The organism is Agathobaculum sp. Marseille-P7918, from assembly GCF_964248325.1.
GTDB lineage: Bacteria > Bacillota > Clostridia > Oscillospirales > Butyricicoccaceae > Agathobaculum.
On record NZ_CAXTXI010000011.1, the window covers coordinates 57,258 to 114,107 of the forward strand.

The following is a 56,850-nucleotide window of genomic DNA, read 5'->3' on the forward strand; positions in this document are numbered from 1 at the left end:
GTCTACTGACCGCTGTCCTGTTCTGCTTTATTGGATATTTTAATGGCTGCGGCAGGACTGCATTTGTGATGATACAAGGCGTGATAGGCGCGTTTTGCGTCAGAATTCCAGTCGTATTCCTGATGAGCCATCTAAAGGGCATCACATTGTTTCATATCGGACTCGGAACACCGATTTCTTCTGCCGCACAAATTATTTTGTGTGTAATTGCCTTCAAAGCCCTGCAGTCAAATATGATAAGAAGCTGAGATGCCATTTCTCAGCTTGCAGGCCGCTCAAGGAGTTTCACGCTCCGCAGCTTGATAGAGCGATACGCCCTTTCCAAATTCCGCAAAAATGTAATCTGTGCTCAAGACAAACATTTCTACTTTATTTGTAACAGCGCACCCATTTTCTACAGCCGTTATCTTTTGTGTCGATCCCGTTATGGCCGGTATTTTGCTTTTGGAAAGTCCAATAGAAATGGAAAACGGCACAGAGAACCATCTGTGCCGCTGCGTCTATCTTTATTTTCGTTTATTGGTCCGTCCAAGCAGATAATCCACGCTAACATTGTAAAAATCCGCTAAAGCACACAATACATGCGGCGGAATCATACGCTGCCCGCTTTCATAATACGCATAAGTGCGCTGAGGAATATGAATTGCTTCTCCAACTTGCGCCTGCGTCAAATCATGGTCTTCCCGCAAATCTCAGATTCTCCGTCATCCGCATCTATCCTCATATTTTCCGGTCAAAAAGCTGCTTTTGCTGTTGTTGCTGAAGAATATATTCTTCCTCATCCTGATCTTTGATCCATTCTTCCATCCGCAGTCCATCTCGAAATTCTTGCAGCCATTGCCGATTTTCCCAGCGAGCTTCGGCAATATCGTCTGTGTAATCTTCCGATGACTTCTCACCAACGGCTTCCTCGTAGTCAAAATCAGACTTTCGCTTTTTTAAAAGTTCTTCTTGTTTGTCTAAAAAACTATTCGCATCAAACCCACCATACTTATTTTTCGCCTCTAAACTATTGTATTCTCTGCTTAATATAGATACGCTTGAACCATCTGCGTTAATATGAGTGGATAATGATACTGTCACTTCCGGCGAGTGATTCATTGCATTGAAGAAATTTGTGTCTATCATTGTTGCGGCATAAATCATTTCGTCAACTTCTTTAGCTTTTTGAGGATCATTTACGGCTTGCTCAAGCAATTGTGGAGCAACAGATATTGATGGAGCTATTCCACGCTTAGGCGCAGTTAACCCGGACGAAAATGTAAGACCATAGTCTTTATACTTATTCAAAATATAATTTTTAAAATTTTCTGTTTTTTGTTCCTTGGTCAGTGCTTCCGTTTCAGATGATTGCACTTTTGATGTACTTTCATACGTCGCCGCCGGACTTGATTGTAAGACATTCGCCTGTGCGGCACTTTCTTTTTCGGGTGTTTCACTGTTTTTTGCTTGCTGCAATTTTGTTTGATAGGGATTGAAACCTGTGCTTGTGATTCTCATAAGCAATATTCCTTTCTATATAAAAAAGAATTATATTTTCATATCAAGAAATCTATCTTGTTGAAGTTCCGTTAAAGAATTTGTTTCTTGCATCATATCTTGCTTAACATTTTGTATGATATCCTGCGCAATATCGTGCATTCTTCGCTGTTCATCTCTATATTCTTGAATACGACCTTTTTCTGCACGACGTTGGTCTGCCTTGTCAGCACCGATTGCTTCATTATAGTCAAAATCAGACTGATGTTTTTCCAAAAGCTCCTCCTGTTTGTCTAAAAAACTATTGAAATCAAAACCGCCGTATTTGTTTTTGGCCTCTGCACTGCTGTACTCTTTTCTTGTTATGACAGTTCGTGAACCGTCTGCATTTACATGAACGGACATCGAGAATTTTACAGCAGGAGGATTGTTTATGGCATTAAACAAATTTGTTCCGATTGTTGTAAGACCATAAAGCAAATCGTCTAACTCTTTTGCTTTTTCAGGGTCGTTTGCAGCCTGCTCTAATATTTTAGGATCAACAGAAAATGATGGTGCTACACCTAAGTTCTCGGGCATTGGCCCAGAGGACAGTGTAAGTCCATACTCTTTATATCGATCCAACATGAAGTTCGTGAAATTCTCCGTTTTTTGTTCCTTGGTCAGTGATTCTGTTGCAGATGATTGCACTTTTGATGTGCTTTCATACGTTGCCGCCGGACTTGATTGCAATGCATTCGCTTGTGCAGTGCTTTCTTTTTTGGGTGCTTCACTGTTTTTTACTTGCTGCAATTTTGTTTGATAGGGATTGAAACCTGTGCTTGTGATTCTCATAATCAGACCTCCATTACGATATAAATTGCCAAATATCGATAAATCGCATCAATCATTTGCTGATTTTTGCCCTTTTACCATGACGGATAGGATAAACCGCCGTCCATTTACGATACAGTCCATATCGCCTCCATACTTTTGAGCGCAACTATGAATATTCCTTAATCCGATACCATGCGCATCTGCATCCGGTTTTGTTGAGCAAGGCCAGTCCCCATTCGCATTCATTTGGAGCAACCCGTCAAAACTGTTTTCCATCTCGATAAAATACATTTTCCCTTTCCAGAAGGAGCGGATAGAAATATAGGTATCCGCCTCCGGTTCTACCTGCTGGAGTTTTTGACAGGCTTCTATGGCATTGTCCAATCCGTTACTCAAAATAATGCCAATGTCGTAAGCCTCGACTGAGATCGTATCGGGTACAATCAATTCGTCTGCATCCAAACGAATGCCGTGAATGGCCTTTTTCGCATATTGGAATTTGCTGTTGATGACCGCATCGCTGACCGGGTTTCCTGTGTGTACACGGTTGTCCAGCTGTTCCACGGAAGTATACATCGCTTGAAAATACCGTTCGATTTCCGAATTGATGTCATGCTTGTACTGCTCGTGCAACAGCGCTTGCAGTACAAGCATATGATTTTTCATGTCGTGTTTTACTGCCCGAACACCGTCATAAATCGTTTCCATTTCAGCGATAGAATTCTGTAAACTGGTGACCTGATTTTCCAGCACTAATTTCCCAGCACGTTCCTGTTGCAACCCAATCATCTTCTGGAACATTTCAAAACTGAAGAGATTGGAGAACAGCAAAAGCAACGCAAGGAGTGGAACAATCAGATAGAGTTCCGGATATTCTTCATACAGGACAACAGCATTGCCATTTTCTACGGTAAGGATAAGTAATCTTATCAGCATTGCGGTCATGACACTTGCAGTTGCTGGCAGCAGATAAGGTATTACATTTTTTTCAAATGGCTGACGATGTCGGTATGTTTTCATAATCTGTCGAATCGAAAAGAACGTTATGCCTTCTCTTACGATACCAACAACAATACTTAGCAGCAGAGGAGAGATGGAAATAAGCCGCAGCAACATCTCAAAAGATAAAATGTCTTTACCTGCCAAGATGCTAAGTAGTTGAATGATTTTTGAATTTAAATAGATAGCACTATTGGAAATCCATATGGATAGTTCATGAATGGCTGTAAACTGCATCACCAAAAACAGTTTTAGAACCATGTCGCCCTGATACCAAAATGCAGTAAACACAAACAGAATGACGATATAAAAAAGCAAATTCCATACGGATGAGGGATAAAAGTTCAGATTCATTGTCAGACAGATCATATGATACATGACCCATATCACGCTGACAACATATTCACTCCATTTTCGCGTACTCCATTGAGGCTGTGTAAAAGTTTGAAATAGGCGTTGAATACACAGTCCCTCAAAAATATAAAGTGCTGTCATGAATAATTTTAAGAAAAAATCAGGCATGATACACATCTCCATCACGCAGGAACCTCATATACTGTTTGACAAAATCCGGATAATTCTTTCGTGCCAAATACGCGATTTCCCCATTGTCCATATAAATGTTTTCGGTGTCATATTCAGCGATGTGTGCCATATTGACCAAATAGCCTCTATGACTTCGATAAAATCCCGAGCCGACCTTTTGTTCAAACTCCGACATCGTACCGTATACAAGAATCGGTTCCGTTTTTGTATGGATCACGATTTTTCGCAGTGCGTTCTCCAAAAACAAAATATCATCCGTGTCAATGGTCAGGCTTTTCTCTCTTGTTTTTATCAAAAGCTGCCTTTTTTTGCAGTGCTTCTCTCCTGTAATTTTCCTCTCGGCTTTATGCAGCACCTCCTGAAGTTTTTCTATTTGAACAGGCTTTAAGAGATAGTGAAATGCCGTTACATCAAAAGCGTCAAAAACATACTCTTTTATTCCTGTAATAAAAACAATCAATACATTTTCATCCATACTGCGAATCTTTTTTGCAGTTTGAATCCCATTTAGACCATCCATTTGAATATCCAGAAAGATGAGGTCAAATGTTTCTTGTGCGGCCAGCAAATCCGTTCCGCACCCATAGCATATCACTTCACAGTCCGGAAGGCATTTTCTGACCATGCCCTCAATCTGCTGCGTGATTTCCAATTCATCATCGCAGATAGCAATTTTCAATATAACATTCCTCCTTTCATGTGTTTTATCGGCTGTTTTGCTGAAAACATCAAGCCATATGTAACGAAACACTAATATCATGTAATGAAATCTTTCCATCCGTTCGTTTGGCCTTAGGAAAAACTTAATCATTTTTCATGTGATTTATTGAGAAATGAACCGTCAGGTCTGATACAATAAATGAAACAGACCTGCACCAAAGGAGCTGAAAATATGCCTGAAAAGATACTGGTGATAGATGACGAGCAGGATATCGCAAATCTGTTGGAAGTCTATCTGCATAACGAAAACTATACGGTTTACAAATACTACTGTGCCAAGGATGCGATGTCGTGCATTGAAAACGGCGATATTGACCTTGCCATTTTGGATGTCATGCTTCCGGATATGAACGGCTTTGCTCTGTGCCAGCTTATCCGTGAGAAATACACGTATCCTATTATCATGCTGACCGCCAAGATCGAGGAAACGGACAAGATTACGGGACTGACATTGGGGGCGGATGACTATGTGACAAAGCCATTTCGCCCTTTGGAGGTAGTGGCCAGAGTAAAAGCACAACTGCGGCGCTGCAAAAAATACTCCCCATCCGAAAAAGAAGAAAAAGCGAAAACCAAGCTTTGCTATAACAACCTGCGGCTGAATACGCAGACGCACGAATGTTTACTGGATGGCGAGATCGTACCGCTGACTCCAACCGAGTTTTCCATTCTCCATGTCCTTTTGGAGAAGGCCGGAAGTGTCGTGAGCATTGAAGATTTGTTTCATGCAGTATGGAAAGACGAATACTACTCCAAAAACAGCAGCACGATCACGGTGCATATCCGGCATCTGCGTGAAAAATTAAAAGACACTTCCGACACCCCCCAGTATATCAAAACCATCTGGGGTGTAGGCTATAAAATTTGAAAGGGAAACCACAGGAAAAGAAAAATTGGTGGTCGCTTATGAGAAAAAAACAACTTACTCTGGAAAAGCGGATTGGATCGCAGCTGTATCTGGTGCTTTTTCTGTATACTGTAATTGGTATCGTGTTGGTATTTGTGCTTCAATTCCTATTTTCTAAATGCAATCATGGAATTTTTATGTGGCTTTACTGGCGCATGGATGCGATTTTTATTCTGTATCTGATCACAGGCTTTGTGTGCATTTTTCATCACTTCTGGAAAAAACCTTGGGGATATCTGGATGAAGTGATTGCTGCAATGCAAATCGTCTATCAGCAGAATGATCACACGGTAGCCCTTTCAGAGCCGCTGAAAGAGCTGGAGAGCCAATTCAATCAAATTAAGATGTCCGTCCTGTTGAGCAAACAGGCGGCGAAAGATGCCGAAGATAAAAAAAATGAAATCATTATGTATCTGGCTCATGACATACGCACGCCATTGACAACCGTAATCGGCTATTTGAGCCTGCTCCATGAAGCCCCGGATATGCCGGAGGAGCAAAAGGAAAAGTATATCAAAGTGGCCTTGGATAAGGCGGATCGCCTCGAAAAACTAATCAATGAGCTTTTTGAAATCACAAAATACAATGCACATACGGTCACGCTGAAAAAAGAAAAAATCGACCTGCATTGTCTGCTTGCTCAGGTCATTGACGAAATATACCCGACGCTGGCGGCAAACGGCAATACAGCAGTTTTTTCGGCAGAGGATGATTTATTTCTCTACGCAGACCCGGAAAAGCTGGCGCGGGTATTCGGCAACCTTTTAAGAAATGCGGCTGCATACAGCTACCCCCATACCGAAATCCATATAACAGCAAAAAAGGTTGACCGTAATGTTCAAATCACTTTTCGGAATTGCGGAAAGACCATTACGCCGGAGCAGCTGGACGGCATATTTGAAAAATTCAATCGTTTGGATGAAGCCCGCCTTTCCGATACGGGAGGCGCCGGACTCGGCCTCTCGATTGCAGAAGAAATCATCCATCTGCATGATGGCACAATCACGGCTTCCAGCGAAAACGAAACCATTTCTTTCGTCATTACATTGCCCTGCGCTCATTAGGAAAAGCAACGCACAATCTTAGGAATTGCTTAGGAATTTTCACGCACAATCTTTGAGATGAAACTGCCCTTGTTCGGTACAATGGTTACTGAACAAGGGCAGTTTTTGCCGCATCGAAAGGAGCAAACCTATGGAATTGAAATTGGAACACATCAGCAAGCAGTTCAAAGACAAAACCGCAGTTGATGATGTCAGCCTTACCTTGACAACCGGCGTGTGGGGTTTATTGGGGGCAAACGGAGCCGGCAAAACTACACTCATGCGCATGATCGCAGATATTATGCCCCCCACCGGCGGAAGGATTTCTTTTGACGGCACGGATATTCGCAAGATGGGGGCGGCGTATCGGAATATCTTTGGATTTCTGCCGCAGGAGTTCGGCTATTCCCGTGATTTCACCGTCAAGGACTATCTGGAATATGTTGCAGCCTTGAAAGATGTCCCGCCCAGAGAAACCACAAAGAAAATCAATTATCTGCTGGATATTCTCACACTCTCCGATGTGAAAGGGAAAAAGATCGCCAAACTATCCGGCGGGATGAAGCGCCGCGTAGGTATTGCACAGGCCATGCTCAATGACCCCAAAATTCTTGTCATGGACGAACCTACGGCGGGTCTTGACCCCGGAGAGCGGGTGCGGTTCCGCAACTTTATTTCCGAGTTTTCTCATGACCGAATCGTGCTGATCTCCACCCACATTGTTTCCGACATTGAGTATATCGCAACCCGTAATGCGATTATGAAAAACGGAAAAATCATTGACGTGGGAACAACAACCGAGCTGGTAAAACAGATTGAGGGCAAGGTGTGGGGCTGCGTGGTTCCGGCGCAAAAGATGATGGAATATGAAATGCGCCTGCGGATCATCAACCAGCGCGGTGAGGCCAACAATCAAGTGTCTATCCGCTATCTTGCGGATGAGCCGGAAGTGGAAGGTTCTTCTCCCGCAGAGCCGCGTCTGGAGGACTTGTACTTGTGGCTGTTCCCGCAAGAAAATGCAGAAAGAGAGGAAAAATGATATGCGTCTGTTCTGTTTGGAAGTAAAACGTGTGCTGAAATCACGGCTCACACGCATCCTGTTAATCATAGCTTTTGTTCTGTCTCTTACTACGGCCTATCTTCCGATCACCTTTGAATTCATCAATCAGCCTAATCCCGATGGAAGCAAAACCATGCTGGACGGAATCGCGGCAATCGAGTATAAGCGTGGGCTATATGCTGCTGTCAACGGCGAAGTCACCCCGAAAAAGGTGAGCGAGGCGCTTACAACATATCAAAATCTGGTAAATGAATATGGGCCGGTAGAGGACGACGCTTTTCCTTTGTCTGTCAATATTGCGCAAATTGTTCCGATCCGCCCACTGCTGAAAGCATTGCCGGAACTATATGCTGACCCACTGACCGGAATGGGCGCTGACCTCATGGAAATTGACCCAGCGGATGTCGCGCAAACCTACTACCAGCGTTGCGTGACCCACCTGACCGATGTGATGAACAACGAGCAGCGCAATCATCCGGCGGCACAGCAGCAGGCCGTAGATCAGTATACAGAAGTTGATACACCGTTCTATCTCCATGCCGGTCTTTCCAAGGATGCGTTTGACTACATTGAGCTTTATCTTCTCATCCTAACCATTTTGTGTGTCGCTATAACGGCTCCGGTTTTTTCCGGTGCGTATCAAAACGGGGCGGATAGCATCTTGCGCTGCACAAAGCATGGTCGGTTGAAACTGGCAGTTACAAGAATACTGGCCGCTTGCACGATCTCAGGCGTGACATTTGCTGTCGGAATGACGCTGCACCTGCTCCTCTCAAATCTGGTGTTTGGTACAGATTGTTTGGAAACCTCCATGCAAATGCTGTTTTCCATTATCAACCTGCCCAATATCAATTTGGGACAACTGCAAATCTGCCTTGCACTGGCGGGGCTGCTGTCCATTGTCAGCTGCGTTTGCTGCACTCTTTTCTTATCCGCCAAGTGCAAAGATGCGCTGTCGGTGCTGCTGATCTCCATTACGGTAATCCTTGTCCCGATTTTTGCTTACACGGCACTGGGTGTAAATTGGATTTCCGCCATTCTCCCCTCTGCGGGTGTCGGGATGCAGAACAACTTCCTGTATCAGCTTATCAACTTTAATTATCTGCATATCGGCGGCATGAGTTTCTGGACACCGCATGTGATTCTGATTGCCACCGCAGCTGAAATACCTGTTTTCCTGTTCCTTGCGGTTCGCTGCTACTGCAAACATCAGGTGGCATAGTTGGGATTCTTCCCAACAGCATTTGAATACGGCATCAAGTATTCCAATGCCGGAAACCATTTTTGTAGTTATGCCCGAATATCCACGCTGGCTGTACCGGCATTGAGTTGTGTTTGAACTTGTGCGGCAGCTTTCATCTCTGCACGGGCTGCTTTATATGCTTCTGCATATACTCTGGTGGACGCATCAATCAGTTTTGTTTCTGCTTCGGTTTGAATTTTAGTCCAAGTTCCGTCACAGGTTTGCGCCGCAATCATTTCTCCGTTGGGGGCATACACTTCAGCCGTGGGATGAAGCCCTCCCACATAGGCTTTCATAGAATAGCCCCCAAACAGATTTGCCAAAAGTGTGCCATATTGGCTCGACGCCTTTCGAATAAATGCAATCGTTTGAGCAATTGACTTGAAACGGTCAGGGGAGACGGTCTTTCTCATATGGGAAAGGCTGTACTGAACATAATCTTCTGACATATAGACACCAGCTTTGGCGTCTTTTTTCGCTTGTTCTTGAATCCCCGCTATGTAGCTATCCGTCATGGCGTTTTCAGCCTGCTTTTGAGCGGACATCTGAATTTGTGGCGTCTCGCCCCACTTGGTTGTCTCACTGCTCCCTAAGCCACCAATTTTTATTTATACTCCCTCCCAGCATATTTTAGTTCGGTTAGATACAAATTCTATTTATACAATGTCCCTCACGGGCGTTCTCTTTTCCTGTCCTCATATATAATTACGAAAGAGATAACATAAATAGGGGCACCTAGTCAGGAAATTTTTTATATTTTCTGCCATTGTTTTCAGTTCGCTCATTTCAATATTGCCGTATAGGTTATAAATCATATTATCATCCATCCAAGCAATGCTGCTATCGCTATTTTTTGTATTGAAATATGCTTCACAGCCGTTGATGGTTCCCTCCCGATAATCAGAATCTTCTGTATCAAGAATCATGTCGTGTTTCCCATTCACAACAAGAGTTTCCGTCAATTCAAAGAAGTGATTTTGGTTATCTTCGTAGGAGATGCGCCGTTGTACCGCATCTTACGTTCAAAAGACTTGGAGTAAATAACGGCGAGGAGTTCTTCAGTAGAAGGAAGGGTTTCAAGGCAAATATTACGAGCCTCGGCTGCGTGTTGAAACAGCATTTCATCTGTAATTTTCATACAGTCATTCCTCCCGTTCTTCTAAAATTTGTTTCAGTCTCTTCTTGGCTCGCTGAATTGTCTTATGCACATTTTCCAGTGACATAGACATGATTTGTGCTGCTTCTTCCTCGGAAAAGCCATTATCATATCGAAGCAGCAATACTTCCCAATACTTTGCCGGAAGTGCGGCTATGGCAAAGGCGATACTCATTTTTCTTTCCGTGATTTCAAGTTCGCTTGGTGAAAAAACAGAAAACCGTTCCTCATCCAGAGGCTCTAAAAACCGTTTCTTGTGCCGACGATAGAGATCAATCGCTGTTTTCTCAGTAACGATAACGATTAGGTTCTTTGTTTTGGGGGACTTTGGACTTTCAATTTTTCCGATTATTTTTATAATTTTCAGAAATGACTCATGTACCACATCTTCTGCATCTTGCTGATTATGCAAAATTCCATTGGCTACATAGAACATCAAGTCACGATATTCCAGATAGAGTTGCTCAAACTTTGACTTCTCTTCTGGAGCTTCCATTATTCTTTTCGCAACTTTTCTTTTCCCTTCATCCCCTTTTTATCCAATAAAAAAAGACCCAACGCACTTTCCATGCCTTGAGTCCTCGCTTTTCTTTTCCCGGTTTTTATGCGTTTTTCCCGGACATTATGCCGGTTTTGTGAGGGAGGTTAACAGGGAGTTCAAGGCAAAATGCTTATTCGATTTTTTTATAGTTCGGGGGTGCGGACAAAAATCTGTCTGCACCCCCGAACCGGTTATTTATATTCCATCGTTCTATCGAATATAAAATATTTTAATACAATTTAATACGACATCAATTCAACTTTTTACCTGTCTTACCAGACAGCCTATGACTCAATCCTTCATGTTGGCAACCAAATCTGCCAAAGCCTCCACAGCCTCCTTCTCATCCTCGCCTTCAGCAAAGATGGTGGCTTTTTCGCCTTGTGCCAACCCCAAAGTCATCAACATAATGATGGACTTTCCGTTCGACTTTTTCCCATCACCTGCGCGCTGTATATAGATGTTCGACTTAAACTTTCCTGCAAGAGTGACAAAAGCAGAAGCAGGCCTAGCATGAAGTCCAGTGGCATTGACCACAGTGATTTCTTTGCTACACATATTATCTAAGCACTCCTTTACTTTACATCTTCAGTCCGTGTCTTTTTTCTATAGCGCACCTCAAAGAAAGACATGAGAGCGAAAGCTGCAATAATTATCACAATACCAAAGATTGGATTCTTCATAATTGTCATAAGAGTCATTGCGTCAATACAATCGTGTCCAGTACCTTCCGCTCCAACAGAAGCAAAGTGACCAAACAACGAGTATGTAAAACCCGAAAAGACAATTAACTCCAGACCATAAATAAAACCAGCAACCATGGCGCCGATGCGTCCGCCTCTTGAGTTACCCATAATACCAGCAACGCCCCCTGTAAAGAAAGCGCCGATAATGGAAACCAATGGAACCACACCGAACAGGGCCGAGGAGACAAACATGCCAACAATCATGCCGGCAGTGGCAAAGATAAAGCCCAGCATCAGAGAATTTGGGGCAAAGCCAAACAAAGCCGGAACATCCAGTGCGGGAATCGCATTAGGAACCAACTTATCTGCGATACCCTTGAAAGCCGGTACCAGCTCTCCAAGGAGCATACGCACACCTTGAAGGAGGATCAGTACGCCTGCGGTAAAGCCAAGCGCCTTAAGCAGACCGAAAACCAAATAGTTTGCTTCGCCAGCGTACTCAGCAACTGACTCAGGGCCGGCAAAAATTACAACCAGCATATAAAATACAAACATGACAATAGCAATGGACATGGATGTATCCTTAAAGAACTTCAAGCCCTCTGGCAGCTTCATATCCTCCGCGCTCTTGCTGTTACGCCCAACCAGACCGCCGATATAAGCAGAGGATACCGTTCCCAGTGTAGTCAGATGGCCAATGGCAATGTCATTGCCGCCGGTAATTCTCCTCACATTCGGCTGGGAAATAGACGGAAGCAGCGTAAGCACGATACCCTGAAGAACAGTGCCAATGCCGATAATCATGGCGCTGCTAAAACCAAACTCGTACAGCGAGAAGGCAATCACCACAGAGCTTATCCACATCATATGACCGGTGAGAAAAATGTACTTCAGTGGTGTAATTCGAGCAAGGAGAATATTTACAAGGAAACCGACACCCATGATGATTGCAGATGTCGATGCAATCACCGGCATGGAATCCTGAATTGCACCGACTACGACCTCAGAGCCGGTGGCAAAACCACTTAATCCAGTCACTTTCTGGAACAGCCCCACAAAGGGGGTAATCTCTTGCGTCAATAGACTGGAGCCTGCGGAAAGCACAAGATAACCCAATGCTGTTTTAACCGTTCCAGATGCAACATCGGGAATTTTTTTACCCTGAGCAATCAAACCAATCAGGGCAACAATTGCCAGAATAATAGCTGGTGTCTGCAGCAATTCAAGGAAGAAATTCAGAACTGCCATAATGCTCCATCCTTTCTCTTTTCGATCAGGTCACCTCATGGCTATCGAGGTATGCTTTTAGTTTCTCTTTTACTTCTTCTTTGTTAACAACATTGGTAACAAAAATTACATTGTCACGCCCGGCAAATCGGCTCTCAAAGTCTTGCGAAGTCACTATGAGGTCAGCATTTCTACTATCCACAGTTCCTGCATCCCAGTGCTCAATATCGTGATCAGGCTGTCCCAGTTCTTTCATCGCCTTGTCCACTGTCATCTTCAGAATCAAGCTGGAACCCATTCCAAGTCCACACACACAAACGATATGCATATTCCCTCCTTTTTCCACATTGCATATGGATTTAATCCACAATGCTTTGTGGCTTCCGCTCTTTCGGCGGCGGCAGCCGATTTTTGACTCTTACAGACAAGAAATCATTTTGCTGTACTTTTCAATGTACTCCGCGTTGATTGCGTCTCCCTTGTCAAGGTTGGAACTGACATAGATCGGAGGCGTGCAGCCGGCATTCACACAATTCTCAACTGTCTGCGCCACGATAGACTCCATCACAGCCATTCCCAAAACTGTGGAAGTACCACAGAAATGCGGTTCAAGACCATCCATCGACAACGCCGCATCACCGCTGACACACTTTATATCAATCACCACGTCAGCCACATCCATTAAATTTTTTCCGCTAGAGTGTCTGGAAGTGGTGCTATTTGCAAACTGTCTTGAAGTCAGCGCTACAACATTCATTCCGTTCTTCTTTGCCTCCAACGCCATATCTACTACCCCAGCATTTCGACCGGAAATGGACACGATGATCATTGTGTCCCTGGGATCTGTGTCCTCCAATGCAAGATACTGCCCGCAAAAACCTTCAATCCGCTCCTGAAGGGTACTCAGCTTAGCGCGAGGAAACAGTGCCAGATGAGGTATCAGCAACGCGTTGACCGGCACCAACCCTCCAGCTCGATAAAATACCTCCATGGCAAACATTTGAGAGTGTCCACAGCCGAACACATGGATAACACGACCACTACATACCGACCTGGCACAAAACTCTGCCGCCTTTTCGATGTTCGCTGACTCCTCGTCAAATTGCTGGGCAAGCTGTTGCGTAATGACATCGCGATATTCTAAGTACTTCATTCCATTCGCGCCCCTTCCATAATTTTTTTCAAAATCTCAGATTTGCTTCCATGGTTGCGTAAAAGAGATAAGAACTCCTCGTCCAGCAGGAAGCCGCCAAGCTCTCGCATAAGTTCCAAGTGGCTTTCGTTATCGATCGCCGCAAAGACGATGGCTGCCTTTATGCGCTTTTCCTCCAGGTATACCGGATCCCGCAACAACACTAGGCTCATGGATATCTTTTTGACCCCCGCCTCAGGGCGACCATGAAAAAATGCCAGATCATCCACCATGACCATGTATGAGCCAAACTCCTTGACCGTGTCCTTTATCGATTGCGCGAATGCAGGCTCAACGCTGCCTTGCTCAACCAAAAGGCCGGTTCCTACATCTACTACTTCCTCCCAACTACTGCACACTACATCATCCAGAAAGGTCTTATCGGTGATTAAATCACTTATCATTTCTTGTTCCTCCTTCCGATGGTTTTATATTGTCACATTTATAGAATTTATTCAAGTTTTTTCGACATTTTATGTCCATTTCGACAATGGTATGCATATTTCATGCATACCAAATAGTTACAGGTTTATTTTATTGACTCCATATTTTGTGGTTGCTATAATTTATTTAAGGGAGAAGGGGGTATAGATATGGAGAATCTCCCGCTGTATCGTGAAATATATTATGATTTACGCAACAAAATTAAAGATGGTACATATTCAGAGAACAATTCATTACCGGCAGAACGGGTGCTATGCAAAATGTATCGTGTGAGCCGCTCCACCATCCGTCGGACACTGGACGAACTTCAAAAGGAAGGGTACATTGTTAAAGCACAGGGAAACGGAAACTTCATAAAGCCAAAGATCTTTGAACAAAAGCTTACAAAATTTCACTCCTTTGCTGGAAGCCTGAACGAACAACATATACTTATCCGCAACCAAATCCTTTCCTATGAGCTAATTGACACAGATCGATATTTGGCATCACTGGATATAATTAATCAATGCACACCACCTGCATCGCGCTGGCACAAGTTGACAAGACTTCGCTCGGCGGAAACTTATCCTCTGATGATTGAGACAAGCTATCTGCTACAAAGTCGTTTTTTATCACTTAAGCCAGATGTTTTGGGCGATGGTTCACTATATTCGTATCTGGAAACATACTACGATATGGAGATTACCGATGCATATGAAACGCTTTCACCATTACTGCCTACGGCAAAGGAACGTCTGCTACTGCAAATTCCAACTCATATGCCGTGTATGCTTTGTGAGAGATTTTGTTATGAACAGGAGTACATTATAATCGTCCATCGAACCGTAGTTCGAGGTGATAAATTCAAGTTTAAGGCTGCGTACTATACCAAGGATATCATTACCAAAACGGATCAAGATATATAGTCGATATGCAGTAAAAAGGCAGTGCATATTCACATCCACGTATGCACCGCCACCTGAATAGCGTTCTGGATCTCATCGACCACGATCACACCAACCGCATGGTTCAGGCAGATGATTTTCACCTGTGTCACCAGCGCACTGGCAGACAACCGGCTCTGTTTGGCAGCAAACCGAAAATACTCCGACCCGATTGCACGATCCACCGCTGCAATAATGCTGTATGCCAGTGTTTTCACCGAGCAGTCGGACGGGCACTCGACAAACAGATGCAGGATCTGCTTTTTGTAGAACGGCTTGCCGTTGTATTCGCTGTGGGTCACGCACTGAGGAATCAGGGACAAGCACCGCCGGACAGTGGAGCTCTTGCCGACGCCCGGAACGCCCAGAATCGAACCACTCTCCGCCTCTGTTGCGAAGCTGGAAACGCTCTCCTGCCGCAGTCCCTGTATCTGGCGGATCGTGTCCAGCATGGTTATAGTCAGATAGGTGGTGCGGATTGCGCGAAGCAGCAGATCATAAACCGTATACATATAATCCATTGGCACAAACAGCTCACCCAGTTTGGCGATGCGGTTGTTCAGCGGCACACCTGCAAAATCGGGTGTGCTTTTGATTTGCTGCACAAAGTCCGCTTTACTCAGTTCTTCGGGTACGCTGTCCAGACAAGGATTGTCCGACATGGTACTTTCCTCCTTTTGCTTTACCGTTTAGATGTAGATGCAATAGTTTGAATTTGTCTTGTCAGATCGACCCGGGCCTGCGTTTCGGCTGCACTGCACTGCTGCTTAGCGTCCTGCTCTGCGGCACGGTATTGCTGTGCTTCGGCATAGGACTGATTGCGATACCGACTGCACGCCTTGGTCAGCGGCAATTTTATATACTCGTCATCCTGCACCAGATACAAAAGATCGGTGCGCTCCGGATCATAAGACACAGTCACTTTCCTGCGCATCAGTTTTTCCAGTAAACTGCGGTACTCCTTTGCCCCGTAATGGAAGCCACGAAAACGCACGCCATGTCGATCTACGGTAGCTTCTCCCTGCGATAATGCCAGCAGTTCGTATTCCTGCGGGTCGAGTTCCAGCAAGCTACTCCGTCCCATCTCAGCAAACCAGCGCCACAAACCAGCTGCGGTAGGTGTCGCATGGTCGCGCAGCATCTCGTCAGTAAGGGGATGGTTTTTCAGCACCCTTGCGCTGTTGAGATAGACGATCGTGTGAATCAGCAGCTTGACATAACCATTCAAGGTAAGTGACGCCTGCTTGCGATAATCGGTTGCCCAGCGTTCCTGCGCATCTGCTTCAATCATGCCCTTACCACGAAGGGCTGCGGTGTAATAGTTCTGAATCAAACTGAAACTCTTTTCCACCAGTCCCTTCTGATCCGGACGGAACGGGGGCAGGCTTTCACGTTCGATGCCGTACCGTTTACAGAGGGTGTCAATTCGAGACCCACAAAACTCCCGGCCACGGTCTGTGATAATCTCTCCCGGCAGTCCTGCGCTCGGCCATTGGTCTGCGGTGATCGTGATGCCGTACTTGGCACAGAACTTTACCTTGTCCTGTGCTGCGTTAGCTATACAGTACAGCACCGCCTGCTCTCCGGTCTCCATGCCCGCGTAAAATCCAGCGATTAGACCAGTGACCGTATCAACTGCTAAATACAGGTTCGGTCTGCCGATCACGGTATTGGGGTCAAGACTGGACACCAGATAGAGGTCTCCCTGTGTGGCATCCATTTGATAGCATCCGATCTGATTTTTCCAGTTCTGCGCGTTGCCGAACAGCATCCGGTAGTTGCGCTGGTAGTTGGTCAGGCCCTCCCTGCTGATCTGCTTCTGGCTGCCCTTGTGCAATCCGTGAGAGTAGTAATACTGCCGGAAGCTACTCCATGTCGGGTGACCTTCCAACAGCTTCCCGTTATCATCCGTAAAGTGCTCAAGCAGCATGCAATCGTACACCGACCGCAAGGACGGACGCTTGGCTGAGTAGTACAGCGTTTCGATGGCCTCCTGGAAAGTACGCTGGATATTGGTTTGCTTACCAAAATGGCTTTCTCGCGGTTTGCGCATTAGACTGCCCTACGCCAGATACAGCAGGTATAGCTGGTAGATCCGTCTCGGCGTGGTATGGTACTTTTCTGCAATCTGCTCAGATAATTCCTTTCGCCGTTTGTAATCTGAAACGCAGTACAGATCATCGATCATTGGTTGCAACATGGCAGTCTTTTTCGTTTCTGCTTTGCTGGGTTTTCGTTTCGCATCTGTACTTTTCAGATACCGTTTGGGAGCAGGCACACGTTGACAGACCTCCATCTGTACAGCAGACAGAAACTGCGGCCGCTGCGGGTTCTCGAACCGAATCACCCAGCAGCCGTCTGTTTCCTGTCTCAGCACATGATAGATCTCCTCCAGCACCTTGATAAACATGCTCATTCCTCCATTACCAGTTTCCAATCCTCGATGCCCTGTGCTTTCCAGTACCGACGAGACAGCTCAAGCTTTTCCACATAGGCGCGCTCATGTAACTTTCGTTTCAAGATCATCTCCCGGATACCGATATGTCCGTCTGTGAAGAACAGCTTAAAATCGCTTGTCCAGTCCGTAGTCAGATACGAGCCGCGAATATCCACGCGATCAATCCGACTGAGAAAGGCAGTGTCCCAAGCAATATTGGCTTCGTAGCCGCGCACATCCTCTCGTTCCTCCAACCATTTGGTGTAGTCCCGCGCACCAGCCGAGTGAACACTGCACATCGCTTGGTTCTTTTGGCTGTAAAAGCGGATTTCCCTTGTTCGTCTGCCCTGCTTTTCCATGACGCACCCTCCTCTGGAACACAAAATCTTCGGTTAATTCTTTTAATTACGCTGAGCTTTTTGCGTTTTGCCTCTAAAATCTCAGGATAAATGCTTTATTTAAGCGAAATTATTTTTGCAACCTATCTCCCCTTAAACAATGCATTATTCTTGATTATCAGTTATAATCCCAACAAATTTTCGCAATCTATCTTAACACCGCGAAAATATGCTATTCAAAATCTCACGGTAATTGCAATTATCCTTAAATTTCTCCCCACGCTTCTCGAGCTACTTGATGCCATTGTACACCGCCTGAGTGCACGCTACATATCGCTTGGTTCTTTTGGCTGTAAAAACGGATTTTCCATGTTCGTTTGCCTTGCTTTTCCACGACGCCCCTCCTCTGGAACACAAAATCTTCGAATAATTCTTTGAATTACGCTGAGCTTTTTGCGTTTTGCCTTCAAAATCTCCGCATAAATCCGTTATTTACGTAAAATAAATTTCCGAACTTTTGACAATACAAACTACCCTTAAACCAGTGTTTTAGTCTAAAATTTGTAATATTTCTGCTGTTACCTTTCTTCTATCTATCTCGAAAATCTTCGCATAATTGCAATTACCCTTAAACTCCCTGTTATTATCCCTGCGAAAACAAGCAATTTTTCGGTTAAAAACGCACTTTTTGGCCGTTTAATCCGGATTCTTCTCACAAACTCCGTCCAATATCTGTAAGGAACTGTAAACTCCGAATAATTGCGTGACGCGGGATTCGGAACTTTTCTATTCTTAATGCGCCCCATTTGTCCCATTCTCTTCCATTCCAAACCCATTCCGTTCGATCTGCTCCAATTCCTCCCTTTTCCATTCCGTCTCACCTAAAACAGGCCGATTGTCTCTCTAAAAACGACATTTTTTCTTTTTGCTCGTTTTTCATTTTCCCTCTTTTTGCAACTTTTCTTCCCCTTCCATTCCCCTTTTACCCAATAAAAAAAGACCCAAAGCACTTTCCATGCCTTGAGTCCTCGTTCTTCTTTTCCCGGTTTATGCGCTTTTTTCCCGGACATTATGCCGGTTTTGTGAGGGAGGTTAACAAAAATCACTGTTATTATCCCTGCAAAAACAAGCAATTTTTCCATGAAAAGTTCTACCGATTTTCTGATTATCTTTTCATATCTCCGCAAATGCTGGAAAGGCTTGTTATATCAAACATTTCCAGCATTTTGCGTTTCGGAAGATACCCCGCATATCATGGCATTTCGGAGCCTCATTTGGCATTGGAAAGTAGTAAAACCGTAGTAGAAACAGCGGCTTACTACTATGCCGCCAGCCTGTCCATCGCCGCCTTTGCGGAAGCATAATCCGCATGAGCGTAATAGTTCAGCGTCATGGTGATGTTGGAATGTCCCATGATGTACTGCAAGTCTTTGGGGTTCATCCCAGCGTGGGCAAGGCGAGTGCAGAATGTATGGCGCATGGTATGGGGTGTGATGTTCGGCAGTGCCTCCTCAGGCTTGTGGTTCTTGTTGTACTTCCTGACAAGCCCCTGGAACATGCTCTCGTAACAGGACGCCGTTTTGGGAAGGCCGCTCTGGTTAAGGAACAGGAAGTTGGTGTAGCCCCCGATATTGACCGGGGCGGCTTTGCCTCTGCTCCTCACAGCCCGCTTCAACGCCTGGTAGACCTTCTTGCTCATGGGGATCTGCCGCACACCCTTTTTGGTCTTGGGTTCGTCCACATAGTAGCCGAGCTCGCTGTCCCGCAGGAGTTGATGGTCCACATGGATGCAGCGGTTTTCAAAATCCAGGTCCGTTGTCAGGCCGCACAGCTCGGAAACACGGAGACCGGTCCCCAGCAGGATGATGATCTCATCACAATACTTCCGGTAGACCGGGTCGCTGCCGGCGAAGGCCAGGAGGCGGTCCTCCTGCTCCTGGGTCAGCGCGGCTTTTTCCTCCGTGTCATCCTCCAGGACATCGGCGATGGCAAAGTTGAACGGGTTTTTGCGGATGCAGTCATCCTCAATCGCTGTGTAGAAGGCGGCCTTCAAAGACCGTTTCCAGTTGCTGATGGTCTTGTAGGCGTACCCCTTCTCACTCATCCTGATGGTCCATTCCTTGGCATCCGACAGCTTCACACTGTCAATGCTCCGGGAACCCAGGGGGTCCTCTTTCAGAGCGGACATCAGGTATTCCCGGCCCTTCTCGGTGCTCCGCTTGACATTCTTCCGATGGCTGTTCTGCCGGGCGTAAAGCTGGCAGACCGTCATCTTCTTACCGATGGTGTCGATCCCATCGTTCAGGTCCCGCAGGATCTCCTTGACCTTCTCACGGAGCGAGATGTCATCCCGCTTGCCCGTGGGGGTCTTGTCAGTGGGAACAAGTTTCCAGGCATACACGAATTGAGTTTTACCGCAGGCGTCCGTGTACTTGTAAGCGTATCTTCCGTCTTTTCTCTGGCTCTCTCCAGTCCTTAAAATTCGACCTTTGCTATCGCGTCTTTTCTCTGACATGATGTAAAGCTCCCTTCCATCGCTGGAATGAGCCTCGATACGCTACCATTATTATACCGCGCCCTTGGCCCATTGTCAGCCGGCTTCGTTAAATGACCTCCAGTTCGTCGATGACTTTCTCAAACTGCTTTCGCTTGATCTGGAGGCGGTTGCCGTTCATAATGAGCCAGTTTGCGTTAGGGTTTTCCTCGGCTAACCTGCGGAGCTTCTTTTCCCCAATACGGAAATATCTGGACGCCTCCTCGATGGAGAGCGTGTATTTTTGCCAGATAGGAATATCGTTCGTGTTCAAATACAACACCTCCTAAAAATTTGCGCGTCCCCTTTCAGAGGACGGTGTTGCAAAAAATAAGAGGCAGAAAACGGATGGCTGCTGGCACAGCTCCACGGGAATTTCACCCCGGCCCATGCTGATGGGTGCGGCGCACGATGCTTTGCGGGCGTCCAATGCGCGAGTCTCATTATCCTGCCTGCATATCATCGCCCACAGGTTGCCACACCTGTTTTACGACCCGGTTTTGTCGCTCTCCTGTTTAGCAGGGGTCCCGTCCTGCGGACTTACAACAGGGTCATGGCGCACCGGCCGACCGGCTCCACGCAGACAGATCGTATCCGTCTGCCTTATGCTGCGCCGGAGGCCTCCCGCCGGGCTTTCTTTGTCAAGGAGCTATAACGGGACTCCGCGTGGAAAGGGGAACACGCAGCGCCCGGCCCTGGATCAGCTCAGGTCAAAATCCAGGATAGAAATAATCAGCTTTGCTTCCAGCCGACCGCGCAGATCTTCGTCCACCTGGGGACGGGGATAGCCGTCAGGGCCATAGCTCGTCCGTGTAGACAGTGCGGCGATGTAGCCGGAGTAATGCCAGACTACCCGGTTCACCGCTTCGGGGTCGCCTCCGACAGCGGCGGCGATCACCGGGTAAGGGATCAGCGATGCCCGCGTGCGCGCAGATTTAGTCATCCGCTTCACCTCCCATCAGCTCTGTCAGCAGCCGATAGGCTTTATGCCTGCGGGTATTGACCGTCCGGCGGGGCATGTTTATGTACCTGGCGATCTGTGCGTCGGTCATCCGCAGGAACCAGTGCATCATAAAGATTTCCCGGTCCTCCTGGGACAGCCCAAGAAGCGCCTCGGCCAGCCCGTCGTCCTCGATCAGGATCACGGCCCCTCCCACAGGGAAGGTCGTGTATTCCCACGGGTAGCGATCATATACCGCAAGCTGGGCCATTTCTGCCTCGGACAGTTCTTCCAAAGATGTGAAACGCTTCTGGCGCCGGCTGATCTGGCGATAGCCGTTGCACGCCTCGCATTTCAGCACCTTCTTGCAGTAGCTGTCAAAGGCGTACTGCTTGTGCTCGTAGTGGCGGTCAGGTTTCAAGTTCTCACCTCCCTTCGTGCCGGGAGGCAATTCTTTTCTTCCCCTTTCGCTCACTACTCGTTCACGAGAGGTCCTGTTTGGCTGGTTTTCGGGATCTATCTGAAAAAATTTTTTGCCGCTCATACTTGGCTCCTTTCGTTTCGTTCAGGTTGACAGGCCGGAACGAAACGGGGCGGGGAGCGGCAGCCCACGCCCAGGCGCAGGCGGTCACGGGGACGGGCTTTGTTGGATATGAGCTGCAGTATATAAAAAGCGAGCCATAACTCACTTTCATGAGCATGGCTCGCTGCTGCGTTATTGGAATATTTTTCGTAGTGGCATGGGCGTCCGCCGCATAAGCGGTAAACCCCGCCTTATTTTGACCTCCTTTGTGTTGGCGCTCTCATCCATATCTCCCTTTACTCCGAAATATGAGTTATAACTCACTTTACATGAGTTCTATGGTTATTTATATGAGCGGAAGCACACCCTACAATGATGTAGAGGTGATGTGTAGTGAACAGTCCGCTGGATCTATTTGCATGGAAGGTGCGGTCAGAACGGAAGCGCCAGCATCTGACGCAGAAGCAGTTAGCTGAACGCCTCGGTATGAACCCCCGCACGATCATAGATTTGGAGACCTGCCAGAGTAATCCGAAATTTGAAACGGTGGTCCTTGTCGCCAAAGAACTGAATATCAGCGTGGACGCCGCCATCTTCCCGGAAATGGTAAATCAGACAGTCTCGAAAACAGTTGTGGACTTCTTTGCCGGGAAAAGCGAAGCAGAGATCGAAAAATTTATCGCGCTCTGCAAACAGGCGGAAACCTTCCAGAAAGACGAGTAACGCGGTCGGGTTCGATGTGCCCGGCCGCGTTACTGTTTTACCCGTCTGCTATGCGGGCATATCATTCTTTTTTTGTTTTATAGGCATCGCGCAGATGCTCGAAGGATTCCTGGCTGATGACATGCTCCATCCGGCAGGCGTCCCGTTCCGCTGTTTCCGGGTCTGCGCCGGCCTCGATCAGCCGGTCGGTAAAGAAGCGGTGCTTTTCGTAGATCTGCTCCGCCACTTCCCGCCCCACATCGGTCAGATGCAGGAAATAGTCGCTGTCCATCGTCAGGAAGCCCCCGTCCCGCAGGGTCACCACCGCATGGCACACGCTGGGCTTTGTGACCTCCAGGTGCCGGGCGACATCCACGGAGCGCACCATGCCCATCTTCTTATGGAGAACAAGGATAGCCTCCAGATAGTCCTCCCCGGACGCATGAAGTTTCATCAGTACCTCCTTATTACGAATTAAACGCTTAACTTCCAATTTGCAGAAGCTGTCTGCAAATCGACCAGTCTACGATATAGGCCATTTTCTTTCATAAGTTCTTCGTGAGTTCCGTTTTCGGCTACAATACCATCTGACAATACAACGATGTTATCAGCAGACTCCACCGTCCTCATTCTGTGAGCGATTATAAGAACCGTCTTGCCTTTTACCAGCCTGGATATTGCGTTTTGAATTTCAGTTTCGTTATCTACATCAAGAGAAGCAGTAGCTTCATCCAGAAGAATAACAGGAGCGTCTTTCAAAAGAGCGCGTGCGATAGAAAGGCGCTGGCACTCACCGCCAGATAGTGTTGAACCATTTTCTCCGATTACCGTCTGATAGCCGTCCGGCAATTTTGAAATAAATTCATCACACTGCGCTGCTTTAGCTGCGGCAACCACTTCCTCGTCCGTTGCGTCCTTTTTACCGACACGAATATTTTCCATGATGGTGTTATTAAACAGCACAACATCTTGAAAAACGATAGAAAAGTTTTTCATCAACATGGTTGAATTTAGCGGAGCAATATCGGTTCCGCCCAACAGTATTCTTCCTCCGTCCAGAGGATAAAATTTGGCTGCCAGTTTTGCGACTGTACTTTTGCCGCCGCCGGACGGGCCAACCAATGCTGTGACCTGTCCCTGTTTTGCAGTAAACGAAACATCCCTCAGTACCGGTTTGCCCTTTTCGTAAGAAAACTGGACATGATCGAATGTAATATCGTACCCGTTTGTATGGATATTCTTCTCGCCGGTTTCTTCCGGGTATTCCTCTATTTCTTTCAAGCGGTTTACCTGAAGCTGTACAGAAAACAGCTCCGCCATATTTGACATCGCCCCGGAAAGTGGATCGTAGAGGCGTGAGGCAGCAATCAAAAACAGGATATAGGTAAACAGAGAGGTATCTCCACTTACCACAAGACTATTACCTACTACAATCACCGTTGCCAAACCGAGCCGTAAAAACATCTGGCCGGTTGTCAGCAGACTTGCCGTTGTCATTTCGGATGAAATCTGTGCTTTTTCCGCAGCATCCATCTTTGCGTCCAATTTGCGAAGATAATCTTCTTCCTGATTGCAAGCCTTTATATCCTGTACGGTTTCCAAGCACTCCTGAATGCCTTCTGCAAGCTCCAGTCTTGCGTTCATGTGCTTTTTGCTGAGTTTTTCCTGCCATTTCCGTGACAGAATAACGATTGCAAATGAAATCGGGGCTACCCAGAGAAGAGCCAGGCCCATTTGCCAGTTGAAAATCAGCAAACCGATACAAACAATCCCCGTAGAGATAACTGCTCCAAAGAATTGCGGAACCGTATGGGAAAATGCGTGCTCAAAGTTTGCACAGTCTCCCATAATAGTGCTTGTCAGGTCAGCAAGATCACGCTGGTGGAAGAAGGTCAGCGGAAGGGTGCGCAATTTTTCCGCAAGACCGATACGCCTCCTTGCGCTTTCGTCATACGTTCCGAGATATGCTGCGGTGTACTGGCAATAATGAAAAATAAAAACAACAGCTAAAATCACAATTCCAATCACAGTGTAAACGGCGGCACTGATCTCTGGCGCACTCGCTCCCAAAACAGGCGCAAGAAGCTGATTGAGGACGATAGCCAGAAGAATAACAGGAAACATAAGGCTGATATTGGCCAGCACCGAATAAACGATCCCTTTTATCAGGTCTTTTGCACCCTGATCGCTTAACGCATACTTCTTTTTTAACGCCTTAATCATGCTGCTCATCCTCCTTTCCGACCTTCCAGGCAATCGAGGTTTGGTAATCCTTCCACATAGAAGAATAAATACCATTTAAGGCTACCAATTCTTCATGCGTACCTCTTTCTGCAATCTGCCCCTCCTTGAACACCAGGATAAGGTCTGCGTCTTGTATCGTAGAGAGCCGGTGGGCAATCATCAGAACCGTTTTGTTTTGGGTCAGCCGCTCAAAAGCGAGCTGTATCTGATGTTCATTTTCGGCATCTGCAAATGCTGTGGCTTCATCCAGTACAATAATAGGGGCGTCTTTTAAGATTGCCCTTGCAAGAGCAATCCTTTGATTTTCGCCTCCTGAGAGATATGTGCCTCCTGTTCCAACGAGCGTATCAAGCCCATCCGGGAGCCGGTCAATAATGTCCTTGCATTGTGCTTCATCGGCTGCTTTCAGGACTTCTTCTCTGGTCGCGTCCGGGCGGGCCGCCTTAATATTATTCAGCAAGGTGTCCTTGAACAAACGGGTATTCTGAAATACGAAAGCAACTCTTTTCATCAGTTCCTGCTTCTCGATATTGCGTACATCCACGCCGCCAATCGTAACAGAACCTGATTGAACATCATAAAATCGGGGAATGAGGCTTGCCGCTGTACTTTTACCACTGCCAGAGGCACCAACGAGCGCCACTGTTTTTCCTGTCGGAACCTCAAAGCTGATATGGTCTAAGGCCTTCTCTTTGGCACCTGGATAGGCGAAGGAAACATCCGAAAACACAATCGAAGCGTCTGCCAGGATCAGGGGCTGTTCCGGCTCCTTCAATGGCTGTTCCTGCAAAATTTCATCCACCCGGTTGACTGCGCTTTTAGCCGCCATAAGCTGCTCGCTGGCAAACATGATACGGTTCATCATAGTTGCACAGACCGGAGTAAACAAACTGTAAAACAGAAAATCCATTACAACATTTTCATAAGCCGCCTGGCCGCTGACCCCGGACAAAATAAACATGGCGACTGGAATAAGTAAAACAAATGTGCCGTTCAGTGTTACTGTAAATCCAGTAAGAGGAATACGGCATTTTAAGGCATACCCGGAAGCAAATTTTTCGTATTCTTCTATTGCAGCGTGAAAATTTTTGAAGGAATAAATAGTCTGCTGAAATACTTTTACAACAGGAATACCGCGAATATATTCCACAGCTTCTTTATTCATCGTTTCCAGTGCAGTCATATACTTGCCCATAAACTGCGCATTATCTCCGCCCATCATCTGTTTTAGAAAGATGACACTGATTCCCATAGGTATCAGGCAGCAAATTCCCAGCCGCCAGTCAAAAAGGAAAATCAAAATAATGACGGCGACCGGCATAACTGCGGCTCCGGTCAGATCGGGAAGCTGATGGGCCAGAAATCCTTCTGTAAGGCCTGCATTATCATCAATGATTTTTCTGAGCCGTCCGCTTGCATTTTGGCTGAAATACCCCAACGGCAGCGTCACGATATGATGGATTGCAGATTTTCTCATATTGGTGGCTGTACGAAACGCCGCCAGATGAGTACAGTTCAGGGCGATAAAATAAATTAAAATGCTTGCTGCCGCAAACACAACCGCCATCCACGCATAATGGGTGCTTTCCGTTGCAAGAGATATATCCCCGGCGGCAAACGCCTGGATTAAATCACGGATAACAAGCCAAATACAAACAAAAGGCAGCATAGATAAAATGGTACTAATCCCGGAGAGGACACATCCCAAAACGGTCAAAGCATGGAATTTCCCTGCATATCCGAACATTCTGGACAGCTCTCCATTTTTTTGCTTCTCCATAAGCAAGGCTCCTTTCGTAGTAATAGACGGGTTAGTAACTTCTAACCCGTCTATTATCATAAAATCATTTAGTTATTTCTGCCACTCCATACAGAGCATATCTATCCAATCAGACACACAACTCATTGACACATCAGACAGGAATATAATCGAGGAAGATTTTCCTGTAATGAGAATGTTTCTACATGACCTTCATCAACAAAATGCAGAACCCGATTACAAGTCATAGCAGCAAATTCATAATCATGGGTAATGATTAAAATGGTCTTTCCTTTTTGCGCCAGAGCTTTCAAATGCTCCGATATTCTCATCATATTTTTGAAATCAAGACCGCTGGTAGGCTCATCCAAAATCAAAACGGGGGTATCTATCCAATCCGATACAGCGAGAGCGAGCCGCTGTTTCTGCCCGCCGGAAAGAGTAGCAGGATGCCGTTCTTTCCATTCAAACAAGCCATATAATTTTAGCAGATCATCGCGTTGCTCCTGGGTACTGCCTTTTCCGTTTAATAGCAGTTCTTCTTCTACGCTGTCCCCAAACAACTGGCAATCTGTATTTTGCATAACAAAGTAGGCAAAATTTTTCCTTTTGCCTTTAGATACCTTTGTCCCGTTATATATGACCTGACCCTCTTTTTCCTTTTGCATACCACAAAGAATATTCGACAAAGTAGTTTTCCCTATTCCGTTATGGCCTACAATCGCAATCAGGTCGCCAGCATACGCCCGAAAAGATATATCGTGGAAAACCGGATGTTTGCGATAGGAAAACGCCAAATCCTTTACCTCCATCGTCATATCTTTTTCTTTTGTAGGGGGAATATCTACTTCAATATGGTGTAAATCTGCCGCCCGTATTCCTATGGCTCGTCTTTTTTCTTCTGGAATAGAGAGCAGTTCTCCCGCCGTCCATTCTTCTTTTATGCTCCCGTTTTCCATATAAAGAAAACGGTCTGCAAGGTCAGTAAGATAATAAAGCCGGTGTTCAGCAACAATGATTGTGTGGCCTTCCGCTTTTAGTCCACCCATCAAATTTTTAAGCGCCTCAACGGAATACATATCCAAATTGGCCGAAGGTTCATCAAACACATAAATTTCCGGGTCAACAGCATTGACGGAGGCCACCGCTATTTTCTGTTTTTCTCCGCTGGACATCGGATAAATTTCTTTCCCCCGCAGCATATCTCCGTTAATACGTTTGATCGCACTTGAAACCCGTCCATCCAGTTCTTCATACGGAACGCCATAGTTTTCACACCCGAACGCAATTTCATCCTCTGTAATACTGGCAAAAAACTGGCTCTTTGGATCTTGAAAGATTGAACCTACTTTTTTCCCGATTTCATACAGAGGATATTCCGATATGCTGCGTCCCAGCAGTGTGACTCGCCCTTTCAGCGTCCCTTCGTAAAATTGTTCAGCTAACCCGTTTATCAATCGTGTTAAAGTTGTTTTTCCGCAGCCGCTCCCGCCAGTCAGAACAAGGAACTCGCCCTTTTTTATATCGAGGCTGATATGATGGATACTTTCTGTTTCGGCTCCCGGATATTCAAAAGATACATCTTCAAACTGGATAACGGATCGCCTTGCTTTATCATTTATCATTATGCTACCGTCCTTTCCAGCACAAAATAGAGTGCGGTTACGCAAACAGCAACCACGCACATAATCCAATCTCTTTTTTGAAATTCTATCTTCCTGCGGCAGGTATGTTTTCCCGGATTGGAAATCCCCCTGCTTTCAGCAGAAGCTGCGAGTTCTTCAGCTATTCTGGATGAACGGAAAATAACAGGCGTAACAATATACTCCATTGCGTCCAAAGGGTGTTTCCATGACAACAGTTTTCGCAGCCGAAGTGAGGCAAACACATCGGAAAATTCACTGCGCACAGTAGGGAAGAAACGCAACATGAAGGTTACGGGCAGGGCAATTCCATCAGGAGCGTGGATTTTCTTAAAAACTGCTACAACTTCTCCCGGCGGCATACCAATCACGGGCTGCGCAGCCATAACCATCATCAAAATACGCAGCACCATGAACAGGAACATTTCCGGCATAAGAATGGTAATGCCCTGTCCTCCTGAAAGCAGCCTCAACACGATAAAAACACCGCAGACGATTAGATATTTTATTGTCTGCCTGCCAAAGCCCTGAATAATCAGATACACGCTCAAAACACCCAAAAGTGTGTATATCAAAATGTCGCTTGTGAGCACCGCCACAAGCGACATAGTGAGAACTATGACAAGCAATTTGGTCCGAAAATCAAATTTCATGCTCATAGTTTATTTAATCGCGCCACTCTTTCTGAAGTGCTTTACAATCAGTTTGTTGCTAATCATGCAGCCAAGGATGGCCAGAATAACAGTAACAGCCAGGCTCAAAATAACATACTTCGGATCGGTGTAATACTGGGTCTGAACCTGAACCTGCTGCTCACTGACGCCAGTGGCAAGAAATGCGTCTTTGAAAAACCAGATTTCTGACATACCGTGTGCAGCGCGAACCAATGCTGTAATTACCCACGAAATAGATACACGCTTAATGTCATGGTAAGCATCCTTTCCGCACATGGAAAGCTCTGCGATGATACCGCCGCCCAAAAACCACGGGATCATAAACGGCCCCATCATCAATCCGGCGATAATCGCCCACATGATATTGTAGACAAGAGCGGGGCCATGCTTGCCGACTTTCATGCACATGTAAACATAGAACGGTGCGAGGATAAGAGCCGCACCAGCGGCGTTAAAAATCATGGAATAGAACAGAGAAGCGCCAGTCAGTGTCGAATAGACCATAAATACAACGAACATGACCGCACAGAAGATACCGATGATTGCCGCGTCTTTGACAGTGAACTTGTTACCTGTCGATTTTTCATTTTCCATTTGGAAATCCTCCTTTGTCTTGCAGAAAGTTAGCAGTACCTAACCCACTATTCAAAAAATAGGCCAGCTTCAAGCGGGCTTTCTGCTTTTATCTGACAAAGGATATTTTAATACAGCTCAGATTTCTTCGCCACTCCATACGGACCCGCTTCTATCCAAACGGACACTCTTTCTGAGCTCCGTTGGAGAGCTGCCATACGCTTCTTTGAAAGCAGAAGTGAATTTATTCGGATTTTCATATCCGATTTTGCCTGCAATCTCCGTTACTGACAACTCTGTTTCCAGCAACAATTTTTTGGCGACTTGAAGCCGATAGGTACGAAGATAAGAATAGACAGAGGTTCCATAGACACCTCGAAAGCACTTTTTCAATGCTGTTGTAGAAATCTCGAATTTCTGGGAAAGCTGTTCAATCGTATGATGTGCTGTCAAGTCCTCCGTAATATAGGATGCTACTGCTTTAATCAATGAGACCTGATTTTGATTGAAATAATCCGTCTGTAAAACCTCTTCTGCCGTATTGAGATCGCTTAAAAACAGAAGCAGCTCCAGTATTTTGACTTTCATGTATCCTGGTTTTCTTTTTTCCCGGACATGATAGAGTTCCGAAAAAATATGTTCAATAGACGGATTGGCCCGCATGATGCAGCAACGGTTTCCTTCGCAAATATATTTTTGTATGTAATGCAAATCAATATTCAACAGTTCCATGATTTGCCGTACTTCCGGCAACAATTCATCCAGATTGATGATGATGGAAATACCGTGATAGTGGTTCAGCGGAAAACACGAATTTGACTTTTTCTTCATCATGGAGCTGATCGACAAATCGCCTTCCGCCATATAGCAGCAGCTATTTTCACCAAAGCTGCACTCGAAACGTCCAATCAGGCAGTGGTTAATCTCTATCATATTTTTCGCAGTGGCCTGGTTTTGGTTACAATAGCCTATGTGCATATCGTTGTAGTAAAGTTCAATACCCGGAAAAACCTGATAAACAGTGATCAGCCCATATCCTGTTTCATTCGACAGCCGGAAAATTTTGCAATCCTGCCGCAGTTCATCTTCTTCAGGAGAGCCGTATAGCTTTGTTCCTTCAAATTCATCTGGCAATTCAGACCGTGATAATATTTCAATCGCACCAGAGAGTGCTTGTTTTTCATAGGTCAGCACTATCCATTCCTCCCTTCAGTTCGCCATAACTAACTGCTATTAAGTATATGTGATAATTTCTTCTGTGTCAAATTTTGATAAAGGCCCATGACGTTAAAGATTTTTAGATGGAAATAGCCAAAATCTCTGTTTCAAATTGTAGTATTAGTAGAGGGAGAATACGAGGGTAGGGTTACGATAGCAAGCACAGCCAGCGAGTACCCACTGGCGGATTTTCGGTTTAGGGGGACCCCTGCCCCTAAACACAAAAATTGCTTGCTGGGATAGTCCCAGACCCTTATAAGAAACGGAGGCGAAATGGCATGGCAAATCGAAAACGAAATATCCAGATGAAGTTCTGGGTGACAGAGGAGGAAAAGCGGCTCATCGACGAGAAGATGAGCCAGCTCCCCACAAAGCGATATGGCGCCTACCTGCGGAAGATGGCGATTGACGGGTATATCATCCAGGTGGACACCACCGACATCAGGGAGATGACCAAGGCCCTGGGCTCCATCGGCCGGAACATCAACCAGATTGCCAAGAGGGTGAACGCCGGCGGCCCCGCTTATCAGGCCGATATGGAGGAGATACGGGAGAGATTGGAGCAGATATGGCAGTTACAAAGACGCATCCTATTAAGTCAACGCTGAAAGCGGCCATCGACTATATCTGCAATCCAGACAAGACGGATGGGAAGCTGCTGGTGTCCTCCTTCGGCTGCACCGCGGAAACCGCCGACATTGAATTTGCATGGACCCGCCGCCATGCTATCGACAAGGGCACGAACCTGGGCCGCCACCTCATCCAGGCGTTTGAGCCTGGGGAGGTCACGCCGGAGGAAGCCCACCGGATCGGCATGGAGCTGGCGCGGGAGGTTCTGGGCGGAAAGTATGAGTTTGTCCTCACCACCCACATAGACAGGGATCATGTCCATAATCACCTGATTTTCAATGCGGTCAGTTTCCAGGACCACCGGCACTACCACTCCAATAAGCGGAGCTATCACTTCATCCGCCGTACCAGCGACCGGATCTGCAAGGAGCATGGCCTGTCCGTCATCGTCCCAGGCCGGGACAAGGGCAAGAGCTACATCGAACACCAGGCAGAACAGAACGGCACCAGCTACAAGGCGAAGCTGCGCTCCGCCATCGACCGGCTGCTGCCCGGCTGCTCCGACCTGGAGGACCTGCTCCGCCGCCTCCAGCGGGAAGGGTACGAACTGAAACGGGGCAAGTACATCTCCGCCAGGGCTCCGGACCAGGAGCGGTTCACCCGATTGAAAACCCTGGGCGCCGACTATGCCGAGGAGGCCCTGGCCGCTCAGATCGCCGGCAGGCCCGGCCCCTCCCGCCAGCCGAAACAGCGCACCGGGAAGCCCAGCCTGCTCATCGACATCCAGAACAACATCAAAGCTCAGCAGAGCGCCGGCTACAAGCATTGGGCGACCATCGAGAACTTGAAGCGGGCGGCGGAAACGCTGAACTTCCTGACGGAGCATGGCATCGGAAGTTTGGAGGAGCTGTCCGAGCGGTGCGACGGGGCGGCGGCCGCCACCGCCAGGGTGAAGGCGGACCTCCGGGCGACGGAGAAGGAAATGGAGCGGCTGACCCTCACCATGAAGCACGCCGCCACCTACCGCCAGCTCCGGCCCCTGTATGAGGAATACCGCCAGTCCAGGGACAAGGAGAAATTCCTCCGGGGGCATGAGGGCGAGATCATCCTGTTCGAGGCGGCGGCAAGGGAGCTGAAACGCCTGGACGCCGTACCCCTGCCCGCCGCCAAGCGGCTCCGGGCCGAGATAGACGAGCTCACCGCCAGAAGAACCGCTCTGCAATCGGAGTATAAGAAAGCCCAGCGAGAGGAGCGGGAGTACGACACCCTCAACCAAAACGTCCGTATCTTACTGGAACGGTCAGAGGATGTTGTACTCCCGAAGGAACGATCGAATGAACTTGAATAGACGGAATTAACCCAGCCGCCACTGAGCGTTCTCGCTCTGGAGCTCCACCATGCGGCGGTAGAGGCCGCCCTGCTCCATCAGTTCCGCCGGGGTGCCCTGCTGGGCCACATGGCCGTTTTCCAGCACCACGATGTGGTCGGCTCCTGCCACGGTGCGCATCCGGTGGGCGATGACCAGCACTGTCTTGCCCTGAAGCAGACGGGAGAGGGCGGTCTGGACGGCGCTTTCGTTCTCCACGTCCAGGCTGGCGGTGGCCTCATCCAGCAGCACCACCGGCGCGTCCTTCAACAGGGCCCGGGCGATGGAGATCCGCTGCCGCTCCCCGCCGGAGAGGGTGGAACCGTTCTCCCCGATCACCGTCTGATAGCCCTGGGGCAGCTTGCGGATGAACTCGTCGCACTGGGCGGCCTTGGCGGCTTCCAGCACCTCCTCATCGGTGGCGCCCCGGCGGCCCAGGCGGATATTCTCCATCACCGTGTCCCGAAACAGCACCACGTCCTGGAACACCATGGAGTAGGAGCGCAGGAGGGCCTCCGGGTCCACCGTGGACACGTCCGTCCCGCCCAGGGACACCTTCCCGCCGGTGACATCCCAAAACCGGGCGGCCAGCTTGCAGGCGGTAGACTTCCCGCCGCCGGAGGGTCCGATAAGGGCGGTGACTTCCCCCTGGCGGGCGGTGAAGCTCACATCCTCCAGCACCCCTGCACCCTCCCGGTAGGCAAAGGAGACATGGTCAAAGGTGATGTCGTAGCGGTTGGGGCAGAAATCCTCCGTTCCCGTCTGAACCGGCTGCTCCAGAATGGAGCGCATCCGTTCAATCTGCAGCTTGGTGTTGAAGGTAGCGGCGATATTCTGGAGCACCACCCCCAGGGGATCATACAGCCGGGCGGCAGCAAAGAGGAAGCCCAGGAAATAGAGGAAGGGGAGCTCCCCGGCCAGTAGCAGCGCCCCGCCGGTGAGCACCGTGGTGGCAAGCCCCAGCCGCAGGAAGGCCTGGGCGGAGCAGACGAACACGCCGGTGGCCAGCTCGGAGCGGATGGAGCTGCCCTCCATGGCGGCCAGCTTTGCCTCCAGGCCGTCAAGGTACCGCTCCTGCCGGTGGCAGGCCTTGATGTCCCGGATGGTCTCCAGCCCCTCCTGGATGCAGTCGGCCACCGCCCGCTTGTTCAGGATATTTTTCGTTCCGAAGGCGTCCTGGATCTTCTTACTTCCCGCTGTCAGCGCCACCGCCACGGGCACCACCCACAGCACAGCCAGGGCCATGCGCCAGTCACAGGCGAACATGCACACCCCGATCACCAGTGTGGAACCGACGGAGGCGAACAGCTGGGGCACATAGTGGGAGAACATCTGGTCCAGGCTGGAGCAGTCGGCAATCATGGTGGAGGTCAGGTCGCTGAGATCCCGGTTGCCGAAGAAGGACAGGGGCAGCCTGCGCAGGGTCTCCGCCAGGCTCACCCGGCGGTTGGCGCTCTCCCGGTAGGTGGCGATGTAGAGGGAGGCGTACTGAAACCAGTGGAGGACGAACAGCAGGATCAGCACCACCAGGGCAAAGCCCACATAGATCCAGAACCCGTCCATGGGACTGCCGCCGCCCTCCAGGCAACCCAGAAGATGCTGAACCGTGAACAGTACCGCCCCCACGGGGAACATGAGGGCCAGATTGCACACAAAGCACCAAATCACGGCCTTCACCAGGTCTCTGGCACCCTTCTCGCTGAGGGCGAAGATATGTTGTAATTTCTTTATCATACCGCTGCCTCCTTTCCAACCTTCCACTTTGCGCTACGCTGATAGTCCGCCCACATGGCGGCGTAGACACCGTTTCTTTCCAGCAGGGCGCTGTGGCTGCCCTGCTCCGCAATCTTTCCCTCGCTGAGGACGATGATGTTGTCCGCGTTCTGCACCGTGGACAGCCGGTGGGCGATCATCAGCACTGTTTTATTCCGGGTCAGCGTCTCAAAGGCCTTTTGGATCTGATGCTCATTCTCCGGGTCGGCAAAGGCGGTGGCCTCGTCCAGTACCACGATGGGGGCGTCCTTCAAAATGGCCCGGGCCAGGGCGATGCGTTGCTGCTCCCCGCCGGAGAGATAGACGCCCTTTGCGCCCACCACCGTGTCCAGCCCCTGGGGCAGTTTTTCCAGGATGTCATCGCACTGGGCGGCATGTGCGGCGGCAAGCACCTCCTCCCGGGATGCATCCGGCCGGGCAGCCCGGATATTCTCCAGCAAGCTCTCTTTGAACAGCCGGGTATCCTGGAACACAAAGGCCACCTGCCCCATGAGAGCGGTGCTGTCCAGTTCCCGCACGTCCGCGCCACCCACGGTGACGTTGCCGCTGTCCACATCCCAGAACCGGGGAATCAGGCTGGCGGCGGTGGTCTTTCCCCCGCCGGATGGACCCACCAAAGCCACCACCTGGCCGGGCTGGACGGAAAAGCTCACATCCTCCAGCGCGGGCCGGTCGGCGCCGGGGTAGGTGAAGGTCACGTGTGCAAAGACCACGGCGTCGCCAGCCGGCTTCTTTTGTACCTTCGATTCCTCCATGGGCTTCTGGCTCAGGATCTCGTCCAGGCGTCCGATGGCCTCGTCGGCCTCCATCACCGCCTCGCTCATATACATGATGCGGTTGATCATCTGACCGCAGGCAGGGGCGAACAGGGCGTAGAAGATCAGGTTCACCAGCGCGGTACGCACATCCCCGCCGGAGGCGATGAGCAGCGCCGCCGGGATCAGCAGGGCGAAGGCCCCGTTGATGAAGGTAAGGAAACAGGTCTGGCCCGTCCGGCAGCTCATGGCGTACTGACTGGCCAAGTCGCTGTAATCCTGGATGGCGGCGTAGAAAGCCTTGAAGGAGTAGACCGTCTGCTGGAACATCTTTACCACCGGGATGCCCCGGACATACTCTACCGCCTCGCCGCTCATGCGCTCGATCTCCTGTTGATAGCGGTGGAAAAAGCCGGCGTTCTTGCCGCCCATCATCATGCACATGGAGAGCAGCGCCAGTACCATGGTGAGCAGACACAGCAGACCCATCCGCCAGTCAAAGAGGAACAGTACCACGATGGCGGCGATAGGCGTCACTGCCGTGGCGGCCAGGTCGGGGAGCTTGTGGGCAAGCAGGTCCTCGGTGAGCCCGGCGTTGTCGTCAATGAGCTTGCGCAGCCGCCCCGACTGGTTCCCGGCAAAAAAGCCCAGGGGGAGTTTCAGCACATGGGTCATGGCGGCGCGCCGGATGTTCCGGGCGGTGCGGAAGGCCGCGATATGGGTGGACATGAGGGCGGCAAAGTACAGCAGGATGCTGCCAACGGCAGTCCACACTGCCATCCAGCCCCAGAGTCCCAGGTTCCCGGCCCCGTCCAGGCCGGGCCAAGTGGACAACACGCTTCTGGCCACCAGCCAGACACACAGATACGGCGCCAGCCCCAGCACCGCCGACAGGGCGGACAGGATACAGCCCAGGATCGTCAGGTTCTTGTGCCCGCCCGCATAGCCCAAGATGCGGGTCAGGCTGCTTGGTTTCTTTTGCTTCAAAGTGATCCCTCCTTGTTAAAATAGTTAGTCAAAGCTAACCTATATTCAAAAAAGATAGGGGTTAAGCCCCCATCAATTTCAGCCATCCGGCGGTATAGAAATCGCGGAGTTGATCCACGTCCCGCAGCGCCTGCTCCCGGGGCATATCGTGGATCACGATCTCAAAAATGCCACTCATCATCCCGCTGGCGATGATGTGACACAGAGACTGGCTCAGTTCCGGAATGTCCCGGCCCAGACGGCGGAGCACCTCCATGTATTGGAGGGTGTACTCTACCTCCACCTCCACCATGCTGTGGAGGAAGTGCTCATAGCTGGTACCCTCTGCGCGGGTGAGGAGCAGCTTCACCGGCTCCCGGTGCTGGCAGATGTAGTCCACCATCCAGTGGACGCAGTTGCTGGATTCCTCCCCCATGTGATCTGGCTGCTGCTCCTCAGGCAGTTCGGCAAAGGAGGTCTGGGCCTCCATGAACCGCCCCATCAAAGCGGCCGCGTGCGGCTCCACGATGGAGGCAAAGAGCGCCTCCTTGCTGGAGAAGTAGCCGTAGAAGGCCCCGGTGGTTACCCCGGCGTTCTTTACGATCTGCCGCAGAGAAGCCCCTTGAAAGCCCTTGTCCAGAAATTCGGCCATGGCTGCCTCTTGGATTTTTTTCAGCGTGACATTAGACTTTTCTTCCATAGGCGCTCTCCTTATAACAGTGTTATATAACACCGTTATAATACGACGAAAGCGGCAGTTTGTCAAGTGGAATACGAAAAAAGCCCGGCGCATACGCGCCGGACTCTGTCAGGAAACTTAATCTTGCTTTTTCTGGGGCAGGGCAGTCATACTGTGGAGGCTTACGCCAAGAGTAGACAGGTTGTGGAGCATGGCGGAGGTGGTTGGAGGCAGAATGCCCGTCACGCCAAGACCGATGAGCGCCCCGTTGAACCCGATGACAAAGCGGTAGTTATTCCGGATGCGGCGCATCAGGGCCATGGCCAGCTGCCGCAGGCGCACCAGCTCCCACAGGCTGTCGGCGGCAATGGTGATGTCGGCGATCTCCCTGGCGATGGCCGCCCCGTCGCTGATGGCGATGCCGGCATCCGCCTCGGAGAGGGCCGGAGAGTCGTTGATGCCGTCTCCCACCATAAGGACAGTATGCCCTTCCTTCCGCAAAGCGGCCACATACTCCGCCTTGTCCGCTGGCAGCACCCCGGCCCGAAAGGCATCCACCCCGAGCTGTTCCGCGATGGCAGCGGCGGTGCGGGGGCTGTCCCCGGTGAGCATGACGGCATTCCGCACACCCAAGACTCGCAGGGCGGAGAGCACCTCCCGTGCCTCCTCCCGCAGAGGATCGGAGATGCAGATCACGGCGGAGAGCACCCCATTGATGGCAAGATAGAGCTGGGAATACTCTGGGGGCAGCGCGTCGAACTTGGCCCGCTCCTCCTCCGGGATCACGCACTTCTCATCCTCGAAGATGAAGTGGGCGCTGCCGATGCGCACCTGCTCCCCATCCACTGAACTGGCAATGCCGTGGGCCACCAGGTACTCCACCTTGGCGTGGCGCTCCTCGTGGTGCAAGCCCCGGCGTTTGGCCTCCTCCACTACGGCGTTGGCCATGGAGTGGGGGAAGTGCTCCTCCAAACAGGCGGCCAGACGGAGCATTTCATTCTCTATTTTTCCGTTGAAGGTAAAAATCTTTGCCACCCGGGGGCAGGCGTGGGTGAGGGTGCCGGTCTTGTCAAAGACGATGGTATCCGCTTTCGCCACCGCCTCCAGGAATTTTCCGCCCTTGACGGTGATGTGCTCCCGTCCCGCTTCTCGCATGGCGGAGAGCACCGCCAGGGGCATGGCCAGCTTTAGGGCGCAGGAGAAGTCCACCATAAGTACCGACAAGGCCCGGGTCACGTTCCGGGTGAAGGCAAGGCTCACCAGGCTGCCGGCAAAGGTATAGGGCACCAGTTTGTCCGCCAAGTTGGACGCTTTGGCTTCGGCGGCAGACTTCATCTGCTCAGACCGCTGGATCATCTCCACAATCTGGTCATAGCGGCTCTGGCCGGTGGCCTGCTTCACCTCCAGGACACACTCTCCCTCCTCCACTACGGTGCCGGCGTACACCGCGCCGCCGGGCCGCTTGACCACGGGGACGGATTCGCCGGTGAGGGATGCCTGGTTGACGGTGATCTCCCCCTCCGCCACCACGCCGTCCAGGGGGATGACGCCCCCGGCTCGGACGAGGACCCGGTCGCCGGGCTTTACCTGGCCGATGGGGACCAGCACCTCCCCGGCCTCTGTTTTCAGCCACACCCGGTCCACGTGGAGGGACAGGCTCTCCGCCAGGTCCGCCACAGATTTCTTCCGAGTCCAATCCTCCAGCAGTTCACCGATCTCCAACAAAAACATGACAGTGCCGGCAGTACCGAAGTCCCTGCGGCAGACGGAGATCCCGATGGACAACGCATCCAGCGTCTCCACCTTGATCTGACGATGTCCCAGGCAGCGCAGACCTCTGTGCAGAAAGGGGATCATGTGCCAGACAATCCGGGCGATCCGCAGCGGGGCGGGCAAAAACAGGGTAGTGGCTGCTTTCACCGCCACCTTGCCCACCAGTTTCTCCTGGAACTCTCGGTTCAGAGTCCGGGTGCTGTGGCCGGGCAGGGTGACGGATGACTCCGCCCCGGCCCAAGTGAACGCACCGAGGGCGGAGAGGACGGCTTCCCGGTCTCCCGTATAGGTTACGATGACGCAGCAGGTGCGCTCATGGACCACGGCCTCCCGGGTCCAGGGCTGTCCCTTCAGCCAGGTTTCCAGCAGATCCGCCTGGCGAATGGATATATTTTTTTGGCGGAGCCGCAGACGCATCCGCCCCCGGCTCTCATGTACGATGGTTGCTTGCATACTAAATCTCTCCTCATGGAAAAAAGGGAGCCGTTTTCCGGCTCCCTTCCGCAATTTTCAGGCTTCCTGATCCTCCACCTGGGTCTCAGCTTCCTTGGCGGCTCGGGTCTCGTTGATGTCCTTTGCAGAGGCCAGGATGTCGGCGGCGTTCTCCTGCACACAGGTCACAGTTTCCATCACGCTATCCTTCATCCGCAGGCCGGCGGCGGTAATGTGAGTATAAGCTTTCTTGGCGTCTTTGCTGGTGAGCAGCTTCACGCCGACGGAGCCGAACAGAGTGCCGCCCACGAAGCAGGCCAGTCTGACATAGTGTTTCATCATGGAAATCTTTCCTTTCTGCTTTATTTGTGTTTGTAGCCCGTAATCATCACCATGACCATGCAAATCACGGCGCCCCAGGCCCAGAAGCGATGTTGTTTCATTGAAATCTCCTCCTGTCCGGAAACAAGCTTTTTTATGTATCTGAGTATTATAAAGGATAAACAATGCTGTGTCTCACCGAATCAGACGATGTTATGCCGGTTCAGACATTTTTCGATACATGGTTGGCGACATGCCATACTGCCGCCGGAAGGCGGCGGAAAACTGGCTGGCGCTGCTGTATCCCACTGACTGGGCTACACCCAGCACGCTAAGAGAGGAGTCCCGCAGCAACTCCGCCGCACGCTCCATCCTCCGCTGCTGCAGCCAGGTGTGGACCGGCAGTCCGTACAGGCGACGGAACCCCTCCTTGAATGTAGTTGCAGAGAGGCAGGCACGGCGGCTCAAAGTTGATATGGAGAGGGGTTCGTCCAGATTCTCCTCCATATATCGGCGGGTTTCTGCCAAGGTCCGGATCATCTCCTGATCCAGCACCGGGGCCATTTCCGCCGCTGGTTCCCCCTGGGCAGATAGCAGATACAACAGTTCCACCGACTTCCACACGCACCAGCGTGCCCGCTCGCTCTGGGGCAAACGATCCAGGTCAGCGAAGGCCGCCTGGCTCCAGCGAGAGGGCCCCTCCACAGCGCAGCCGCCCCGGCTGACCATCCACCGCCGTACTTGATCCGTGTTCAAAGTCAAACCGCCCAGCAGGTCACAAATGGCTTTTAGACTCGCCCGGGCACCCCGAGCGTCCACCGCCACCAGCACACCCTTTAAGCCGGTCTCCACTCTGGTATCGGTCAGATCAGAGATGTCGGTGAGGAGAAGCACCTGCCGGGTACCTAACCTCAGAGCCGAACCATCCCGCCGGGTCAGAGTCACCATCCCGGCCAGGCAGAACAATACCTCAAAGTGCAGAGGTTCCAACCGGAGGGGCAGAGGGAATGACCTCTCGCACAGGGAGAACAGGCAGGCTCGCGCACCAGGCATCACTTGTGTCCATTCCCCCTGTTTTGACAAAAATTCTGCCAGCATCCTCTTGCCTCCTCTCGATTGATCTGTGTCTCAGATACTTATCGGCCAAACAGCCCTTTCTTGTGCCAGGATTCCCTCCGAATCTCTCCCACATCATAGCCAGTGGCGGAAATAGCCGCCCGTAAAGTCTCTTGATCCAGTTCCATTTCCGTGATTACCACAGTCTCTTTTTTACTCCGAGATGAAGTGACCTTCTTCACCGGAAATGCTTTCCGCACCGCATCGTTCACATGGCTCTCGCACATACCGCACATCATGCCGTCTACTTGGATTGTGTATTTCCACATCTTCTGTCCCTCCATTCTTCTTAAAGTACGTTTCGCTGGTTCCAGCATATACGGTACACTTCATCAGAAGCATCCCAATAGTTGAATAGTAAGTCAAATGCTGTGCTCAGCCGCACCATTTGTCGCTTTTTATGAGATGCCACTCGGTTCTTCGTTTTCCAAAAGGCTGCTGTTTTCCCGCATCGCCAGAACGCAGAGCCAATGCTTTTTTGCATTCCGATTTATGATGATCTCAGAAAAACCTGCCTCGGTGAGAAAACGGGCAAGTTGGTCTCCATCGAAGATCCTCATCCCATCAATGACAGAAAGCCACTTGCTGGCGTGGGGATCTTCTCCGTCCGACTCATTGACGATCAGAAAGATGCCGCCCGGCCGCAGAGTGCGGTACACCTCCCGGAAGCTCTCCGTAGGACCAGGCCAGAAATATACCGTTTCAAATGCGGTCACCAAATCAAATGCACCATCCTCGAAGGGAAGGCAAGACACATCTCCCTGTATGATACGGCAGCGGCTGGCTTGCAGCCCCTTGCGGTTAACACTCTTGGCCTTTTCCACAGATATTTCTGAATAGTCTAAGGCGGTGACAGTCGCAGCAGGATATTTTCGTAAAAGGGCTCGGATATTCCGCCCACCACCGCAGCCCAACTCCGCAATCTCGGTGGGACCTGTTTCGGGCAAATGGCTAAGGCCCCAATCCGCGAGGGCAGCATGGGCATGATTCATGCTGCCCACCATGCACCTGCCCAGCAATCCTTTCGGCTTGCGGGTATTGTTGAAAAAAGCCTTTAATATTCCCATAACCGCCTCCGTGATTCGAAATTGAGGTTAGCATAAACTAACCATAATGCATTATAAATCTTTTTTTGCAGAAAAGCAATATACAAGTATGCTATCATGCTATTTTCCGCTGTGGGAAATGTGGAAAACGGCCGCTCCGCCGATGGAAAACAGATATTCACGGCCCGATGGAAAAGCCGCCGGCTTTCCCACAGCCCGCAAACACCGTTTCCCACAGCTCCGCAGACATGGCCGTTTACGCACATTCCCACAGCGCCTGCTGCTGCGAACATCCTTCCTGTCCGATCCTGATTGAAAGAGAAAAAAGAGAACAAAAAAAGAAGTGGGAGCGTTACCCTCGGTCCAAACCGAAGGCGGCGCTCCCGCTCTGTTATGGAAAAGTGTTCAAAACAGCCTCTCTGCACCCTTTAAATTGAAGGGGCAGACCCACATGGGAAATCATAAGGGCGGCTCCCGGAAAAGCCGCCACAGGCGATTTTTCAGCCCATTTTCAACCCCTATCCCCACACTTTTTCGAGCGTGCGGACTGGTAATGGGGACAGGCGATAAGAACCGCCCGGAAACTCTGCTTGCAGGGATGGATACAGCCCTTGCAGATCTTATTGTACCTGCGGCGGCCGTTCTCCCCCAGGAAGAAGGACCACTCCAGCCGCCACTTCTTGCTCCGGCTCATAGGTCATGCTCCGGGGGCTTCTTCTGCTGAACCTTGTCCGGGGGCTTGCGTTCGCCGCACTCCCGTTTGGCCTCCGCCAGCCGCTCCCGGATGGAGGGCTTCTTCTCCGGCGTGGTCCTGTGCGCCTCACCCTGAGCCTTCTCCAGCTCCTCACCCTTGCGACCGTTGTTCAGCACCCCGTCGATCATCCCATAGTCGTCCTCCAGGGTCATCTCGGCGGTGCGGAGAGGGTTCTCCGGCTCCACCGGCAGGGCGATGATCTGCCCGTTCAGGCTGATGAACTGCTCCGGCTGCTTGAAATGTTCCGTGTACTTCTGCACCTGCTCCGGGGTCAGGGAGGTGAAGGACTCCTCACCCAGCCCTACCACCAGGAAGGTGCCGGCCATGATGTCGTAAATCTCCCCATGCTCATCCCGCAGGCCCCGGTTCAGTTCCAGGCCGATCAGCTTGCCCTCATCGTTGCAGACCAGCCCCACGGGGTCGGAGAAGGGATAGGAGGCGGCAATATCGCCGCCCACCTCTGCCTGTAGCGAATGGAGACCGGGGTCGATCTCCTTCACATAGGGCTCCTTCATGGGCTCCACCACCAAAACTGTCATTTTCTCCGGGGCGGCGTGCTCCTGGGCCTCCTCGTTGCGGATGGCGAAGGCGCGGGAACCGTTGCCCATGATGAGATACTTCCCATCGTCAGACTGATGATGCAGACCGTACCCGGCCGCCTCCATCTGCTCCCGGCTCATATCCGTCACATAGAAGGTACCCCTAGGGGTCCGTACCGTTTCGCCGGTCTCCAGGTCATCCGGGGAGGGCGCCGGGGCCTGCTCGGACAGCTCCGCCTCATACTCCCGGCCCGCCTGCTCCGCAAAGGCCAGCATCTCGTCCACATGGGACTTGTCCGGGTTCTGGATAGCCTCCCGGATCACCGCAGGGTCTACATCGAGAAATTCCTCATAGCCGGTGGCGTCTTTGAACTTCTCGATCTCGGAAGGCAGATAGTCCTCCTGGGTCTGCCTCAGGGCGGCCAGCTTCTCATCCAGGGCGGAAATGTGCCCGGCCATCAGGTTTTCATAGATTTCTTCTTTTGCTGCGTGCTCCTCCGGGTGCTCGGCGGCGTACTGCGGGTCGTGCTGGCGGAAGAACTCGTCCATATCGTAGGCAATGTCCATCGCCCACTCGGATTTTTCTTCCTCGGTCAGCTCCTCCGCATCCTGGAAAGTCATCACCCGGTATTCTTCCGGGATACTGTCCCGGTCCCCATCGTACACCTCGTCAAAGTGGCTCCCGGTATCCCGCACATACCCCAGGTCAGTGAACTCGCCGCCCTCCTCCAGGGCGATGTCCCGGCCGTAGACCTCATAGTCGATGTAGTTCCGCAGATGTTCCGGCACCTGCATGGCGTCCAACTCCTCGATGTAATACCGGCCCAGGTCGTCGTAGTCATGGATGTCGGGGTAAATGTCGTAGCAGTCCAGGTTCTCGGTCAGGTTGATGATCTCCTGCAGGCTGCCCGAATGGTCGCCGATCTCCATAGCCGCCTGGAACTGTTCGTACTCGCCCTGGCTCATCTCGTCCAGCTTGGAGGCCAGGTAGTTGAGCTCGTCCAGGTTCTCATACTCGCCCAGTTTGTCATAGAGGCCGTCCACATAGCAGTCATAGTCGGTGATGAACCACTCCTCATAGGGCTGGCCGAAGTCGTCCTTCTGCCCAATGCCGATCCGTTCAAACACCTTCTGCATCTCCTCCGGCGTGGTGGGGAACTTCACCCATTCGCCCACCAGGTCGCCCTCGTTGTACTTGCCCAGGTTGGTGATGAAGGCGGCAAAGGGATAATCCTTGTCATATTCATAATGGGGCATATACGCACCTCCTCCTTACAGCTCCGGCTCAGACTTCCCCTTGTGGGGCGCCTGGGCCTTATTCTTGTTCCTGCACTCCTGTTTGCTCTGTTCCAGCCGCTCCTTGATGGAGGGCTTGCGGTCCGCCTGCTTCGCCTGGGGGCGGTCGTGCTGCCATGGGTCGTCCGTGGGGAACAGATACCCCCGGCTGGTGAAGCACCCCCGGTCCTCCTCCAGGGCGCGCCGGCCGAAGGGGGCGGGGTCAATGGCGGCCCGCAGGTCATCCGTCAGGTCGATGGTCAGTTTCTCGTCCAGATACTCCCATCCCAGATCCTCCAGGGTCTGGACATGGGGCTCCAGTACAAAGCAGTCTACATTTTTCTCAAATTCCAGGAACTGCTCCGCCGTGGTCAGCCGGAACGGGGACTCCTGCACAGCGGCCAGCAGGTCCCGGTCCTCCGGGGAGAGGGTGGCAACAGCTTTCGTCACCGCCGCCAGCTCCTCCCGGCTCATATTCTGTTCCGCGCCGCCCAGGGAAATATCCGATTTACTTTTTGCCATTCACGCCCTCCTTCCGTTTGGGGAACTCCAGCTTGAAGCGGACATACTTCTCGCCGGTATCGTCCAGCACCACCACCGCGTCATAAGCGGCACCCTTCTTTTCAGACCACATTCCCTTGACGGAGGTGCGGCCCTTTTTCAGCAGGTCGCCGGCCATCTTTTTTGTCAACTCCTTTTTACGGGAGGTCCAGAAACGGTCGTCCTTCCACAACACAAACTGGCAGGAGCGGTCGGAGCAGTAAAAATTCTTCTTTCCCTCGTAGACCGGCTTGCCGCAGCGGGGGCAGAGGCCCACGGCCTCCCGCTCCGGGGCGAACAGCTTTTGTCCCTCCTCGGAGATATGGGAATAGGTTTTCACCAGCTCCCGCGCCATGTCAGAGATCCCCGCCATGAAAGCGGCGGGGTCGCCCTCGCCCCTGGCGATGGCGGTCAGCTTCTGCTCCCACTCCGCCGTGAGCATGGGAGAGGTCAAAGTATCCGGCAGGACGGTGACCAGATTGATCCCAGCCTTGGTGGGGATGAGGCTTTTGCCTTTGCGCTCCACAAAACCGGCTGCCACCAGCTTTTCCAGGATCGCCGCCCTGGTGGCCGGGGTGCCCAGACCCTTGCGCTCGGCGTCCTCCGGCATCTCCTCTTTCCCGGCGGTCTCCATCGCCGCCAGGAGGGTGTCCTCCGTGTAGGCCTTGGGCGGGGCGGTGAAGTGTTCGGTGACAGAGGCATCCACCTGGTCAAAGGTCTGGCCTTCGGTAAAATCCGGCAGGGCGGCGGGCTCCGCCTCGTCCTCCGGCTGCTCCTTCAGGGAAGCGCGGAAAATGTGGTCGATCTCACGCCAGCCCTCGGAGAGGATGCGCCGCCCCTTGGCGGTGAAGGTCTGCCCGCCGCAGGTAAAGGTTGCCGTCACCGCCTCGTACACATAGGGCTCCGCAACCGCGCACAGCAGCTCCCGGCACACCAGCAGAAGGATATTGCGCTCGCCCACGGGCAGTTCGGATAGACTGGCCTTCTCCAGCTCCAGGGTAGGGATGATGGCGTGGTGGTCGGACACCTTCTTGTCATTCACCAGCAAAGTCACATCCGGGAAGAACTCCTTGCATCCATCAAAGGACGGCACCCTCGCCGCCAGGTGGAGGACCGCCGAAGCGGACTCCGCCATGTCGGCGGTCAGATACCGGCTGTCCGTCCGGGGATAGGTCAGTAGCTTCTTCTCATAGAGGGCTTGGGCGTAGTCCAGGGTCTGCTTGGCCGTGTAGCCGAACAGCCGGTTTGCCTCCCGCTGCAAGGAGGTCAAGTCATACAGCTTGGGCGGGTTCTCCTTCTTCTGCTCACGGGTGACGGTGGTACAGGTCACCGCCGCCCCCGTACAGGCCGCCCGCAGGGCCTCCGCCTCCTCCGGGGCGGCGATCTTCTCCGACACCGCCTCGGCCCCGTCCAGGGCCAGGCGCACATGGTGGTATTTCTCCTTCTTGAAGCTGCTGATCTTCCAGTCCCGATCCACCAGCATGGCAAGGGTGGGCGTCTGCACCCGCCCCACATTCAGGGTGCGATGGTAGAGAACGGAGAACAGCCGGGTGGCGTTGATGCCGATGAGCCAGTCCGCCTTTTGGCGGCAGAGAGCAGACTGATACAGCGGGTCATACTCCGCACCGGGGCGCAGGTTCTGGAAGCCCTCCCGGATCGCCGCGTCCTCCATCGAGGAGATCCACAGGCGGGAGAAGGGCTTCCGGCAGCCCGCCATCTCATAGACCAGCCGGAAGATGAGCTCGCCCTCCCGCCCGGCGTCGCAGGCGTTGACCAGCTCGGTGACATCCTCCCGGTCCATAAGGCGTTTCAGGTTCTGGAAGGCGTCCTCCTTGCCCTTCGCCAGCACATAGCGGAAGGGCTCCGGCAGGATGGGAAGGTCGTCATACTTCCACTTTTTGTAGCCGGGGTCGTACCCGGCCGCGTCCATCGGGGACACCAAATGCCCCACGCACCAGGAAACGATGAGCCCATTCCCTTCAAAACAGCCATCGACCCTGGATGTGACACCCAGGGCCGACGCGACGGCTTTTGCAACACTTGGTTTCTCACAGATCACCAGCTTCATTTCGTTTCCTCCGTTTCTTCTTCCTGTTCAGGCTCATCCTCGTTGATGTACTCCTCCTCATCCGCAAAATCGTAGTCATCCGGGTCTGCGCTGGCCTTGGACGCCTGCTTGGGACGGATGAACTTGATGTAGGCGAAGGCTCCGCCGCCGCCCAGCACCACCAGCGCCAGGACCAGCGCCAGGGCGCCCATGCCCCCGGACTTCTCCTCCTCCGGCTCCGGTTCGGGTTCCGGCTCCGGCTCCGCGCCGGCGCACTCGGCCATATTCACCGCGCACACCTCGCAGGAGGTGTTCACCGCCCCGGTCTGGCATTTCTCCGTACAGGTGCAGCCCGCCGGCGCCTCCTGGGCCTCGCCGTCCTCCATCAGGGAAAGAAGGTCAGCCTCGTCCACCTGGTTCAGGAAGTGGACGGTCTGCGCCCCCTCGTCGTCCCGGTCGATGATGAGATAGAACACATTTCCGCCCTTTGTCTCCACCGTGATGAACTGCTTGCCGGAGGACGCCCCGCCCAGGTCGTCAATGAGGGACAGGTTCCCGTCCGGGGTCAGGGCTGCCCCGCCGCCCCCGGAGAGGCCGGAGGCGAACAGCTCCATCAGGGCGGAGAGGTCCGTCCCGTCCATGGAGAGGGAGAAGCTGCCCGTGTCCGTGATGGTCAGGTAGTCGGAATGGACATAGCCCTCCCGCTCCGGCAGAAGCACCTTCACCCATTCGCCCTCGGTGCCGATGACCTCCACCTGCGCCCCATCGGGAAGCTGGGTGAAGGCGTTGTTGTCCAGCCCCGCGCCGGTGCGGACATTCAGGTTGCCGCCGCAGGTGGTCACGGTGCCGGTCTGCTGGGTTTCCCATTTCTCCGTGTCAGGGGTGAACAGGATACCGTCCTCGGTGACGGTCACAGTCCCCAGGCCGCCCAGCAGCTCGGTGATCTGGTCCAGGGCGTCCCCGTCATCCTCCGTGTTATTGTCCGCATTATCATCGCCGACGGGATCTTCCTCATCGGTGACCGTAACCTCCGGGGCTTCGGCGTCCTCCGCAGGGTCCGCCTCCGTCCCGGCCGTTTCGGTGTAGTAGGGTTCGCCCTCCCCGCCGCCGGCGAAGGCGGGGACAGCAAAGGCCGTGGCACAGAGCGCCACGGCCAGGGCCGCCGTAAACAGGCGGATGATCTTCTTATTCTTCATACCCGGTATCCTCCATTTCATTCTCGCCGGGGTCCGCCGCGGCCTCCGCCTCCATCATGCCCTCCGGCAGGGTGATGAGGCCGCTGGCGTAGGCCTTTAGGAAGGCCGTCAGCTCCCGGTTGTCCATCTTCACCGCCTTGACCATGCGGACGATCTCCAGGTTCTCCTCCTCGGTGAGCTGCGCCTCCAGGGTGCGGAGGCGCTTCTGCTGCTCGGAGATCTTCTCCCTGGTCTTTTCAATATCACGGCGGATCTTCTCAACAGTTGCCATGTGTGCAAAACTCCTTTCCAAATCGTTCTTTCCATGAATAGCTACGGCCCAGGCCCTGGACCGTTTTCAAATTGGGGCGGGCGTTGTCCTCCAGGGCAATGGCCCTTCGGAACAGGTCCGGGTGGTGATCCCGCAGACAGATGATCTCCTCCGCCCGCATACTGGGACAGAAGAAGCAGGAGGACTTGCCCGGCTGGGGCAGGCCCGCATCTTCAATGGCCTGCATACACGCTGCCCGGTCCCATCCCCATTCCATCAGGGGATACCACTTGCTGTATTTGGGGTCGGCCAGGTCGCCCAGCAGTACCTTGTCGCTGCGGTAGCCCTCGCCTGCGTCGTAGCCGATAAATTTCACCACCCGCTTGCCCGCCGCCCATGCCTTTTGGCAGGGCAAATAGTGATTGCAGAACTTTTCCTGTGGCCCGATCTTGTGTTTCAGGGAACACCGCTTGAAGCCGTAGGCGATGGAGGGCAGGGTGCCGCTCTGCAAACACTCCTGCTCCAGGGTCAGCCGCTTGCCGTCCCGCGTGGTCTTGTAGACTCTGGTGATGGGCGGCATCCCGTGGTCCTTCAGCCATCGGTCCATGACGTCCAGGTAGGCATAGGTGTGGGGATGCTCCGCCCCGGTATCCGCAAAGAGGATCAGGTCCACCGGGATACGGTGCTGGTGCAGGCCGATCAAAAGGGCGGTGCTGTTGACACCGCCCCCGTAGGAAACCATATTGATATGTGCTTCACCTCCCATTCCATTCTTTTTCATATCGGTATTTCATTTGTGCGGGATACAGAGGTTTGGAAGGACGGCGTTTTCCGGTCCACATCTTGCCTCCGGCCAGGCCGGCGCATTTCCAGCCTGCCGCCCGGAGACTTACGCCATTCTCCGTATCCAAAATGTAAGTGATGATTTTTCGGTATCCTATGGTCCTGGCTGCCCGCGCCGCTGCGCCGTAGAGGAAACTGCAAGCATTTTGCGTCCCATCCGTACACAGCCGGTTTACTTCGAGGGTCAGCCCGTCATCCAAATACCGGCTGACAGGCCGCCCCACGATAGCGACGCCCACAAGTTGCTCATCCACCATACAGCCCAGAGAGAACTTGTGCCCCCGCACCGGCTTATGGTGGCGGTGGTGCTCAGCGACAAAGGCATTGGCCTCGGCCAAGGATACCGGCCGTAATGTGAGCATGGCGCACCTCCCATCAGTTGTATGGAGGTCTGGCATACGCATAAAAATGAGATTGCCAGTAGCTTGTGTTCAAATTAGTGTAGGAGATCGGGTCGCCGCAGTGCAGCATCATCCCGTCCCCCACATAGATGCCCACATGGGAGATGCCGCTGGTGTCATAGGTGCCCACAAAGAACACCAAATCGCCCGGCTGGGGGGCGGATACCGGCGTGGAGATATTGTAGAGCCCCTGGGCGCCCAGCCGCCCGGTGTTGCACAGGCCGGTATTGGTCAGCACATAGCTGACGAAGCCGGAACAGTCAAAGGAGGTCTCCGGGCTGCTCCCACCCCACACATAGGGATACCCCAGATATTTCTCCGCCTCGGTGATGAGGGTAGCAAACCGTTCATCCGTCAGATACTCGGCGGGGATGTCCCAGGCCGTGGGCGGGTTCTCAATGTACTTGCCCACATACCCGGAGGACGGGAACAGGTCCGGCCGGTTGCCCAGGGTGGACATATACACGGCGTACATGGAGAGCTGGTCCTCGCCCATGATGTAGACCGGCACATGGGAGAGGTCGAAATTCTCCAGCGTGACGGTGCAGATGTACCAGGTATAGGGCACCTCCACTTCATACTCGTTGCCCTCGCTGTCCGTCCGGGTCTCGGTGCGGTAGCGGGTCTCCGTTGTGACCGTTTCCGTGATGATGTACTGCTTGTCAAAGAGCATTTCCAGGTCGCTTTGCACATCGTCCAGGGTAAACACCCCTTCATGGAGCGCCGACAGGATGGACAGCAGCACATAAGGGTCATGCTCGATCTCATCCAGGTCAAAGTGATACTCGTCGTAGTCGTGGGTGGCCTCATAGGTGTCCAGGTATTCTTGCAGCTCCGCCTCCATCCCGCAGTAGGCGGCCTCGGCCCCGGTCAGGTCCGCGTCCTCCGAAAGATAGGAGGACGCCACCAGGCCGGAAGTCCCGCCCCCGAACATGGAGGTGCAGGACTGCATCAGCCCCATGATGAGCATGAGAATCAGCCCAATCCCGCCCACGATGAGGAGGGTGTGCTTGTTTTTGGTGACGAAGCCGCCCAGCTTCTGGGCGATGGTCCCGCCGCCCTTCTTCGCTGCGGAGGCGGCGGTCTGGGACGCCTTGCCCGCTGCCTGGGCCGCGCCGGTCCCTGCCCGGTGGGCGGCATACTGCTTTTGCAGCCGTTTTTTCTGCCACAGCCGGGAGATAGGGTTGCTGGACGCAAGCTGGGGGTTCTCCATGATGGACTTCTGCCAGTAGAAATCCGCATTGGCCTTGACCGCCGCCTGCTCCGCTTTTGATACATCCCGCCAGGGTTTCAGCTTGCGGTCTGCACGCGCCTGGTGGAAGCGGCGGCCGCCATAGCCCACGGCCTTCTCGATCTGCCGCTCCCCCAGGTGGCCGGCCTGAACGCCGGAGTTGTCGCCCTCCACCTTGCTCACTTCGCCGTGAAGGGTGGACTTGACCTCCTGCACCGGCCGGGATAAAGGATTGCCATGCTCCTTGCCGGGGGGCTTTACGGGAACGGCGGCCTTCGCCGCGTCCAGCTTATCCGCCGCCTTGTCGGATTTGCGGACAGCTTTTTTCAGCTTATCCGCCGCCCGGTCTGCTTCCGAAAACTGCAAACGGGAGGAAGGGCGGTCCCTGGCCGCCTCACCCTCCCGAAAGGTGTCGCGCCGCTTGCGCCGCGCCTTTTTCGCCTGGCGCCGTTCCACATGACCCGCCGCCTCGTCCGCCGCCCGGCTCAATGCCCCCGCCGTTTCATCAGCGGAGGAATAGTCCTGCTCCGGGGGACGGTCTGAAACATGGGTGGCCTCGCCGGTCACTAGGTTCACCGAAATGGCCCCGTCACGGGTCATCTTCTGGGCCTCCTTCTCGGAGGCTTTCCATTCCTGCATTTATCCGTCACCTCCTCCATAGGGGCAAATGCTGACGCAGGCCCCGGTCTCTATCATGGAAATGTAATGAAAAATGGGATATGCCTGGGGCGGGCAGACCGCGTTGCCCAGGGTTTTCAGCCGCAGGGCCCGGTCCTTCGTGTCCTCGGTTATGCGGGGGACGCCCTCCGGCTCGCCGGCCCAGAGGATACGGCCGTCCATCCCTGGGGGAAGCCCATGAGCCATTCCACCCAATCCGGGTTCAGCGCCGCCTTCTCCGACAGGGGCTGCTCCTGGTGCATCACCTGGGCCGAAAGGTTGCTGGACGGGGACTTGCCCCGGAAGGCCGTGGGTTTCAGGGTGGAGCGGTAGCCCTCCGATGCCGCCGGCGTCAGGTAGAACACCGCCGCCGAAAGGCTCAGGCTCCAGATGGACCCGTCCTTGTTCTTCTTTCGGAAGATCCCATTGTCCGACAGGTACACATCCAGGTTTGCCGCATCCTTGCAGGTGGATTTGTCGGAGGCAAGGGGTGTGGGAAACATCAGCCGCGACGATAAAAGTTCGCTGGCGCTCATGCCACGCGCCGACGCCGCAAGCCGGAAATACGAATGGGAGAACAGCGTATCCCGCTTTTGCCAGGTCAAAAATCGTTTTGTCGAGCCCCATATTGATGAAGCCAGCAACATTTTCCCCAAGCACCCAACGGGGCCGCAGCTCGGTAATAACCCGGCACATCTCCGGCCACAGGTAGCGTTCATCCGCAAAGCCCTTCCGCTTTCCCGCGGTGGAGAAGGGCTGGCAGGGGAAGCCGCCGGAGATGATGGTGACTGTTTCAAGTCCTGTTTTCTCAAAAAACGCCTCCTTCGTAAATGTAGTGATGTCCCGGAACTTCGGCACATCCGGCCAGTGCCGCTCCAGGACGGAATAGGGGTAGTCCGCCCATTCACACTGGCAGACGGTCTCGAACCCGGCCGCCTCCGCCGCCAGGTCCAGACCGCCGATGCCGGAGAACAGGCTCACATGGGTCAGTCGCTCCATACCTCGTCCCCTTCAAGGTCTCCCTCGTCCTGGGGCTCCTCCACATCCTCCAGGCGGACCAGGTTATGGCGGCGGATGATGGACTCCTCCAGGATGTCCTGGGCGGCGTTGCTGTCCTCCGGAAGGCCCAGGCTGCGGAAGAGCTTTTTCAGCACCTTCTCATAACCGCCGGCCTTTTTCTTCAGCCGGAGGAAGTCCTTCTCCGTCTCCGCCTCGGACAGGCGGCGGGCCAGCGAATAATAGAGGACGATCAGGTGATGGATGTCGCCCACCAGCAGGCGGAAGCCGCTGCCGGGGATGATGTACTCATCCAGATACTTTTTAGGCTTCGGTTCCTCTGCGGGGATCATCTCCACTTCGTCCAGTTCCTTCTCGATAAGGTCGTTCAGGTCTTTGGGGTCGCCGAACACCAGGTAGCGGCCGGGGATGCCCCATCCCTGGAACTTCTCCTCGGCGATCTCGCCGTACCGCTTCGCCGTGTCCAGCACATGGAACACATCCTCCTCGTCCTTGATCCTGCCCGCCAGGAAGGCAAGCTGGTGGAGAAGGCCGTACAGGTGGACCTCATCGTTGATGTGGGAGAGATAGGTCTTGCCGTCGATAATGTAAATCTTATTTTTCATATTCACGCCTCCGTTTCTACTGCGTGATCCACCTCGCTGGGCTTGGTGGTGAGCAGCTTATAAAGTTCCGTGTCCCTGGGGAAGTCGTCTGCGAAGGGTAGGATGACATTGTTGAAGAACAGCAGGCCGTGGCCCGGCTCGGAGTTGGTCACATAGGCAAGCTGTTCCGCTGAAATACCCAGCCGCTCCGCCAAAATCTTGCGGTCTCCGGCGGCCTGGTTGAGCATATAGATGAAATCACTGTTTTCCAGGATGTTCTCGATCTCCGGGGAGGAGAGGAGGTCCTTGGGGTTCTGGGTCGCCCCCGTAGGCACTCCGCCCCACTTTCTGAACCGTTTCCAAATCTCGGCGCTGTACGCCGCAGTCTGCTCCTCCTTCAGCAGGAGGTGGAACTCGTCCACGAAATACCAGGTGGAGCGCCCGATGGCCCGGTTGATGGTGACGGTGTTCCACACCGCATCTTGGACAATGAGCATCCCCGGCTTTTTCAGGTTCTTGCCCAGGCCCTTGATGTCGAAGCAGACCAGCCGGTTGCGGATGTCCACGGTCGTGCGGTGGTTGAAGAAGTTGAGGGAGCCGTTCACGTACAAATCCAATGCCTGGGCCACCCGGTCGGCCTCCGGGATATGCTGGGCTAGCAGGGCCTCCATCAGGTCGCCCAGGATCGGCATATTCTCCGGCCGTGGGTCGGCAAAGTAATTCTGATAGATTTTCTGCACCGCCCGGTCGATGACCGTTTTCTCGATGGCCTCCAGCCCGGTCTTGCTGCCCATGATGAGCTCGCAGAAGGACAGGACAAAATCACTTTTCAGCGCCAGCGGGTTCTCCTCGTCCGAGTAGTTGAGATTGATGTCCAGGGGGTTCACATAGTCGGTGCTGGATGGGGACAGCCGGATCACCTGCCCGCCCAGCCGGCGTACCAGGGGCGAATACTCATCCTCCGGGTCGCAGATGATGACGTTATCTTTGGTGGTCAGGATGATGAAGGTGATCTCCCGCTTACAGCTCATGGACTTGCCGCTGCCCGGCGTGCCGAACACCAGTCCATTAGGGCTCCTGGACTGTTTGCGGTCCAGAAGGATCATGTTGTTACTCAAAGCGTTGAGGCCGTAGTACATGGCATCGCCGCCCATGAACAGCTCTTGAGTGACGAAGGGCACGAACACCGCCAGCGCCGAAGTGGTGAGACTTCTCTCGATCCTGATACGGTTGAGCCCCAGGGGCAAAGAGGACATGAGGCCGTCCTCCTGCTGGAAGTCCAGCCGGGTGAGGAGGCAGTTGTAGGTCTGCGCCACACTGGCCGCCTGGGACACGGCGTTCTCCAGCTTCTGCCGGGTCTCAGCCATGTGCATGACCAGGAAGGTCAGGTTGAACATTCGCTCATTCCGGCTTTGCAGGTCCTGGAGGATGGTCTTTGCCGCGCCGCCGTAGGTGGCAAGGTCGCTGGGGAGGATGTCCATGTCATACCCGCTGCGCACCGCCCGCTTCTGCTCCGCAATTTTCATGGCGTCCAGGTCGGTGATCTTGCGCTTGACCATCTTGATGGCCTCGTTCTGATTGAGGCCTCGGATGTGCATGGTCACCAGGATGTTGCCCTCGGTCTCCATGAACTCCGCCAAAATGCGGTCGTGGATCTCCGGGGCGGTGATCTGCAAAAAGCTGACAGCCCCGTACATCTCGCCGATGCGGAAGGTGCGGGTCTCCCCGAAATGGAAGGAGGACGGGGCGATGAAGTCCTTGACCGACAGCCCGCTGGGCGCCAGCCAGTCCCAATCGAAGGCGAACTTTCCGCCCTCCGGGTGGAGGATGCCGTGAAGCAGCTCCAGCCGCTCCTTCCCGTCCAGCACATGGGCGGCGGCGCCCATGACCTTGAAGCGGTTGAGGGTGTCAGTCTCAATGCGGGCGAACCTCGCCCGCGCCGCCGGAAGGTTCTCCGCCTCGATGGTCAGGGTCACATACTTGGTTTTCACATAGCCGTTGCTGCCCCGCTCATACTGGAAGCGGAGTATCCCGGCCGCGTCCTCCCGGACGGGGTCCAGGTCGTCCCCCTGGGGACGGATACCGAACAGATCCTCCTCCGGTCCATGCTCCACATACCGGCTGCTGAGCGACACCTGCACCCCGATGGTGGGGTCGTAGCCGTTGTAGAAATCACAGAGGTGTTCAAAAATATCCCGCTGGTCCTCCGGCGAGGCCAGGCGGTAGTTGACGTCCTCGAAGGCGATGGTCTTGGAGAAGGCTCCGCCCTCCAGCCGGCACAGGCCGTCCGGGAACATGTTGCGGAAGGGGATGCTGTCCTGCACCGTATGGGCTTTCCCGTCCCCCTTGGCCTGGCGGACCACCGCCTCGATCTGCTTACGCTCGGCGCGGGTCAGCTTGCGCCTTGCCCCTGCCGGTTTTGCGGGTCTTGCCGTTTTTGCCTGCAATCGCTCTCACCTCCTGTTCCAATTCGTACTGCCGCACCAAGGCGGAGTACAGGTTGTTGGTCTGGTAGATCCGCATCTTTGGGCGGATAAATTTATTCTCAATGAGGTGTCCCAGGAACACCTCCAGGGGCTGCCCGTTCTTCTCGTACATGGCGAACAGGAAGAAGGGCAGCATCACCAGGATCATGCACAGGGCCGCCGTGGTGGTGCCCAAAGCCCCCTTGGTCAAAAAGAAAAGAGGCACGCCGATAATTGCTGCCGCTCCGAAACATATCACCTGCCGTTTGGTCAGCCCGAACAGGATCTTGCTCTGTACCTTGCTCAGGTCCTTCGGGATCGTTACATAGGCCAATAAAATCAACTCCTTTCCGCAAGCTGAATATCGCTTGCTACTTCATTTCCCCATACATCCCAGCCGGGGGTCGCCTGCCGGGCGAACAGCTCGATCCGGGGGACATCCCCCATCAGGGCCTCGATCCGGTGCCGCGCCTCATCCGGCTTTTTGCTGTGCTCCTCAACATGGGAGAGGATGACCTGCTTGACGTCCCTGGCCGCCCGTTTCGGGTGCCCGCGGGTCGCCAGCAGGCAGATCTCCGCATTAGCGCGGGTCCAGTATCCCATCCCGGTGAAGATGTTATCCGATTTGCGGCATTGCTTGACCCACACGAAGGCCACCGTCTTGAAGGTGAAGCCCCAAGCGTCCATAACGGCCCAGCCCTCCCGGAGCATGGGGAAGGTGATCCAGAGGAACAGGGCGCAGTCCCCGGCCGCAATCCGGGATACGGGCAGCGCCTTGATGGCCTCTATGCTCATGGTGGGATAATGGCTTTCCGCGCTCCGGCCCGCGCCCTTCTTGCTCCATACCTTGTAGGACCAGGGCGGGTCCGCATAGATGACATTGTATTTCTTCTCCATACCGGCCTCCCCCTAATGCGCCCCGAACAGGGACTTGGCGAGGCTGCCGGTCTTAAAGAGGGTGAAGCACAGGAGCACCGTGTACCCCATGCACCCCCAGATGGCGCCGGAAATGTTGTCGCCGCTCAGGGAAATATTCCCCACCAGCACCGCGTAGATCCCTACACAGATCATAATGAGGAACGCCTGGAAGCCCAGGGCCAGCAGGGAGCGGAGATAATTCTGCCCCGTGTTGCCCCATTCCCGGTTTGCCATCGTGGCAAAGGGGATGGGACCTATCGAGGTCACCAAATACACCTCAATCATCCTCCCGTAGATCACCAAGAAAATACAGATAGAGAGGATCTGCGTACACAATCCCACGAAGATGCTCTGGAACCAAAGCCCCAGCAGGGCGCCGATGCTCCAGTCCGCAAGCTGGGTCTCCAAGTCGGAGGTCACGCCGGATATGTCGATGCCCGCGTCCGAAATGATGACGCCGGCACTCTGGCTGACCACATTCTGCGCCACATCGAACACCGCCATGACGATGTTCCAGGTGTTGGTGACGATGAGCACCGCGCAGAAGGTCTTGAAGATCCACTTGAAGAAGATCCAGGTGTCGAAGTCGTGGAGATTGTTCTTTTCTACGATGAGCTGGATGAGTTCATAGCACATGACAAAGGTGAGGACGATGCCGGCGATGGGGACGATTACGGTCTCCGAGAGATTGCGGACCATGTTGAAAATGCCGCTGTTCCACGCGGAGGGCGTCATACCCACCTCACCGGCGATCTCTCCCACCTTGGTAT

General features: G+C 52.6%; 61 protein-coding genes and 2 pseudogenes (2 of these 63 running past the window's edge). 9 read left to right on the forward strand and 54 right to left on the reverse strand.

Features of this window, described 5'->3' with window-relative positions:
* A protein-coding gene (locus tag ACESSO_RS13540; protein ID WP_373166054.1) for an MATE family efflux transporter crosses the window boundary here: on the forward strand, positions 1-248 show its 3' portion. It extends 1,099 nt beyond the left edge of the window; the window shows 248 of its 1,347 coding nt (coding positions 1,100-1,347); its start codon lies off the left edge, out of view; the stop codon is at positions 246-248.
* A 27-nt stretch (positions 249-275) separates the two neighbouring features.
* Here ACESSO_RS13540 and ACESSO_RS13545 read toward each other — a convergent pair whose 3' ends face one another.
* From ACESSO_RS13545 to ACESSO_RS13570, 6 genes are read right to left on the reverse strand one after another with little or no spacing between them, the layout of a single operon-like run.
* Positions 276-476, reverse strand: coding sequence for a hypothetical protein (locus tag ACESSO_RS13545; protein ID WP_373166055.1), 201 nt, complete (start codon positions 474-476; stop codon positions 276-278).
* A 30-nt stretch (positions 477-506) separates the two neighbouring features.
* Positions 507-689 carry a helix-turn-helix domain-containing protein gene (locus tag ACESSO_RS13550; protein ID WP_373166056.1) on the reverse strand — a complete coding sequence of 61 codons (183 nt, stop codon included), beginning with the start codon at positions 687-689 and terminating at the stop codon, positions 507-509.
* Between the two features lie 31 nt (positions 690-720).
* Positions 721-1,500 (reverse strand): hypothetical protein, encoded by a 780-nt coding sequence (locus tag ACESSO_RS13555; RefSeq protein ID WP_373166057.1) that lies wholly within the window; start codon positions 1,498-1,500, stop codon positions 721-723.
* A 30-nt stretch (positions 1,501-1,530) separates the two neighbouring features.
* Positions 1,531-2,313, reverse strand: coding sequence for a hypothetical protein (locus ACESSO_RS13560; protein WP_373166058.1), 783 nt, complete (start codon positions 2,311-2,313; stop codon positions 1,531-1,533).
* 48 nt (positions 2,314-2,361) lie between these two features.
* Positions 2,362-3,816, reverse strand: coding sequence for a sensor histidine kinase (locus ACESSO_RS13565; RefSeq protein ID WP_373166060.1), 1,455 nt, complete (start codon positions 3,814-3,816; stop codon positions 2,362-2,364).
* The gene (locus ACESSO_RS13570) at positions 3,809-4,600 is read right to left on the reverse strand and encodes a LytR/AlgR family response regulator transcription factor (protein ID WP_373166061.1); all 792 of its coding nucleotides are present in this window, start codon (positions 4,598-4,600) and stop codon (positions 3,809-3,811) included. Before ACESSO_RS13570 ends, ACESSO_RS13565 begins: the two co-directional genes overlap by 8 nt.
* 132 nt (positions 4,601-4,732) lie before the next feature.
* Here ACESSO_RS13570 and vanR point away from each other — a divergent pair, with 132 nt between their 5' ends.
* The 4 genes from vanR (at position 4,733) to ACESSO_RS13590 (ending at position 8,792) form a co-directional block, all read left to right on the forward strand.
* The gene (gene vanR, locus ACESSO_RS13575; protein ID WP_373166062.1) at positions 4,733-5,428 is read left to right on the forward strand and encodes a VanR-ABDEGLN family response regulator transcription factor; all 696 of its coding nucleotides are present in this window, start codon (positions 4,733-4,735) and stop codon (positions 5,426-5,428) included.
* A gap of 38 nt (positions 5,429-5,466) precedes the next feature.
* Entirely contained in the window at positions 5,467-6,531 is a 1,065-nt protein-coding gene (locus ACESSO_RS13580) for a sensor histidine kinase (protein ID WP_373166063.1), read from the forward strand.
* 130 nt (positions 6,532-6,661) lie between these two features.
* Positions 6,662-7,549: an ABC transporter ATP-binding protein gene (locus tag ACESSO_RS13585; RefSeq protein WP_373166064.1), complete on the forward strand. Its 888-nt coding sequence runs from the start codon at positions 6,662-6,664 to the stop codon at positions 7,547-7,549.
* 16 nt (positions 7,550-7,565) lie between these two features.
* Positions 7,566-8,792 (forward strand): ABC transporter permease, encoded by a 1,227-nt coding sequence (locus ACESSO_RS13590; RefSeq protein WP_373166065.1) that lies wholly within the window; start codon positions 7,566-7,568, stop codon positions 8,790-8,792.
* Between the two features lie 68 nt (positions 8,793-8,860).
* Here ACESSO_RS13590 and ACESSO_RS13595 read toward each other — a convergent pair whose 3' ends face one another.
* The 9 genes from ACESSO_RS13595 to ACESSO_RS13635 all read right to left on the reverse strand — a co-directional run bounded on the left by ACESSO_RS13595 (position 8,861) and on the right by ACESSO_RS13635 (position 14,019).
* Positions 8,861-9,358, reverse strand: coding sequence for a hypothetical protein (locus ACESSO_RS13595; protein WP_373166066.1), 498 nt, complete (start codon positions 9,356-9,358; stop codon positions 8,861-8,863).
* Between the two features lie 150 nt (positions 9,359-9,508).
* Positions 9,509-9,757 (reverse strand): DUF4367 domain-containing protein, encoded by a 249-nt coding sequence (locus tag ACESSO_RS13600; RefSeq protein WP_373166097.1) that lies wholly within the window; start codon positions 9,755-9,757, stop codon positions 9,509-9,511.
* 14 nt (positions 9,758-9,771) lie between these two features.
* Complete coding sequence (locus ACESSO_RS13605) at positions 9,772-9,951, reverse strand: hypothetical protein (RefSeq protein ID WP_373166067.1); 180 nt, start codon at positions 9,949-9,951, stop codon at positions 9,772-9,774.
* Positions 9,952-9,955: 4 nt separating this feature from the next.
* Positions 9,956-10,465, reverse strand: coding sequence for an RNA polymerase sigma factor (locus tag ACESSO_RS13610; RefSeq protein ID WP_373166068.1), 510 nt, complete (start codon positions 10,463-10,465; stop codon positions 9,956-9,958).
* Between the two features lie 336 nt (positions 10,466-10,801).
* Positions 10,802-11,068 carry an HPr family phosphocarrier protein gene (locus tag ACESSO_RS13615; protein ID WP_373166069.1) on the reverse strand — a complete coding sequence of 89 codons (267 nt, stop codon included), beginning with the start codon at positions 11,066-11,068 and terminating at the stop codon, positions 10,802-10,804.
* Positions 11,069-11,085: 17 nt separating this feature from the next.
* Positions 11,086-12,444: a PTS ascorbate transporter subunit IIC gene (locus tag ACESSO_RS13620; protein ID WP_373166070.1), complete on the reverse strand. Its 1,359-nt coding sequence runs from the start codon at positions 12,442-12,444 to the stop codon at positions 11,086-11,088.
* A gap of 25 nt (positions 12,445-12,469) precedes the next feature.
* Positions 12,470-12,751, reverse strand: a complete 282-nt coding sequence (locus tag ACESSO_RS13625; RefSeq protein WP_373166071.1) for a PTS sugar transporter subunit IIB — start codon at positions 12,749-12,751, stop codon at positions 12,470-12,472.
* Positions 12,752-12,841: 90 nt separating this feature from the next.
* Positions 12,842-13,576 (reverse strand): sugar isomerase domain-containing protein, encoded by a 735-nt coding sequence (locus ACESSO_RS13630; RefSeq protein WP_373166073.1) that lies wholly within the window; start codon positions 13,574-13,576, stop codon positions 12,842-12,844.
* The gene (locus ACESSO_RS13635; RefSeq protein WP_373166074.1) at positions 13,573-14,019 is read right to left on the reverse strand and encodes a PTS sugar transporter subunit IIA; all 447 of its coding nucleotides are present in this window, start codon (positions 14,017-14,019) and stop codon (positions 13,573-13,575) included. The genes ACESSO_RS13630 and ACESSO_RS13635 overlap by 4 nt, the downstream gene beginning before the upstream one ends.
* 189 nt (positions 14,020-14,208) lie before the next feature.
* Between ACESSO_RS13635 and ACESSO_RS13640 the strand changes: the two genes are divergently transcribed.
* Positions 14,209-14,964, forward strand: a complete 756-nt coding sequence (locus ACESSO_RS13640; protein WP_373166075.1) for a GntR family transcriptional regulator — start codon at positions 14,209-14,211, stop codon at positions 14,962-14,964.
* Between the two features lie 29 nt (positions 14,965-14,993).
* On the opposite strand, the gene ACESSO_RS13645 is transcribed toward ACESSO_RS13640, so the two are convergent.
* From ACESSO_RS13645 to ACESSO_RS13685, 9 genes are all read right to left on the reverse strand, one after another.
* Positions 14,994-15,644 carry an ATP-binding protein gene (locus ACESSO_RS13645; RefSeq protein WP_373166076.1) on the reverse strand — a complete coding sequence of 217 codons (651 nt, stop codon included), beginning with the start codon at positions 15,642-15,644 and terminating at the stop codon, positions 14,994-14,996.
* Between the two features lie 20 nt (positions 15,645-15,664).
* Positions 15,665-17,035 (reverse strand): Mu transposase C-terminal domain-containing protein, encoded by a 1,371-nt coding sequence (locus tag ACESSO_RS13650; protein ID WP_373166077.1) that lies wholly within the window; start codon positions 17,033-17,035, stop codon positions 15,665-15,667.
* A 9-nt stretch (positions 17,036-17,044) separates the two neighbouring features.
* Complete coding sequence (locus tag ACESSO_RS13655) at positions 17,045-17,392, reverse strand: hypothetical protein (RefSeq protein WP_373166078.1); 348 nt, start codon at positions 17,390-17,392, stop codon at positions 17,045-17,047.
* A 2-nt stretch (positions 17,393-17,394) separates the two neighbouring features.
* Entirely contained in the window at positions 17,395-17,778 is a 384-nt protein-coding gene (locus tag ACESSO_RS13660; RefSeq protein ID WP_373166079.1) for a hypothetical protein, read from the reverse strand.
* Between the two features lie 860 nt (positions 17,779-18,638).
* Entirely contained in the window at positions 18,639-18,899 is a 261-nt protein-coding gene (locus ACESSO_RS13665; RefSeq protein ID WP_373166080.1) for a hypothetical protein, read from the reverse strand.
* Positions 18,900-19,078: 179 nt separating this feature from the next.
* Entirely contained in the window at positions 19,079-20,272 is a 1,194-nt protein-coding gene (locus tag ACESSO_RS13670; RefSeq protein ID WP_373166081.1) for a tyrosine-type recombinase/integrase, read from the reverse strand.
* A gap of 88 nt (positions 20,273-20,360) precedes the next feature.
* On the reverse strand, positions 20,361-20,564 hold the full coding sequence (locus tag ACESSO_RS13675; protein WP_373166082.1) for an excisionase: 204 nt from the start codon (positions 20,562-20,564) through the stop codon (positions 20,361-20,363).
* 426 nt (positions 20,565-20,990) lie between these two features.
* Positions 20,991-21,233, reverse strand: a complete 243-nt coding sequence (locus ACESSO_RS13680; protein ID WP_373166083.1) for a helix-turn-helix domain-containing protein — start codon at positions 21,231-21,233, stop codon at positions 20,991-20,993.
* On the reverse strand, positions 21,226-21,774 hold the full coding sequence (locus ACESSO_RS13685) for a sigma-70 family RNA polymerase sigma factor (protein WP_373166084.1): 549 nt from the start codon (positions 21,772-21,774) through the stop codon (positions 21,226-21,228). The genes ACESSO_RS13680 and ACESSO_RS13685 overlap by 8 nt, the downstream gene beginning before the upstream one ends.
* Before the next feature lie 372 nt (positions 21,775-22,146).
* Here ACESSO_RS13685 and ACESSO_RS13690 point away from each other — a divergent pair, with 372 nt between their 5' ends.
* Positions 22,147-22,476, forward strand: coding sequence for a helix-turn-helix domain-containing protein (locus ACESSO_RS13690; protein WP_373166085.1), 330 nt, complete (start codon positions 22,147-22,149; stop codon positions 22,474-22,476).
* A gap of 61 nt (positions 22,477-22,537) precedes the next feature.
* Here ACESSO_RS13690 and ACESSO_RS13695 read toward each other — a convergent pair whose 3' ends face one another.
* From ACESSO_RS13695 to ACESSO_RS13725, 7 genes are all read right to left on the reverse strand, one after another.
* Positions 22,538-22,909, reverse strand: coding sequence for a metal-dependent transcriptional regulator (locus tag ACESSO_RS13695; RefSeq protein ID WP_373166087.1), 372 nt, complete (start codon positions 22,907-22,909; stop codon positions 22,538-22,540).
* A 20-nt stretch (positions 22,910-22,929) separates the two neighbouring features.
* Positions 22,930-24,678, reverse strand: a complete 1,749-nt coding sequence (locus ACESSO_RS13700; protein ID WP_072851187.1) for an ABC transporter ATP-binding protein — start codon at positions 24,676-24,678, stop codon at positions 22,930-22,932.
* The gene (locus ACESSO_RS13705; RefSeq protein WP_072851189.1) at positions 24,671-26,479 is read right to left on the reverse strand and encodes an ABC transporter ATP-binding protein; all 1,809 of its coding nucleotides are present in this window, start codon (positions 26,477-26,479) and stop codon (positions 24,671-24,673) included. The genes ACESSO_RS13700 and ACESSO_RS13705 overlap by 8 nt, the downstream gene beginning before the upstream one ends.
* 122 nt (positions 26,480-26,601) lie before the next feature.
* Positions 26,602-28,083, reverse strand: a complete 1,482-nt coding sequence (locus tag ACESSO_RS13710) for an ABC transporter ATP-binding protein (RefSeq protein ID WP_072851191.1) — start codon at positions 28,081-28,083, stop codon at positions 26,602-26,604.
* A complete protein-coding gene (locus ACESSO_RS13715; RefSeq protein WP_071430314.1) occupies positions 28,083-28,760 on the reverse strand; it encodes an energy-coupling factor transporter transmembrane protein EcfT in 678 nt (225 codons plus the stop codon). The genes ACESSO_RS13710 and ACESSO_RS13715 overlap by 1 nt, the downstream gene beginning before the upstream one ends.
* Before the next feature lie 3 nt (positions 28,761-28,763).
* Entirely contained in the window at positions 28,764-29,369 is a 606-nt protein-coding gene (locus ACESSO_RS13720; protein WP_072851193.1) for an MptD family putative ECF transporter S component, read from the reverse strand.
* Positions 29,370-29,486: 117 nt separating this feature from the next.
* Complete coding sequence (locus tag ACESSO_RS13725; RefSeq protein ID WP_242946752.1) at positions 29,487-30,542, reverse strand: AraC family transcriptional regulator; 1,056 nt, start codon at positions 30,540-30,542, stop codon at positions 29,487-29,489.
* A gap of 302 nt (positions 30,543-30,844) precedes the next feature.
* Between ACESSO_RS13725 and mobC the strand changes: the two genes are divergently transcribed.
* Both mobC and ACESSO_RS13735 read left to right on the forward strand, forming a co-directional pair.
* A complete protein-coding gene (gene mobC / locus ACESSO_RS13730; RefSeq protein WP_003510872.1) occupies positions 30,845-31,174 on the forward strand; it encodes a plasmid mobilization relaxosome protein MobC in 330 nt (109 codons plus the stop codon).
* Positions 31,135-32,484: a relaxase/mobilization nuclease domain-containing protein gene (locus tag ACESSO_RS13735; protein ID WP_302537249.1), complete on the forward strand. Its 1,350-nt coding sequence runs from the start codon at positions 31,135-31,137 to the stop codon at positions 32,482-32,484. Before mobC ends, ACESSO_RS13735 begins: the two co-directional genes overlap by 40 nt.
* 6 nt (positions 32,485-32,490) lie before the next feature.
* Here the strand turns inward: ACESSO_RS13735 and ACESSO_RS13740 are convergent, their stop codons facing one another.
* The 23 genes and pseudogenes from ACESSO_RS13740 to ACESSO_RS13850 form a co-directional block, all read right to left on the reverse strand.
* Positions 32,491-34,236: an ABC transporter ATP-binding protein gene (locus ACESSO_RS13740; RefSeq protein WP_373166088.1), complete on the reverse strand. Its 1,746-nt coding sequence runs from the start codon at positions 34,234-34,236 to the stop codon at positions 32,491-32,493.
* Positions 34,233-36,017: an ABC transporter ATP-binding protein gene (locus ACESSO_RS13745; RefSeq protein ID WP_195303881.1), complete on the reverse strand. Its 1,785-nt coding sequence runs from the start codon at positions 36,015-36,017 to the stop codon at positions 34,233-34,235. The genes ACESSO_RS13740 and ACESSO_RS13745 overlap by 4 nt, the downstream gene beginning before the upstream one ends.
* Positions 36,018-36,078: 61 nt before the next feature.
* Positions 36,079-36,696: a TetR/AcrR family transcriptional regulator gene (locus ACESSO_RS13750; RefSeq protein ID WP_195303882.1), complete on the reverse strand. Its 618-nt coding sequence runs from the start codon at positions 36,694-36,696 to the stop codon at positions 36,079-36,081.
* Positions 36,697-36,813: 117 nt separating this feature from the next.
* A complete protein-coding gene (locus tag ACESSO_RS13755; RefSeq protein ID WP_373166090.1) occupies positions 36,814-38,901 on the reverse strand; it encodes a heavy metal translocating P-type ATPase in 2,088 nt (695 codons plus the stop codon).
* A 57-nt stretch (positions 38,902-38,958) separates the two neighbouring features.
* Positions 38,959-39,219, reverse strand: a complete 261-nt coding sequence (locus tag ACESSO_RS13760; RefSeq protein ID WP_122789722.1) for a DUF6110 family protein — start codon at positions 39,217-39,219, stop codon at positions 38,959-38,961.
* Positions 39,220-39,414: 195 nt separating this feature from the next.
* The gene (locus tag ACESSO_RS13765; RefSeq protein WP_055174668.1) at positions 39,415-40,299 is read right to left on the reverse strand and encodes an AraC family transcriptional regulator; all 885 of its coding nucleotides are present in this window, start codon (positions 40,297-40,299) and stop codon (positions 39,415-39,417) included.
* A gap of 38 nt (positions 40,300-40,337) precedes the next feature.
* Positions 40,338-40,586 (reverse strand): heavy-metal-associated domain-containing protein, encoded by a 249-nt coding sequence (locus ACESSO_RS13770; RefSeq protein ID WP_122789211.1) that lies wholly within the window; start codon positions 40,584-40,586, stop codon positions 40,338-40,340.
* Between the two features lie 129 nt (positions 40,587-40,715).
* A complete protein-coding gene (locus ACESSO_RS13775) occupies positions 40,716-41,384 on the reverse strand; it encodes a class I SAM-dependent methyltransferase (RefSeq protein ID WP_195303884.1) in 669 nt (222 codons plus the stop codon).
* A 669-nt stretch (positions 41,385-42,053) separates the two neighbouring features.
* The gene (locus ACESSO_RS13780) at positions 42,054-43,913 is read right to left on the reverse strand and encodes an antirestriction protein ArdA (protein ID WP_373166091.1); all 1,860 of its coding nucleotides are present in this window, start codon (positions 43,911-43,913) and stop codon (positions 42,054-42,056) included.
* A gap of 15 nt (positions 43,914-43,928) precedes the next feature.
* Complete coding sequence (locus tag ACESSO_RS13785) at positions 43,929-44,453, reverse strand: hypothetical protein (protein ID WP_373166092.1); 525 nt, start codon at positions 44,451-44,453, stop codon at positions 43,929-43,931.
* A complete protein-coding gene (locus ACESSO_RS13790) occupies positions 44,440-46,539 on the reverse strand; it encodes a DNA topoisomerase 3 (protein WP_373166093.1) in 2,100 nt (699 codons plus the stop codon). Before ACESSO_RS13790 ends, ACESSO_RS13785 begins: the two co-directional genes overlap by 14 nt.
* Positions 46,536-47,087: pseudogene (locus ACESSO_RS13795) on the reverse strand (DUF4366 domain-containing protein); the annotation flags it as partial. The gene ACESSO_RS13790 and the pseudogene ACESSO_RS13795, both read right to left, overlap by 4 nt.
* 114 nt (positions 47,088-47,201) lie before the next feature.
* Positions 47,202-47,735 (reverse strand): annotated as a pseudogene (locus ACESSO_RS13800) (SH3 domain-containing protein); the annotation flags it as partial.
* The gene (locus ACESSO_RS13805) at positions 47,704-47,985 is read right to left on the reverse strand and encodes a DUF4315 family protein (RefSeq protein ID WP_373166094.1); all 282 of its coding nucleotides are present in this window, start codon (positions 47,983-47,985) and stop codon (positions 47,704-47,706) included. The pseudogene ACESSO_RS13800 and the gene ACESSO_RS13805, both read right to left, overlap by 32 nt.
* Entirely contained in the window at positions 47,972-48,712 is a 741-nt protein-coding gene (locus ACESSO_RS13810) for a phosphoadenosine phosphosulfate reductase (RefSeq protein ID WP_373166099.1), read from the reverse strand. Before ACESSO_RS13810 ends, ACESSO_RS13805 begins: the two co-directional genes overlap by 14 nt.
* A 7-nt stretch (positions 48,713-48,719) precedes the next feature.
* Entirely contained in the window at positions 48,720-49,169 is a 450-nt protein-coding gene (locus ACESSO_RS13815) for an XF1762 family protein (protein WP_336307083.1), read from the reverse strand.
* A gap of 13 nt (positions 49,170-49,182) precedes the next feature.
* Positions 49,183-51,078 (reverse strand): C40 family peptidase, encoded by a 1,896-nt coding sequence (locus ACESSO_RS13820; protein WP_336307082.1) that lies wholly within the window; start codon positions 51,076-51,078, stop codon positions 49,183-49,185.
* Positions 51,079-52,095, reverse strand: coding sequence for a DNA cytosine methyltransferase (locus ACESSO_RS13825; RefSeq protein ID WP_336307081.1), 1,017 nt, complete (start codon positions 52,093-52,095; stop codon positions 51,079-51,081).
* Entirely contained in the window at positions 52,083-52,718 is a 636-nt protein-coding gene (locus tag ACESSO_RS13830) for a hypothetical protein (RefSeq protein WP_195303890.1), read from the reverse strand. The genes ACESSO_RS13825 and ACESSO_RS13830 overlap by 13 nt, the downstream gene beginning before the upstream one ends.
* Before the next feature lie 2 nt (positions 52,719-52,720).
* Positions 52,721-55,144 (reverse strand): VirB4-like conjugal transfer ATPase, CD1110 family, encoded by a 2,424-nt coding sequence (locus ACESSO_RS13835; protein WP_336307080.1) that lies wholly within the window; start codon positions 55,142-55,144, stop codon positions 52,721-52,723.
* Positions 55,074-55,496 carry a PrgI family protein gene (locus ACESSO_RS13840; RefSeq protein ID WP_195303892.1) on the reverse strand — a complete coding sequence of 141 codons (423 nt, stop codon included), beginning with the start codon at positions 55,494-55,496 and terminating at the stop codon, positions 55,074-55,076. Before ACESSO_RS13840 ends, ACESSO_RS13835 begins: the two co-directional genes overlap by 71 nt.
* Positions 55,497-55,501: 5 nt before the next feature.
* Positions 55,502-56,059: an MT-A70 family methyltransferase gene (locus ACESSO_RS13845; protein ID WP_195303893.1), complete on the reverse strand. Its 558-nt coding sequence runs from the start codon at positions 56,057-56,059 to the stop codon at positions 55,502-55,504.
* A 12-nt stretch (positions 56,060-56,071) separates the two neighbouring features.
* Positions 56,072-56,850 carry the 3' portion of a VirB6/TrbL-like conjugal transfer protein, CD1112 family gene (locus ACESSO_RS13850; RefSeq protein ID WP_336307079.1) on the reverse strand. The gene runs 88 nt beyond the window's last position, so only the last 779 of its 867 coding nucleotides appear in the window; its start codon lies off the right edge, out of view; it ends in the stop codon at positions 56,072-56,074.

Coding starts and splice junctions, on each gene's coding strand:
- ACESSO_RS13555 (WP_373166057.1), bottom strand. CDS start 1,500: ATGAGAATCACAAGCACAGGTTTCAATCCCTATCAAACAAAATTGCAG.
- ACESSO_RS13560 (WP_373166058.1), bottom strand. CDS start 2,313: ATGAGAATCACAAGCACAGGTTTCAATCCCTATCAAACAAAATTGCAG.
- ACESSO_RS13565 (WP_373166060.1), bottom strand. CDS start 3,816: ATGCCTGATTTTTTCTTAAAATTATTCATGACAGCACTTTATATTTTT.
- ACESSO_RS13570 (WP_373166061.1), bottom strand. CDS start 4,600: ATGATATTAGTGTTTCGTTACATATGGCTTGATGTTTTCAGCAAAACA.
- vanR (WP_373166062.1), top strand. CDS start 4,733: ATGCCTGAAAAGATACTGGTGATAGATGACGAGCAGGATATCGCAAAT.
- ACESSO_RS13580 (WP_373166063.1), top strand. CDS start 5,467: ATGAGAAAAAAACAACTTACTCTGGAAAAGCGGATTGGATCGCAGCTG.
- ACESSO_RS13585 (WP_373166064.1), top strand. CDS start 6,662: ATGGAATTGAAATTGGAACACATCAGCAAGCAGTTCAAAGACAAAACC.
- ACESSO_RS13595 (WP_373166066.1), bottom strand. CDS start 9,358: ATGTCCGCTCAAAAGCAGGCTGAAAACGCCATGACGGATAGCTACATA.
- ACESSO_RS13605 (WP_373166067.1), bottom strand. CDS start 9,951: ATGAAAATTACAGATGAAATGCTGTTTCAACACGCAGCCGAGGCTCGT.
- ACESSO_RS13610 (WP_373166068.1), bottom strand. CDS start 10,465: ATGGAAGCTCCAGAAGAGAAGTCAAAGTTTGAGCAACTCTATCTGGAA.
- ACESSO_RS13615 (WP_373166069.1), bottom strand. CDS start 11,068: ATGTGTAGCAAAGAAATCACTGTGGTCAATGCCACTGGACTTCATGCT.
- ACESSO_RS13620 (WP_373166070.1), bottom strand. CDS start 12,444: ATGGCAGTTCTGAATTTCTTCCTTGAATTGCTGCAGACACCAGCTATT.
- ACESSO_RS13625 (WP_373166071.1), bottom strand. CDS start 12,751: ATGCATATCGTTTGTGTGTGTGGACTTGGAATGGGTTCCAGCTTGATT.
- ACESSO_RS13630 (WP_373166073.1), bottom strand. CDS start 13,576: ATGAAGTACTTAGAATATCGCGATGTCATTACGCAACAGCTTGCCCAG.
- ACESSO_RS13635 (WP_373166074.1), bottom strand. CDS start 14,019: ATGATAAGTGATTTAATCACCGATAAGACCTTTCTGGATGATGTAGTG.
- ACESSO_RS13640 (WP_373166075.1), top strand. CDS start 14,209: ATGGAGAATCTCCCGCTGTATCGTGAAATATATTATGATTTACGCAAC.
- ACESSO_RS13645 (WP_373166076.1), bottom strand. CDS start 15,644: ATGTCGGACAATCCTTGTCTGGACAGCGTACCCGAAGAACTGAGTAAA.
- ACESSO_RS13650 (WP_373166077.1), bottom strand. CDS start 17,035: ATGCGCAAACCGCGAGAAAGCCATTTTGGTAAGCAAACCAATATCCAG.
- ACESSO_RS13655 (WP_373166078.1), bottom strand. CDS start 17,392: ATGTTTATCAAGGTGCTGGAGGAGATCTATCATGTGCTGAGACAGGAA.
- ACESSO_RS13660 (WP_373166079.1), bottom strand. CDS start 17,778: ATGGAAAAGCAGGGCAGACGAACAAGGGAAATCCGCTTTTACAGCCAA.
- ACESSO_RS13665 (WP_373166080.1), bottom strand. CDS start 18,899: ATGGAAAAATTGCTTGTTTTTGCAGGGATAATAACAGTGATTTTTGTT.
- ACESSO_RS13670 (WP_373166081.1), bottom strand. CDS start 20,272: ATGTCAGAGAAAAGACGCGATAGCAAAGGTCGAATTTTAAGGACTGGA.
- ACESSO_RS13680 (WP_373166083.1), bottom strand. CDS start 21,233: ATGACTAAATCTGCGCGCACGCGGGCATCGCTGATCCCTTACCCGGTG.
- ACESSO_RS13685 (WP_373166084.1), bottom strand. CDS start 21,774: ATGAGCGGCAAAAAATTTTTTCAGATAGATCCCGAAAACCAGCCAAAC.
- ACESSO_RS13695 (WP_373166087.1), bottom strand. CDS start 22,909: ATGAAACTTCATGCGTCCGGGGAGGACTATCTGGAGGCTATCCTTGTT.
- ACESSO_RS13700 (WP_072851187.1), bottom strand. CDS start 24,678: ATGATTAAGGCGTTAAAAAAGAAGTATGCGTTAAGCGATCAGGGTGCA.
- ACESSO_RS13705 (WP_072851189.1), bottom strand. CDS start 26,479: ATGGAGAAGCAAAAAAATGGAGAGCTGTCCAGAATGTTCGGATATGCA.
- ACESSO_RS13710 (WP_072851191.1), bottom strand. CDS start 28,083: ATGATAAATGATAAAGCAAGGCGATCCGTTATCCAGTTTGAAGATGTA.
- ACESSO_RS13715 (WP_071430314.1), bottom strand. CDS start 28,760: ATGAGCATGAAATTTGATTTTCGGACCAAATTGCTTGTCATAGTTCTC.
- ACESSO_RS13720 (WP_072851193.1), bottom strand. CDS start 29,369: ATGGAAAATGAAAAATCGACAGGTAACAAGTTCACTGTCAAAGACGCG.
- mobC (WP_003510872.1), top strand. CDS start 30,845: ATGGCAAATCGAAAACGAAATATCCAGATGAAGTTCTGGGTGACAGAG.
- ACESSO_RS13735 (WP_302537249.1), top strand. CDS start 31,135: ATGGCAGTTACAAAGACGCATCCTATTAAGTCAACGCTGAAAGCGGCC.
- ACESSO_RS13740 (WP_373166088.1), bottom strand. CDS start 34,236: ATGATAAAGAAATTACAACATATCTTCGCCCTCAGCGAGAAGGGTGCC.
- ACESSO_RS13750 (WP_195303882.1), bottom strand. CDS start 36,696: ATGGAAGAAAAGTCTAATGTCACGCTGAAAAAAATCCAAGAGGCAGCC.
- ACESSO_RS13755 (WP_373166090.1), bottom strand. CDS start 38,901: ATGCAAGCAACCATCGTACATGAGAGCCGGGGGCGGATGCGTCTGCGG.
- ACESSO_RS13760 (WP_122789722.1), bottom strand. CDS start 39,219: ATGAAACACTATGTCAGACTGGCCTGCTTCGTGGGCGGCACTCTGTTC.
- ACESSO_RS13765 (WP_055174668.1), bottom strand. CDS start 40,299: ATGCTGGCAGAATTTTTGTCAAAACAGGGGGAATGGACACAAGTGATG.
- ACESSO_RS13770 (WP_122789211.1), bottom strand. CDS start 40,586: ATGTGGAAATACACAATCCAAGTAGACGGCATGATGTGCGGTATGTGC.
- ACESSO_RS13775 (WP_195303884.1), bottom strand. CDS start 41,384: ATGGGAATATTAAAGGCTTTTTTCAACAATACCCGCAAGCCGAAAGGA.
- ACESSO_RS13780 (WP_373166091.1), bottom strand. CDS start 43,913: ATGCCCCATTATGAATATGACAAGGATTATCCCTTTGCCGCCTTCATC.
- ACESSO_RS13785 (WP_373166092.1), bottom strand. CDS start 44,453: ATGGCAAAAAGTAAATCGGATATTTCCCTGGGCGGCGCGGAACAGAAT.
- ACESSO_RS13790 (WP_373166093.1), bottom strand. CDS start 46,539: ATGAAGCTGGTGATCTGTGAGAAACCAAGTGTTGCAAAAGCCGTCGCG.
- ACESSO_RS13805 (WP_373166094.1), bottom strand. CDS start 47,985: ATGGCAACTGTTGAGAAGATCCGCCGTGATATTGAAAAGACCAGGGAG.
- ACESSO_RS13815 (WP_336307083.1), bottom strand. CDS start 49,169: ATGCTCACATTACGGCCGGTATCCTTGGCCGAGGCCAATGCCTTTGTC.
- ACESSO_RS13820 (WP_336307082.1), bottom strand. CDS start 51,078: ATGCAGGAATGGAAAGCCTCCGAGAAGGAGGCCCAGAAGATGACCCGT.
- ACESSO_RS13825 (WP_336307081.1), bottom strand. CDS start 52,095: ATGGAGCGACTGACCCATGTGAGCCTGTTCTCCGGCATCGGCGGTCTG.
- ACESSO_RS13830 (WP_195303890.1), bottom strand. CDS start 52,718: ATGAAAAATAAGATTTACATTATCGACGGCAAGACCTATCTCTCCCAC.
- ACESSO_RS13845 (WP_195303893.1), bottom strand. CDS start 56,059: ATGGAGAAGAAATACAATGTCATCTATGCGGACCCGCCCTGGTCCTAC.